The sequence below is a fragment of the Angustibacter luteus genome (assembly GCF_039541115.1).
GTDB lineage: Bacteria > Actinomycetota > Actinomycetes > Actinomycetales > Angustibacteraceae > Angustibacter > Angustibacter luteus.
Window position 1 is genome coordinate 449732 of the sequence record NZ_BAABFP010000004.1, and the last position, 56928, is coordinate 506659.

Consider the following 56928-nt stretch of genomic DNA (forward strand, 5'->3'; position numbering starts at 1 on the left):
TCGAGCACCTCCACCTGCGCGTCAGACAAGGCCGTGTGCAGCGGCGACGAGCTGATCAGCTGGAACCCAGAACCGATGAGGCTATCCAGCAGTCCTTCCTGGCCGGCGAGCCGGACGCGTCCTTGCGGGCTCAGTGCACCAGTCGGCCCGGCTGCGAGTTCATCGCCGGACTTGTGCAGGATTCCTTGCATGAGTCCCGGCACGGGCGGTTCAGGGCTTGGCGAGGACCGAAGGAAGGCGTCCCGCTCAGCCACCTTGACGGGATCGTTCTCAATTGCTCGCTCCCAGGCGATGACGGAGCCATGAATGAGTGGGAGGACGTGGGACAGTCTCTCCGGCTCATAGCTGTCAAGGAGAGCCTCGGTGGCCCGTCCGGTCAAAATGAGATCCAGCTTCCACGCGAGGTTGCTCGCATCGCGCATGGCCGAGCAGGAACCCTGACCGATCCCAGGCGTCATGGTGTGTGCGGCGTCACCGCCGATGAAGACCCTGCCCTTGCGGAACGTCTTGGCGTACTGAGAGCGGAACTTGTAGACGACGCGACGGGTGATGCTCACCTGCTCACGGTTGATGCCGAGCTTACGCTCGAGGAACTCGTAGGCCTTCTCATGCTCGAGCAAGTCGTCGTTCGTGGCTGTCGGGTCCATGACCCGCACGTCGGTCCGGCATCTGTTCGCACCATTGGGGCCCCAGAACCACGGACCGTTCGGGTCGAGATGCACGGTTGTCGTCGGCGGCTGCAACTCGGGGTCGACGATGTCGAAGTCGGTCAGAACCCACCGATCCTCGTGGTTCTGCACCACTTCGATGGGGATGCCGAGGGACTCGCGCACGAAGCTGGAGGCGCCGTCCATGCCGATGACATAGGTTGCCGAGATCGCGACAGCTGCTCCTTCGTTGGTGACGCCGGCCCGCTTCGAGGGAGCTGCCGTGATGCGAATCTCGTCCCCAGTGTCGTCGAGGCCGGTGACCTCGTAGCCCCAGTGAATGGTCACGGTGGGGCACTCGCGGATGCGAGCCTCCATCGCCTTCTCGATATTGGGCTGGTGAAGGCTCAGGCGGTACGGATGTCCGCATAGCTTGAAACCCCAGTCCGCCGTCGTTGCGATCTCGCCATTGGCGCCGTAGAAGATCGCACCTGGTTGGGGAATCGACCCCTCGAGCGCCTCGTCGGGATTTGCCGTGTGCTGCATGAGGCGGGCCGTTTCACCGTCCAGAGTGCTCATCCGCGGAAGGCCGTATGGAACAGCGGACTTTTCGAAGACGACAACCCTGTGCCCCGCCTGCCCGAGTAGTGAGGCGAGCGCCTCACCGCCGGGGCCGAAGCCCACGATTGCCACGTCAGCGTCGACGCTCATCTGTACTCCCACGATGTCGTTTTCGAGGTGAAGGGTGATGTCTCCGTGCAATCTTTTGACCGAGCTTGCGGTGGAGCATAGCCTCTAATTGGCCCGCAGAGTAGACCAATGGTCCGCATGATGGACCGGGCATCGTTGAGGGGGAGGATGAGGCGGTGGCGACGTCAACCGGGATCATCTGTACGTATCGCACCCCGGAATCGACGCCGCCAGAACCGCCTTCGGCTCCGGTTCGCCCGTCGCTACGGTGGTCGACGCGGCCCGGGGGTGCGGTGCGGGACTTGGCAGCGGTGGCCCGACCAGCCTGCTACCCCCGGGACCAGGCGTCGAGAGCTAGTGGCTCATCGACAGACCCAGTTGGGCCCGTCGGGCAGCTACAGGCCGACCCTCGGTAGCGAGGCTGCAATCGCGTCCGCCGTCGCCCTGACCTTCTCGCCGTAGGCCGTGCGCAACCGAGCGGGCATACGCGACGCCGGCGCGGAAATGGACAACGAGGCCGCCGGCCTTGGCCCTGGCGGGTGAATGGCTGCGGCCACGGACACCACGCCGTCCATGAGCTCTTCGTCGCTCACGGCGTACCCTCTCGCGCGCACTCGCTCGAGCTCCTTCCGGAGCGTGTCCGGCTTGGTAATGCTGCGCGAAGTCGTTGGACTCAGGCTGTGACTGAGGTACCGCTCGACATCCTCGGCCGGGAGGCTTGCTAGGAACGCCTTTCCGTTCGAGCTCGCGTGCAGGGGGGCCTGAGAACCGAGCGGGGAGAAGGCCCGGAGGGCGTGCCGACTGTCGATGCGCTCGATGAGCACCACCTGTTCGCCATCGAGCACCATCAGGTGAATGGTCTCGCCCACGTCAGCGGCGAGGGCGTTCATGTGTGGCAGGGCGGCCTGGCGCAGGCCGCCGCGTTCGCCGACTGTGCTGCCCACGATAAACGCGCGAGTGCCGACGACCCAGCGTCCGGCGCTGTCGCTCTCGATCCAACCCGCGTCGGCGAGGGTCGCCAGGGCTCGCTGGACGGTGCTTTTCGGAAGGCGTACCTGACGGGTCAGCTCGCTGAGACCGATCGGCTGCAACTGCGACAGCGCCTCCAGGACGTCGAGCGCGACCCGCACGCTTCGGTTGCCCCTGTTGTTGTCCTCGGTCATCGCCCCTCATTCTCCGTGCCTTCGGTGATCCAAGCACTCCATGGACTAGTCCACGGTTCAAACGCTCGCACAGCCGCACAAGTGGTCGGCCCTCCCGGGGCCGGAGTATGGCACCACCCGTACCGAGTCGCCGTGACTGGGCCGCTGGCGGAGCTGTGCCGAGCGCGGAGCGGGCTCTTCCTTAACATCCCCGCAACGAGTGAAGAAACCGTTGACATCCATGAAATCTGGGCCTACCTTTGCGCTGGTCCGCACAGTAGACCATTGGTCCGCTGGACGGACCAGGCGAAGGGAATTCAGCCGATGGGCGACTGCTTGCTGGACGGCTCGCGACCGCCACGTCACCGGCGCCCTGATGCCGCTGCGAAGGGCGGCGCGTGATGGCACTGCTCGAGGTTCAGGATCTTCGCGTGACCTACGGCGGAGTCGTAGCGGTCGACGGGGTGAGCTTCTCGGTCGAGCCAGGATCGATCGTTGGTCTCATTGGCCCCAACGGTGCGGGCAAGACATCCCTGATCGACGCCCTGACCGGCTACCACCGTCCGTCCGCGGGTCGCGTGGTCTTCGCTGGCGACGATGTCACAAGCGTGAAGGCGGACAGACGCTCCCGCCTCGGATTGGCCCGAACCTTCCAGTCCGTCGAACTGTTCGATGACCTCACCGTTGAGGAGAACCTGCTCGTGGCCGCGGAGCAGGTCGGTCTGCTTCAGCCGTTGAGGGACATGTTTCTGCCGCATCGGCCGCGAGGCGCCGAGGCCGTCGGTTGGGCGACGTCCCTGCTCAACCTCAATTCGCTGTCCGGGCGCATGCCGACCGATCTGTCCCACGGCCAGCGGAAGCTGGTCAGCGTTGGCCGGGCCCTCGCGCAGCGCCCGCGCTTGGTGCTTCTTGACGAGCCGGCAGCTGGACTCGATTCCCGCGAAAGCTTGGAGCTCGGCCAGGAGCTTCGGAACCTGCCAGACAACGACGTCAGTGTTCTCCTCGTCGACCACGACATGGGCCTGGTTCTCGGTGTCTGCGACCACGTCCTCGTCCTGGACTTCGGCCGAATCATCGCAGCCGGCAGCCCTGACGAGATCCGAGCGAACGCGACAGTGATCGAGGCCTACCTCGGCAGCGGCGGGTCGGAGGAATCCCATGGCTAGGTCAAGGGCCGTCGCCTCGGACGGACCTGAGGTGGCCAAGCAGCCGGTGCTCTCTCTGGCCGGGCTTTCTGCGGGCTACTTCGGTACGCCGGTGGTCCGGGACCTTGCGCTAACGGTCCAGCGCGGCGAGGTGATCGCGCTGTTGGGGGCCAACGGTGCCGGCAAGACCACCACCGTGAACACGATCGGAGGATTGCTGAAGCCGATCAGCGGCGAGGTCAGACTCAACGGAGCCAGCGTCGGCGGGACGCCGGCGCATCTCTTGGCACGCAAGGGCGTCGCACTCGTTCCGGAGAACCGCGCGTTGTTCCCCGGATTGACCACACGTGAACACCTGCGACTTGCCAAGTCCGCGGACGGCTTGTCGCAACAGGACCTGCTTGAACTGCTGCCCGAGCTTACGAAGTGCCTGGATCGGCGCGTCGGGCTCCTCTCAGGCGGCGAGCAACAAATGCTGGCTATGGGTCGCGCACTCATGGCTCGCCCAACACTCCTGATCATCGACGAAATGAGCATGGGGCTGGCTCCGGTCATCGTCGAACGACTACTTCCCGTGCTCAGGCGCGCAGCAGAGGACCTGGACACGGCTGTCCTTCTCGTCGAGCAGCACGTATCCCTGGCACTCCAGGTCGCCGATCGTGCATATGTGCTCAGTCACGGTCGACTTGTGTTGAGCGGCCATGCGGCCTCACTGCGCGAAGACCGAGAACTCCTTCGCAAGAGCTACATGGGCGAGCTCGACGCCAGCGATATCCCGCACTCCGAGCAGGTCAATGGACACCCACCTGACATCCCCACGGATCAGAACTGACGCCACGTCGAAAGACCTGGCGGCTTCAACCAGAGGTACACGTTCACGCACGTCAGTCGCACATCGCACCCCCGAAAGGAACAGCAATGAAGCGGAAGGTCCTCGTCACATACGGGGTGGCCGTGGCTGCCGTGGCGCTGCTCACGGCATGTAGCAACTCGAGCCCCTCGTCATCGTCATCGGCCACCCCGTCTGGATCCGCCGCTGCAGGCGCCGATCCCTTCGCCACGCCGAACAAGGCGACCAAGAGCCCGATCGTTGTCGGGTTGGTGAACCTAGAGGCCGGACCCATCACTGCTCCTGGGTACCGGACGGCGGCGGAGGCCGCGGCCTCCTACGTGAATGACTACCTGGGCGGCGTGGGTGGACACCCGATCAAGATCGAGTCCTGCGTCACCGACGGTCAGCCAGCCACTTCACAGCGCTGCGCCAATCAGCTCCTGGACAAGAAGCCCGTCTTCATTCTCGGTGGAGCTGACGTAGGAGGCGCCGGCGCGTACCCCGCGTGGACGCGAGCGAACCTGGCCGTCGTTGGAGCCGTCCCGCTCACACCTGTGGAGCAGACGTACAAGAACGGCGTGATCTTCTCCGCCATCTCGGGCCCAGACAACGCGGCGGCCGTGTCGTACGCGTCGCAGAAGGGCGGCAAGAGCGCCTCCGTGGTCTACACGTCTGACGCGGCCGGGACCCACAGCGGTGAGCTGTTCCAGCAGTTCTTCAAGAACACCGGCTACACGACGGTCAAGGCGGTGCCTGTGGCGCCGACCGCAGCAGACCTCAGTGCGCAGGCCGCGCAGGTGGTCACGGCCAAGTCGGACACGGTGGCAGTGAACACTCCCGTGGGCTGCGGCAGCATGTTGAAGACCCTTGATCAGCTTGGCTTCAAGGGCACGAAGGTTGTGATTGACCCCTGCGCCGATCCGAAGGTGATCGCTGCAGCGGGCGCAGGTGCTGAGGGGATGATCTGGGGCGGTCCCTTCGACCCGCCTGGGGCATCCGCTGACTCCACGCTGATGGCAGCGGTTATCAAGAAGTACCAGCCCGCCACGGCACCAATCACGGCGAGCTACATGGGCTTCCAGGCCGTCATGAACGCCCAGAAGTACTTGTCGCCGATCTCCGACAAGTTGACGACCGAGTCCATCGTCGGCGCCTTCCAGGCCGGCAGCAACAACGCCAACTTCGCAGCGCACCCGTTCACGTGCGACGGCAAGCAGATCCCCGGCGCACCGTCGATCTGCAACGGCTACCAGCACATCTTCCAGTACTCGAAGGGCGCCACCACAACGGTCGGTGACTGGGTGAACCCCGCACCTGCCATGGGTGGCTGACCGAGAACACAGGGTTCGCCCGCTCGGCGCTGCTGTCGAGCGGGCGAACCCGACCATCCATCCTTCTCGACGACACGAGGCGACATGACCGAAACCATGCTCTTCTTGGTACTCGGGTTCGGCGCGGGTGCGATCTACGGCATTCTTGCCCTGGGCCTCGTGCTGAAGTATCGGGCCGCGGGTGTCGTTGACTTTGCGCATGGCGCAGTCGCGATGATGTGCGCCTTCCAATTCGTGTCCCTGCGCGACGACGGCGACTTCACGTTTCCCTGGCCCGTGCTCCCGCACACACTGCACATCTCTGACACCGGGGTACCGCTCCCGACCAGCATCGCGTGGACGCTGATCTTCTCGGCTCTGCTCGGGGCCTTGCTCTACTACGTGGTCTACAGGCCATTGCAGCGGTCGACGCCGCTCACCAAGGTCTGCGCCTCGGTCGGCGTGATGCTGTACCTGCAGGCCACGGCCGTCCTCAACTACGGCACCTCCGGTCGATCCACGGCTCCCGTCCTGCCCAGCAGCACGATCACTATCGCTGGGGTGCCGATCCCGACCGACAGGTTGTGGCTCAGTGCCCTTGTCGTCCTACTCGCTCTCGTGCTCGCCTACGTGTACCGCCGAACGCTATTCGGGCTGCGCACCAGAGCTGGAGCCGAGAGCGATGTTGGCTCCGCGGTCATGGGCCTGTCGTCCACTCGCATCGCGATGCAGAACTGGATTCTCGCGACGGTCCTCGCTGGCGTCTCAGGCATTCTCCTGTCGCCCATCTCGAACCTGGACCCGACTTCGTACACGCTCTTCATCGTTCCCGCGCTGTGTGTCGCGCTCCTGGCAGGATTCCGCTCGTTCATCGGCACCGCACTTGCCGGACTAGCCCTCGGCATGGCCCAGTCCCAGATCGTGCACATTCTCTCGTCGCACCAGAACCTGCCCCAGCAAGGAATCTCAGAAGGTATCCCGTTCCTTGTCATCCTCGTCATCATGACCTGGCGCGGTCGAAGCCTCATCCCTCGTGGCGAGCTAGCCGACCCCGACTATCCGAAGGTTGGTCGGCCCAGCGCTCCCTTCAAGACCGCGCTGCTGACCCTGATTGCCGGCTCAGTCGTCCTGATGCTGCTGCACGGCTCACTCAAGGCCGCCTTCATGACCTCGATCATCTGGACCTGTCTGGCACTCTCGCTTGTAGTCCTGACTGGATTTGTCGGACAGGTTTCATTGGCGCAGTTGAGCTTCGCAGGATTCTCCGGCTTCATCGTGGCACGCGTCTCCGCAGACCTGGGCATCAACTTCCCCTTGTCGCTGCTTATCGCCTCGGTCGCCGCGGTACCGCTGGGTCTGCTCATCGGACTGCCGGCCCTGCGCGTCCGCGGCGTCAACTTGGCCATCGTGACGCTCGCCGCTGGATCCGCGCTCGACGTCCTCCTGTTCAACAACGCGAAGTTCAGCGGAGGGGACAGCGGTTTGACCGTCCCGACCCCGACGTTCATGGGCTTCAACTTGGGGATTGCCTCAGGACCTGACTACCCGCGAACCATCTTTGGTGTTCTCATCCTCGCGATCGTCATCGGCGTCGGCGTCGTGGTCGCGCGGCTGCGCAACTCATCCACTGGGCGCATGCTCTTGGCCGTACGTTCGAACGAGCGCGCAGCCGCGGCGTCGGGCATCAATGTTCCCCGAGCCAAGCTGTTGGCGTTCGGCATCTCGAGCTTCATCGCGGGCCTTGGTGGCGTGCTCCTGGCGTATCAGCAAGGCAGCGTGTCCGCGTCCTCGTTCGGGGTATTCCAGTCCCTTGGCCTGCTCGCCATCGCGTACGTCGCCGGCATAGGTCGAATTTCTGGCGCCGTCGTAGCGGGCCTGCTCCTGTCGGGTGCGGGACTCATGGTCAGCGCCTTCGACAAGTACCTCGGGCTCGGGATCTACCAGGCGGTCATCGCTGGCATCGCGCTCACGTTGACCGCTATCCAGAACCCGAACGGAATCGCAACGCCGATCCCGAGCGGGAAGAGCCCAGCGAACGCACTGGAGCGTTGGGGCCACTGGCTCGTCGGCCGTGGGGGTCACACGGCTGTGGCCGGAGAGAGTCAACCGGTGACCTCCCGTCAGGACGCAGCATGACGGTCGCAGGCCGGCCGCGCGTTTGTGGTCCGGTTGACGTCATTTGGCCCGCAGGGTCGTGTCTTGACCCGGTCGACCCCTGGACCTCCCGTGATCACAAGGGTCGCTGAGGGCGAGCTGCGGGTCGCCCGCGAACTGCACGATTTCGTGCGCCTGGAAGCGCTCCCCGGAACAGGGTTGGACGAGAGAGGCTTCTGGTCGGGCGCCGCCGAGATGGTCGGTGATCTCCGGCCAGGTTTGAACGCCCTCCTGCAAGAGCGCGTGGCGATACAAGCTGCCCTCGACGTGTACAACAGTGATCAGAATCTTCCAAAGCAAGGTGGGGGCTACGAGGCATTCCTTCGTTCGATCGAGTACGTCGTCCCCGAGCCAGAGGACTTCGAGATCACGACAACTCGCGTCGATCAGGAAATATCAAGTCAGCCGGGACCTCAGCTCGTGGTGCCGCTGCTCAATGCCAGGTTCGCAACGAACGCGGCGAACGCGCGGTGGGGCTCGCTTTACGACGCGCTCTATGGGACCGATGCGGTTCCCGAGTCTGGTCGGTTAGCGCGCAGCCGGGGGTACAACCCGGCACGCGGGGACGAGGTCATCGGCCGAGGCAGGCGCTTCTTGGACGAGATCTTCCCGCTGACCGTTGGCTCGCATCGAAGCGCAACGTCGTATGAGGTTGGTGCTGCCGGCCTGGTGGTCCACCAAGGTGAAGAAGTCACCGTCCTCCAACGCCCCGAAGCCTTCATCGGATACATCGGCCCTCGGGAAGGCCCCTCCAGTGTCGTGCTCGTGCATCACGGGCTACACGTCATCCTCGAGTTCGACCGCGGCCACCAGATCGGTGCGAGAGACGCAGCCGGCATCTGCGACATCGTCGTCGAAGCTGCCGTCACAGCGATCATGGATCTTGAGGACTCTGTGGCTGCCGTCGACGCATCGGACAAGGTCCGCGGGTACCGAAACTGGCTTGGACTGATGCAGGGGACACTGACGGCCGAGGTGGTCAAGAAGGATGCGTCCTTCACACGCCGGCTGCACGCGGATCGCGTGTTCAGGACGACCAGCGGCGGCGTAACCACCCTCAAGGGCACTGCGCTGCTGATGGTGCGGCACGTCGGGCATCACATGACGACCGACTCAATCCTGGACTCTCAGGGGAACGAAGTACCCGAAGGAATCGTGGATGCCCTCATCACCGCGGTCTGCGGTTTGCACGATCTCCGCGGTCCGCGGGCCGGTAGCAACTCACGGGTCGGCTCGATCTATGTGGTCAAGCCAAAGATGCACGGACCGAAGGAGGTTGCCTTCGCGTGTGAGCTCCTCCGTCGCACCGAGCAGCTCCTAGGTCTGGAGGCGTGCACGATCAAGATCGGCATCATGGACGAGGAGCGCCGCACCTCCGCCAACCTCAAGGCATGCATCCATGCCGCCAGCGATCGCGTGGCATTCATCAATACGGGTTTCCTCGACCGGACTGGCGACGAGATTCACTCCTCGTTGTTGGCCGGACCAATGGTTCGCAAGGCTGCCATGAAGCGTCAGCCATGGATGCGCGAGTACGAGACGCAGAACGTGTCGATCGGACTGTCCTGCGGATTCCGGGGACGCGCTCAGATCGGCAAGGGCATGTGGCCGGCGCCCGACAACATGGCCGAGATGCTTGAGCAGAAGGTCTCGCATCCCTTGTCGGGCGCCAGCTGCGCCTGGGTTCCCTCACCAACAGCTGCCACTCTGCATGCCCTCCACTACCACGCCGTGGATGTCCTGACGCATCAGGCGGAGCTCGCCCGGCCATCTCGCCATCGAAACCTGGCGCAACTGCTGACAGTCCCCCTGGGGAACCCAGACCAATGGACATCCGAGCAGCGAAGCGCGGAGATCGATAACAACATTCAGGGCATCCTTGGGTACGCAGTTCGGTGGGTCAACGACGGAGTGGGCTGCTCTAAAGTGCCCGACATCGATGGCACCCCCCTCATGGAGGACAGGGCGACCTGTCGGATCAGCTCGCAGATCGTCGCGAACTGGCTGCAGCACGGCGTTGTTGACACCGAGCAAGTTGAGGACTCGCTGCGTCGCATGGCTCTCGTCGTTGACGCCCAAAACGCAGACCAGCCTGCATATCAACCGATGGCCCCGTCATACGACGGAAGCGCTTTCCTCGCCGCCCGCGAACTTGTCATGTCGGCAGCAGAGCAGCCGTGTGGGTACACCGAACTGGTACTGCGCCGCTGGCGGCGCATTCAGAAGCGTGCCATCCCCGCGAAGCCACCCTGACCGCCAACGCCCCAGGACCGGAGCCACGTTTGCCTCGGCCCGAACTCGTTGACCTCAGTCCGAGGGCCCTAGGGAGGGTCCGAGGACAAGTCGGTTTCAGGAACAGTGGGAGACCGCCCCCGACGCATTTGCGTCGGCTCAGACCTGGCCCGCCATGCGGACCAGTGGACCGTATAGCGGTTCGCATGACATGCTGGTGCCTCCGCCAGTCATCGCGTGAGCCTTGACCCGTCTGGAGAATCGTGTCCGAACTACCACTGAGTGGAGTACGCGTCGTCGATCTGACACGTGCTCTGGCTGGCCCGTTCTGCACCTCACTGCTCGGCGACTTCGGTGCTGACGTCGTGAAGGTCGAGGGACTGCCGCTCGGCGACGCCACACGACACTGGCCGCCGTTCAATGGAGCGCGAAGCCTCTACTTCCTGAGCACGAACCGCAACAAGCGGTCGATTGCGCTCGACCTGCGCACGCCGGAAGCCAAGTCGATCTTGTCTGACCTTGTCGCCGACGCCGACGTCCTCGTGGAGAACTTTCGCCCCGGTGTGCTGACCAAGCTTGGCTTGGACCCAGCACGGCTGCGGCAAGAGCGACCGGACCTCGTGATCTCTAGCATCAGTGGATTCGGCGAGGTCGGCCCGATGAGTCAGGACGTCGGACTCGATCAGGTGGCCCAGGGCATGGCCGGGCTGATGTCGGTTACTGGTGCAGGAGACCAGACACCGATGAGAGTCGGCATTCCGGTGGTCGACCTCGCAGCCGGCATGCTCTCCGCCTTCGGGGTCGCCGCCAGCCTGGCTGGACGGGCGCACAATGGGCGCGCCAGCCGGGTGAACGCCTCGCTCCTTGAGAGCGCGATCTCGATGATGACGTTCCAAGCGCAGCGCTACCTCTCGCTTGGCGAAGTCCCCGATCCGCAGGGCAACGACCATCCATTGATCTCGCCGTACGGCACCTTCCAGGCATCCGACGGCAGCCTGAACGTCGCCGTTGGGTCCCAAGCCCAATGGGTGTCGCTCTGTGACGTGCTCGGGTCTCCGGAGCTCGCCTCGCGCCCCGAATACGCCGAGCCCGCGCAGCGCACACACAATCGCCGTGCGCTGTCAGATGAGCTCAACGCCCTCTTTATGACCCGGCCCGCCGATGACTGGATGGCGGCCCTGCGGCAAGTCGGGGTGCCATGCGGACCGGTGTACGCGATGGACGAGGTCTTCGCGGATGCCCAAGTGCAAGCCCTCGGGATGGTTCGAACCGTCGGAGAAGGCCCGGAAGCCGATGTGCTCCTTCGAGGTCCCCTCTGGGTCGATGAGCAGGCCAGTGGAATCACCCGACGACCACCACTATTGGGTGAGCACAGCCGCGAGGTCCTTCACGAGCTCGGCTACGTCGACGACCTGGTGGACAACCTCGTGCGCCGCGGTGTCGTTGGAACGGCCGACCGGGACATCGCCGCTGCGCAGTCCACTGCGGAGGCCAGATCGTGAGCGATGAGGCCGGTTCGCTGATCCTGTCCGAACCGGACCTACATTTCATGCTGTACGACTGGCTCGATGTCGAGAAGCTCACTGAGCATGAGCGATTTGCCGAACACTCGCGCGAGGTCTTCGATGCTGTGCTCGACCTGGCCGCCGATCTCGCGACGCTGAACTTCGCCCCGCACAATCGCCTCAGCGACCTAAATGAGCCGACCTTCGACGGTGCACACGTAGCCGTCATACCTGAGGTCGCGCAGGCGCTACAGGCCTACGGCAGGTCGGGTCTGCTCGGCAGCGCCATGGACGAAGCAGTCGGTGGCGGACAGCTGCCGCAAGTCGTCGGTCGTGCATGCTTCACGTGGCTGCAGGCGGCCAACTCGGCCACGGCTGCATATCCACTACTCACCATGGGCAACGCCAACCTCCTGGCCACCTTCGGCACGCCACAGCAGATCGAACAATTCGTTCGCCCGATGGTCGAGGGCCGGTTCTTCGGCACGATGTGCTTGTCGGAGTCGCAGGCAGGCTCATCGCTCGGCGACGTGACCACCCGCGCAGTGCCGCAGCCGGACGGCACTTTTCGACTCTTCGGCGACAAGATGTGGATCAGTGGCGGCGACCACGAGATGAGCGAGAACATCCTGCACCTCGTGCTGGCGCGGGTCGAAGGAGCGCCCGCCGGCGTTCGGGGACTGAGTCTGTTTCTGGTGCCGCGCATACTCCTGGGCGAGGACGGCAGCCCGGGGCAACGCAATGACGTGATCGCCACCGGGCTGAATCACAAGATGGGCTACCGAGGCACCGTCAACGCCGTGCTGGCCTTCGGCAGCGGAAGCCACCTCCCCGACGGTGAGCCCGGAGCGATCGGTCAGCTGGTCGGAGAGCTCGGACACGGCCTCGATCACATGTTCCACATGATGAACGAGGCCCGGGTTGCAGTGGGCGCCAGCGCCGTCGGACTGGGGTACACGAGCTACCTGCACGCCCTTGCCTACGCGCGGGCTCGTTCGCAGGGGAGACTTCCTGGTCACAAGGATCCACGAACGCCTCAGGTCGCCCTCATCGTCCACCCGGACGTTCGTCGGATGTTGCTCGCCAGCAAGTCGTACGTCGAGGGCGGACTCGCCCTGGTTCTGTACGCCGCCAAGCTTCTCGACCTGAAAGCAATCGCCGACGACGAAGAAGAGGCTGCGCGCCTCGACCTCCTGTTGGGTGTGCTCACCCCGATCGTTAAGGCCTGGCCCTCACAGTGGTGCCGCAAGGCCAATGATCTCTCCATCCAGATACATGGCGGCGCCGGCTACACGCGGGACTTCCCGGTCGAACAGTTCTATCGAGATGCTCGGTTGAACCCGATCCATGAAGGCACCGACGGCATACAGGCGCTGGACCTACTCGTGCGAAAGCTGGCGACGCCTACGCTGACTGAGCTCGAGGTGCTGCGAGCATCCTGTCAAGCAACGATAGATAAGACTCCCGAGGAGCTTTCCGCCTTCGCGGGGCAGCTAGGCGGAGCTGTCGACCTTCTCGTTGGAGTGACACAGCGGTTGCGCGACGCTGGCGACCCACTGTTGCTCGCTGCTCAGGCCACTGCGTTCGCCGATGCGGCCGGACACATTGTGGTTGCCTGGATGTGGCTCGAGCAGATGATCGCTGCCCAACGTGGTGCCAACCGAATCCATGAGGGCAAGCGGCTGGCCGGTCGGTACTTCTTCGCCTACGAGCTCCCCATGGCAGTTCGCACACTCGACCTCGTCGACGATCACGACCGCATCGTCGTGGATCTGGATGACAACTTCCTGTGAATGTCGGCCTCCCCGGACAATGGGTAGGTCATGAGGTCGAGTCGACCTCCAGATCCAGCTAGCAATACTCGCTCGCGTCCCAGACGCTGTCGGCGTAGTGCTCCATCGTGAACATCGCGGCACGAAGAAGCCGAACCTCAGAGCGGTCGAAGGTCAGGCTTCCGTCGTCGCTCCGTCGCATCGCTGGACCCTACGACTGTGATCGTCGAGAAGCAATCAGTTGCCGCTCATAGGCAAGACCGCGCACGGTCGGCGGCAGATCCGGGCGGCTTGGGAGCAGGTCCAAGGTCAGCAGACGAGTGGCGTTTTGCGCAGAACGACGGCGCTGCGTCACGGGCCCGGCTAGCGTCGCCGCATGCTCCTGCGCCGCCGCCCTGCCCTCCTGCTGTTCGTGTCGCTTGTGGTGCTGTTGTTCGGCGTGTGGCTACTGCTGGCTGAAAGCCCGCTTCTGAGGCCCTGGGAGCACCTGTCGGACGCGGATCTAGAGAGCTACCGCAAGGTCCTGCCCGAGACGTGTGGATTGGTCTGCACTCTTGACTCGACGGATAGGCAGACGTTGATGGGCGCTGCGCTCACGGCGCTTGGCGTTGTCGGGCTCGGCTTCTCTGGCTGGGCCGCAGTGTCGAAGCGGCGCCACATCACTACCCCAAAGGCGTCCTAGGAGCCGCCCTCACCGCGGCAGATGAGTGCGTTTCATGTGGCACGATTTCGCCGTGGACCGCGCCTGCTACGAGGAGATCGCCGGCATCCTGCACGGACTTCTGATCCGGCTGGATGACCGACTGCCTGGCAAGGACATCACGCTGATCGCGGAGTTCATCGACGCGAACGAACTGGGTTTGGCCTTGGAGCAGTTGGCCGACGTACTGAGCGAGGACGAGAAGCCGCTCTCGCCAGAGGAGCGGGCCAACATACTTGCTCTCGTCGATCGCATGCAGATGGATGATCGAGTCCCTCACGCCTTGACCTTCTGTCCGGCGAGGTAGCGCCCAAGGCGCGCCCGTGCACGCTCCGCGGCAGATCCGGGCGAGCGGTCGCCCTCACCGCGGCAGATCCGGGCGAGCGGTCGCCCTCACCGCGGCAGATCCGGGCGAGCGGTCGCCCTCACCGCGGCAGATCCGGGCGAGCGTAGGCGCCCTCAACGCGGCAGGAGCGGATGGCTACAGCCGCTGGTGCGGGGGGGGCGTCGGGTGACCCTCGCTCAGCGTTGCTTGCCCTCGCGGAACAGGCTCACGGCCTTCTGTATTCGCCGGGCACGGGTCTCCGGCGTCTTCGCGGAGTTGATGTTGTCTATGTGATAGCGCTGGATGCTGTTCGACAGTCCATCGAAGAACGTCTGCGCTTCCTGATCGGCGGCCAGGGCGGCGGCGAAATCCTCCGGCACAATCACTTCGCGAGGCGCCGTGGCCACGGCGAGCGTCACGGTGACGGGATGTCCTGGTTCGAGGCCCGTTGCCTGCCTGACCGACGCGTTCACGCCGATCAAGTACGTCCCGCCCATGACAGCCACTGTGCTGCGGTAGCCGAAGCCGTCAAGATCCACATGCACCGCAGGGCGGCGTCCCGCGCCGAGTCGCTGGATCACATCGTCGGGGACGACGATGCCGGCCTTGCCCCCAGAGCCGGCGATCGTGGTTCGGAATGCAACAGCTTCGGCGGCACCTTCAGTCATGTGTACTCCTTATGAACGGCCCGCCTCCGGGCTTCGAACAGTCGGTAGACCGCCGTCCACGCCCGCACTCATCGCTGTGCAGAGGAGGCTAACTCCCGATAGCCGCCACCGGCGGCCGCGAGCGATAAGCGCTCGTCGGCGTAGCCGCCCTCAACGCGGCATGTCGGGCGTCGAAATCGGCGGTCAGTGACCCAGTGAGGCGAGCAGGCTCATGGTGAGGTTGACCTGGTCTTCGAGCTCAAGACGACCCTGGGACCAGGATTCCCACGGCCCGTCTGCGCTGAGGAAGCGGTCGGAGTGACTGGCGCCGGTTCTGCGGTCGACGCTGACAAGGGCGGCCATTGCCCACCACTGGTCGTAGCGCGCCTCGACGTCAGGGAGCCAGCGATCCAAGTAGGCAGTGAGCTGCTCTGTGGCCAGGGTGGTTCCAATGCTCGCCAGTGCGATGCAGTAACCCTGGCCTGAGTACACAAGCTGGCTCTCGATCAGTAGCTCACCGACTAAGGGCACGAAGTGCTCGCGTCTGGAGGCGGCGACGAGGTACGCCGCCGTCAGCCGACTTCGCCATTCGGAGGAAAGCAGAACTCCGACCGCGTCGTCGTTGATCTCGCCCGCGTCATTAAGCAGCGCATACACGAACCGAAGGCGCTCCTGCTCGGGCTTCGCCAGGTAGTTTCCATGAAGCAGTTCCAGGTATCGCCGGTCGGGCATCACGAATCGCTCGAAGAGTCCCGTCAACTCGGGGTCGTCGTCGTAGGGCATGGGGATCTCGCGCTCGTCTGGCACTTCGTCAGCATGCCGGTCCAAGGTGGGTCACGCACTCATCTCGGCAGATCCGGTCGTGCCTTGGCGCATCCAACTTTGACGAAGAGTCCGCGGCGACTGTCTGGCGGTGGCACGCCTCGGCGCCGTCAGCCGGGCCAGGACGGTGGACGGGCCGGCGCAAGGAACTGCCTCACGCAGGGGTGAATTCGCGCGGCTGCGAAGTCGGGTGCCCTCCTACTGTGTGGACCTCGCCGAAGACGAGTTCAGCTCTCAGCGCCGGCCTACCGGTGCGGACTCGGAGAGCCTTGAGCTTGGGACCCATCCTGGTTGGTACGCCGAGGACGGGGACGCGCCGAGGTGAGCACGGAGTGCCGCAGTAGCCGCGCGGGCCGCATGCCCCTGAGCCGTCCGTCCCTGGGCGGCGCGCAGCCGTGCGACTGCGACGACCAGGTCCACCAGGCGCTCGAGCGAACGTGCCTCCGGCGGCATCCCGTGATTGTTCGCCCGGAGTGCCTTGGCCGCGGATCTGAGCAGTCTTTGATGGTCCATCAGTCCAGGGGGCCGATTGAAGGGTTCTCGACGTGCGCGCTCAAACGTCGCAGCCGCCTCGGTCAGCGGACCCCCTCGTCGTCCTTCCTGCCTGCGGGCCGCCAGTTGCAGTAGATCCGCTGTATCCGAAGCGAGGCTGGCGGGCTCAGCCGCCCAGACGCTGCTGAGCTTGGTCCAGGACAAGTCAGTGGCAAGCTTGCTGCCGCCGTACCAGACCGGATGGCCCGCGGCGGTGCGATGTCCGGGCAAGGCGACTGAGTACCCGGTGATTTGCCCCTGAGTGTTCTGACTGCGCCGCGGCCGGACGAGCAGCCCCGCCCCGCTGAGTCGCTGAAGAAAGTCCTCAGGGTCGGCCGCGGCCGCCGCGGCGACGCGGACCTCACGCAGGAGCTGCATGCGTGCTGGCACGGACTCGCCTTGGCGGGCGGTCTTCTCCGTCTCAGCCCGGGTGGGGCGCTTGTCGGCTGTGCGGTCCCGCGGCGGTGTGACGAGGAGGCCGTACTCGCGTTCAGCCCGTCGGCAGGCCTCACCGAGACGGTAATAGTCGTTGGACGTCGACACTCGGCGTCCGTCCTGCCTGGCCAGCGTGACGACGACATGGATGTGGTCGTCGGCGTGCCGCACGGCGACCCATCGGCAACCGGAGTCCTCCTCGTCGCGCCGGGCAAAACCCGTGCGATGTACGACGTCGCGCGCCACGGCGGCCCATTCGTCGTCGGTCAACCGACGGTCGGACGGCGCGGTGCGCAGTGAGCAGTGCCAGACGGGCTGCTCGGGTAGCCGTGACCCGGTGCGGAGAGGCTGCTCGAGTAGCCCGGTGAGGGGACCGAATTGGCCGTGGGGTTCGAGTCGCCTTGTCCGGCCGTCCCATGCGGCGACCAGGTGAGGGTCCGTGTGCTCGTTCGCCCGTCCCGGCCCGTAGAGGTAGCGCAGCAGTCCTCCCGCATGCGCTCCACGGACTACCTTGCCGATCATCTGGACATGGTGCCATCTACTTCAGCAGATGCGCGCCACGCGGCTGTCAGCTGAGCGTATTCAGTTGGGCCAAGTTCAGACTGGCTGGCAGAAGCGTTGTCTGCCACATGTGGCTATCGGGGCTAAGTGCTGGTCACCCTTGGTGCGGATGGTCAGGCAGGGCGGTTGATTCGACCGCGCCCGGTCGCCACTCTCAGCCTGCATCTGGGTACCAGATGCATATCTTGCTCCGCTCTAGTGGCCGGCTTACCATCCCAGGCAGTCGCCTTGTCACCGGTCGCCGAGGAGGTCCAGCGGAGGGACGTCGAGCTGCTCGGCGAGCGACTCGAGGGTCTGGAGGGTGAGGTTTCGTTCGCCCCGCTCGAGTCCACCCAGGTAGGTGCGGTGCACGCCCAGCTGATCTGCGAACGCCTCCTGGCTCAGTCCGGTGTCCTCCCGGATCTGGCGGAGGTTCCGTCCAACTAGCTTCTGAAGGTCGCCGCGCACGTCGTTGAGCCTGTGATGCTGCTACTTTTAAGTCTACAGACTGATAAGTAGCACCGATGGCCTTGGAGGTTCGCGGTGGAACGCTCGCCAAGTCCCAGTGGCCTTGCCCTCGTGGGCAGCTCTCTGGCCGCCGCAGGTCCGAGGATCTGTCTGGCCTCCATCGACGACTACCGGCAGGGGCGATTGACGGGGGAGTGGGTCAGTCTCCGGAGGGACGCTGCGCTGGTACGTGCGGTCGTCCGATCAGTACTCGACCGCACTGTCACATCGGTGAGCCTTGGGGTGGGCGTGTTCGACGTCGAGGGTGCGTCCTTGAACGACGCCGCGGTCCGCGAGCTGCTCAGTCCTGTTCTCGGTATCGAAGGTCGACGGCGGCTAAACGCCTGACCGCCGGTCCACCCACTCCGGCGGTCAGGCTGCGGCGTCCAGCGCCTGGGCTTTGATTCGCTGCGCGGTTCGTACTGAGACCTGATGACCGTGTTCGTTCAGCTGGGCGGCCAGTTCCGCTGCGGTCATGTCTGGCCAGGTCCGCAGAACTCGCTCGGCGACCTGCGCGCGGCCAGGGCGCTCGGCGGGCGGCTCGAGCCGACGAGCCCTGTCCGCTCGAGGTGTCTGCGCCGGTTGGCGGCGACTCGGCCTGGCGGGTGTCGTGGTCACCGACATGGGGGTCGCCTGGCCTTCGGCCAGGATGGCGGCGCGCCAGGTACGCCACGTCGCGCGGGGTGCGAGCAGCCAGACGATGGCGCGGCGTGGACGTCGTCGCTGTCCGGCCAGTGCCTGTCGGCGGGCGCTGGCGATGACGGACTCGAAGCAGATCACGAACATGGCCGGCGGGACGGCGTGCAGCAGCCGTCCAGGTGCACCGGCGCTGGCGGCCCCGTTCGCGGCCACGGACGCCACGGACAAGGCGATAACCAGCACTCGCAGGGTCAGCGCTGTCTTGCCAACCCTGGCCGCGCTGAGGACTTTGAGGCTGAGCACCACGATGCCCAGGTCGAAGGACAGGGGGACGGCGGGCGCCAGCCACGGCGCGAAGCCGCCGTCGGTGGCGGCCAGCAGACGCAGGGTGTCGTAGGAGGTGACGAACCCGATGGCCACGAGCACGGACACACCGACAGCGATGGCAGCGTCCATGACCGTGTCCAGGGTTGGCCGCCCGGTGTTGGCGGTGCCAGTGGCTGTCGCGGTCACGACGCCGCCTGTCCGGCTGGCTGTCCGGCTGGTTGTCCGGCGGTGGGGCCGTGTCTGGCTGTCCGTTGGCTGCGCCGGGTCTGGCGGGCGACGTCGGTAACCGCGGCCGCTGCCTGATCGAGCCGGTCGACGGTCCGGTCGGTCATGGCCAGTGCCCAGTCCAGCCAGTCGGGTGCCTCGCCGGTGGCGTTGATGGCCCGGGTGGCTTGGTTGATGTTCACCCCGACCCGGCGGACCTGGCCGCGGGCGTCCATCAGTTCCAGCAGGGCGACCCGCCACGGCGCGGTCGACGGCGTCTCAGTTCCGCGGGCCGCAGCGAGGGCGGCCTCGGCCGCGTACCCAGTCGGCGTCAGCCCCGCTTCGCGGGCAGCCTGGACGACGGCGGCGTACTCGTCGTCGCTGTAGCGGAGCTTGACCTGCCGCGGCCGGCCGGGCGTGAGGTGATCGCGGTCGCGACCGGGTGCTCGTCGACGTCCGGGCTGCGACTCGCTCACGGGTCCACCTGCTCGCTGTCTCGATCGAGGATCTGGACGGCGCGGCGAACGACGGTGGCGCGGGTGACTGGCATCTGCTCGGTCCCGAGCTCTGCTCGGGCCTGAGCCTGCAGGGCGACGCGTCGTCCGCCGATGTCGGCCAGCCTCGCCTCGGCGGCCGCCAGCGACTGGGCGTCGTCCGCACTGGCGACATCGCTAGGGACGGCGTCCCACCAGGGGCCGGCCTCCGCGACCCGGACGGGGGAGCGGCTCACCTTGTCGGCGGCCACGGCGAGCAGCGCGGCGACGACGTCGCAGGCTGGCCAGCCGCGGTTGACCACAGCCATCCGGATCGCCACGGCCAGGCACTGCGGCGCCCATCGCCCCCCGGGCTGTCCGAGGGCGCGCCGGGCCGCGATGCAGCGCTGGGACAGCTCGTCCAGGCCAGCCGACCCGTCGATCCCGCACTCTCGCAGCAAGTCATCGTTGGCCACCTCCACCGCCGTGCCCCGCCCCGCCCCGACGGGCGCGGGATCGCGAACTGGTGGCGGTGGTTCTTTGCTCTGGGTAGAGATCTCTCGGTCGGGCCGCACTTGTGCGGCCAGTCCCACCGCAGAAGTGCGGCCAGGGGTGGCCGCAGATTTGCGGCTACCCGAAATCACCGAACGACGTGCTGGCTGACCCGCCGGCGGAGTGGCCGCAGAACTGCGGCCACCCCCACCGGCCGGCATCGCCGGGACCGGAGGCGCCGAGGTGCGCACGTGGTAGCGGTTGGACAGGAACTGGCGACCCGCGCGGCGGTGCTCGACTCGCACCATGCCGGCCTCGACCAGGTGCCGCATCGCCCGATCCACGGCGTCGACGGACCGGCGCATTCGTCGGGCCAGCGTCGGCCTAGCCGGCATGCGGTGCCCGGACCCGTTGCCATAGCGCAGCAGCAGCGTGTAGAGCCGGAAGGCGCCGTCCGGGATGTCGGCGTCGATCACCCACTCCGGCACGATCGCGAACCGCTGTTCCTCGACCAGCAGCGACCCCTCGTCGCCGACATCGGAACCGGGCGGATCGTGATCCGAGGCGGTATCCAGCTGGTCAGGTGGGTCTGAGGGCATGACGAGATCTCCCATCGGCGCATGGGCTCTGAACGAGCTGGGAAAGGGGCTACGCGCTAACCGCGCGCTAGGAAATGCACGGGACGTGCACGCTCGAGACATCCCCGGCCGGACGAACCGACACCACCGCACGGGACGAAACCGCAGGTCAGCGACCTGTGGCGGCTTTCCCGGTTCCAGCCGGACAACCGCCAGGCCGACTACGGATCAGAAGGTTAGGGGTTCGAATCCCTTCGGGCGCGCACCGTCTTGAGACAGCGGTACTACTACGGATCAGGCCCCTGACCTGCGGAAACGCGGTTGGGGGCCTTGTTCGTGCCGCCTTTTGCGGGTCCGCTTGCCCCCGCAGCCCGGTCACCCGTCGGTTGTCTGGAGGAACGAGCCCGAGTTGACGGAGGGGCCTCCCTCGAGATCGGGCTGGGCTATCTGCCAGGGATCAGTGGTCCGGCGCGGCGGCCTGCTCGGGCATCGCCGACCGCGGTGATGGGCCGAGGACGAAGACAAGGGCGAGCAGCACCGTGAGCACAATGGTCAACCAGGACGCGACCAGAGCCAACGCGGTGGCCACCGCGTAGCCGATCAGTCCGGACAGGTATCTGATGTCGACGTCGCGGACGAACGCTGCCGACACGCCTGGGACCATCAAGCCACGCCGGCTCACCCGGCGCCAGATCAGGTTGAACGCCACGGCACTGAGCGTCAGCGTCGCGCCGTAGAGCAGCGAAGCGGTCTGGCCGTCGTCCCCGCTGGTGTGCTCGGCGATCAGGCCGGTCGGCAACGGCAGGAAGGCGACAGAAGCCAGCAGCAGCAGGTTGAGCAGCAGGAGCATCTGGTCGACGCGGGCGACCAGCCGGAACAGCGCGTGGTGGTTGGCCCAGATGATGCCGATCTGCAGGAAGGTGGCGGCGTAGGCGGCCATCTGCGGGAGCGCCTCGTGCAATGCGTGCGTCAGGGACTCACCATCGGTGGGGTCCACCCGGACGTCCAGAATGAGCAGCGTGATCGCGATGGCCAGGACGCCGTCGCTGAACGCCTCCAGTCGCCCAGCGTCACCGCGCAGCGCGTTGCCGCTCCACCAGCGACTCTGCAAGCTCATGCCCCGGTCAAGCGCGAGTAGGCGCCACCGATTCCCGCTGCCCGCCGCCGCGAGTTCCACGGTGCGAAGTCTCCGGGCGCTGATCGAGCGCGCTCTGGGACCGCCGAGCCCCAGAAACAGAAGTGGCTGGAGCCGCGCGGACTCGTCGAGGTCGGAGCGTGCCTCCGGTTGCCGTGTCGACGGGTTGGGTGGACGGTGGACGGCGTCGTCCCAGCGTGGAGGCAGTCGCATGCGTCGTTCGGTCGTCCCATCCCAGGGCTCACGTCGACCCGCCGTCGCGCTCGCCGCGGTCGCCGCCGCGGCCGTCACGCTCTCGACTCTGCTCGCGCCCGGTGCCAGCGGTGCAACGGGCGTGGCTGGCACGTCGGCCGACGGTGCGGCGCCGGGCGGCCCTGGTGTGCAGGAGGGTTTCCTGCCCGCGGACAAGAGTGGGTTCGGCACGTCGGCAACGCGAGCGAGCCGGGTCTGGTTCACCCAGCAGCGCTCCGGCGGGCTGGGCGAGATCTTCTACCCGGACCTGAGCACTCCCGCGGCCCGCAGCCTCGATCTGCTCGTGCAGGATCAGCCGGGTCACGTCGTCCGGGCCTCGGATGCGTCCACGGTGAGCACCAAGCGTGTGGCATCTGGTGGGCTGTCGTTCACCCAGACGTACGCCGCGCGCTCGGGGCGGTGGCAGCTGCGGACCACGACCGTGACCGACCCGTCGCGGGCGTCCGTCGTCCTCGAGGTCACCGTCAGCAGTGCCGACGGTGCTGCGCACCCGGTTTGGGCCGTGTACGACCCGGCACTCTCCAACAGCAGGAACGACGACGCGGGCAGTACCCGTGGCAGGACGCTGGTCGCGAGCGACGCGACCGCGGCCAGCGCGCTAGCCGCCGCGCCGGCCATGACAGCGACGTCCAACGGGTACCGCGGCACCAGCGACGGCGAGTCCGACCTGTTGGCCGACGGCCGGCTGGACGGCCGGTACGCGACGGCCGCGCCTGGCAACCTCGTGCAGACGGGACAGCTCGCGGTCGACGGCCGCAGTCACCGCTCCGCCACGCTGGCGATCTCGTTCGCCCCCACCGAGGACGGCGCGGTCGCGGGCGCGCAGGCCACCCTGCGCAAGGGCTTCAGCCAGGTGTCGGCGTCCTACGCGCGCGGATGGCGCAGCTACCAGGACGGCCTGCGTCGAGCGCCGTCCGCGCTGACGGCGTCCGAGCGCCGGCTCTACCAGACGTCCGTCCTGGTCCTGGCGGCCAGTGAGGACAAGACCTACCGCGGTGCCTACGTGGCGTCGCCGTCGGCACCGTGGGCCTTCGGAGCGGACGAGCCGAGCGGTCCCTACCACCTGGTGTGGTCCCGCGACCTCTACCAGATCGCCACCGCGCTGATCGCTGCCGGCGATCGGGCCGGCGCCGGCCGTGCCCTGACGTACCTGTTCGACCGTCAGCAGAAGCCGGACGGGTCGTTCCCGCAGAACTCGACCGTGGCCGGTGTCCCGTTCTGGGGCGGGCTGCAGCTGGATGAGGTGGCGCTCCCGGTCGTGCTGGCCGACCAGCTGGGACGGCGCGACGCCGCCACCTGGACCCATGTGCGGTCTGCCATGGAGTTCCTGCTCTCGTTCTCTGCTGACGGGTACGCGGCGCCGTACACGCCGGCCGAGCGGTGGGAGAACCAGTCAGGCTTCTCGCCGAACACCATCGCGGCTGAGATCGCCGGCCTGGTCTGCGCGGCACGGATCGCGCGGGCGAACGGTGCCACCACGGACGCCCGTCGCTACCTCGCGACCGCCGACGACTGGCAGCGCCGCCTCAAGGCCTGGACGCTCACCACCAACGGTCCCTACTCCGACAAGCCATACTTCCTGCGCCTGACCAAGGACGGACACCCGGACCTGGGCACGACGTACACGATCGGTGACAGTGGCCCCGCCGACGTCGACCAGCGGCGGGTCGTCGACCCGAGCTTCCTGGACCTGGTGCGCCTCGGGGTCCTGCCGGCGCAGGACCGCGACGTACGCAACACGCTGCGGGTGGTGGACGAGCAGCTCGGCGTCCGCACGGCTCGCGGGCTGTACTGGCACCGCGCCTCCTTCGACGGCTATGGCGAGCAGGCTGACGGGAGCCCGTGGGAGATCGGCCTGCCGGACGGCTCGCTTCTCAACCACGGACGGGCCTGGCCGCTGCTGAACGGCGAACGGGGCGAGTACCTCATCGCTGGTGGGCACGACTCCGCCGCTCGCGAGCAGCTGGCAGCGATGGCGCGAACCGCCGGGTCGGCGCAGATGCTCCCCGAGCAGGTCTGGGATGACTACCCGCCGTCCGGTCAGCCCGGCTTCACCCCCGGCACCGCGACGACGTCCGCCACCCCGCTCGCCTGGACGCACGCCCAGTTCGTACGGCTGGCACAGAACCTCGCGGCCAGCCGGGTCGTCGAGCAGCCATCCGCGGTGAGACACCGATACGGCGGCACTGCCGGCTGAACCCGCTCGCGTAACGAGCAGGTCGAGTCCGCGGCGAAGGCGCACGGCTCGAGCCTGCTGGCGCACGGCCTCCGCGCAATCGCTGCGTAGCTGGCTGGACTAGCCGCAGGTCAACTCCTGCCGAGAGAGGCCATACCCCGGCACTGCCAGGGTGCCTGCCGCTGCCGATGTGAGCGCGGCGCCGAGAGTGATGTCCGCAATGAACTCAACCGGCGTCGTCCCGGCCGCGCGATCATTGACGGCGGTCAGCCTCAGTCGTGTGACATGAGCTGGAACCTGTGGCCTTGTCCCGGTACATGGCGGCGTCCGCCAGGCGCCATGCGTCGTCCAACGAACCGTCGGCAGGGCGCGTGGCGACCCCGATGGCGGCTGGGATGCCTGCGGCAGCGAGGGCCTCGCGCAGGTGGGCAGCAGTCTTGCGCCCGCCGGCGCCGTCTGTCTCCACGGTCAGGACGGCGAACTCGTCCCCACCGAGCCTCGCCACCAGGTCAGCGTCCCGGGTGGTCCTGCTCAGGACCTGCGCGCACGTGCGGAGCAGTTCGTCACCGGCGGCGTGACCGCGGTCGTCGTTGACCGCCTTGAGCCCGTTGATGTCCAGGACGAGAACGCAGGCTGGGTGGCCGTATCGCAGACAGCGGGCCTCCTCGGCAGCCACTACCTGGTTCCAACCACGCCGGTTCGCCAGGCCGGTGAGTTCGTCACGGGTGGCGTCGAGCTCAGCCCGTTCGGCTCGACGGGTCAGCTGCTCGCGACCCAGCTCAAGGTCGAGCACGGTGGCCAGCAGCCGGCCCGCCAGCTGGATCGCGGGCTTGGCTGCCAGCAGGGCGTCGGACTGGGGCTCGGGGTCGAACCCGCACAGGCTCCCGAACACTGTCCCGTCGCCAAGGCGCAGTGGCACCCCGGCGTAGGCCTCGATATCCATGGACTGCCGGTTGGCGGCTCGGGCGTACGCACGGACGTCGGCTACCCGAGGGGCGACAGTGGGACCCTCTCCGGCCACCATCTGGGTGCACAACGATCCCGACCAGCTGAGCACCGTTCCTTCGGTGACGGTTGAGCCCGCCGGCGCCTCCGCCTGCAGCACGATCTGGTCCTCCCCGGCGGCTCGGGTGACCAGCCAAAGCCGCAGGCCGACCTGGCTGCGAAGACCGTCGAGGACGGCTCGGGCGGCCTCAGCGAAGCCATCGAACGGCCCCCCACCGTCGTCCGGTTCTGGTTCGCGGAACGCCATCTAAGCCCCCTGGCAGCCAGCGCATCACCGCGCACAGCCCACGGTACGGACCAACCCGCTGAGGCGACGGGCGGATCGCAGAAATGCAGCGCAACCCCCACCAGACCTGACGAGTGCAGCCGCCAGGAAGGGGACTAGCGGCGCCCTCCTAGGAACGTGTCAATCACGGTGGACTGCGCACTGATGATGGAGGCGATCTCTTCGTGGATGGCCGTGACCTGCTCGACCGCGGTGTTGATGGTGCCGATCGCGTCTACGGCGCTTTTCGTGCCCGATTGGACCTCGGCGAGGCGCTCGGCGACCTCCTCGGCCGAGCGGGCGCTGGCCTGGGCGAGCTGCTTGACCTCGGTCGCCACGACCGCGAAGCCCTTACCGGCGTCGCCGGCCCGGGAGGCGACGGTGCGGTCCGTCGGGCCATCGCCTGGCTGCGCGCCGGTTACCCCGAAGGCGTTCCCCAGCAGGACTACGTCGCCGTCCTCGGCGTCCTGCGACGCACCCTGACCGACACCGAGCTCGAGCAGGTCGTGCAGGACCTCGTCGACGACGCTGCCAACGGGCAGGCCCTGGTCAACCGGGCCGTCATCGAGGCCCGCATCGCCGACGTCCTGAAGGGACCGATCCTGGACGGCGACGTGCTCCGTGTCTCGGCGCGCCTCGCGGCTGCCGGCTGGCCGCTCGCGGCACTTCACGGCCCAGGGCCGCAGGAGCACGAGCCGACCACCCGGACCACCCTGGTCACGCGCGTGGTCGACTGGCTGCGCACCGGGTACCCCAAGGGCCTGCCGGAGCGGGACTACATCGCACTGCTGGCCCTGCTGCGACGCCGGCTCACCGACGGGGAGGTCATCCACGTCGGCCAGCAGCTGATCCGTGACGGGGTGCTGCCCCCCGACCGGGCGGACATCGGCACCGCGATCGTGGGGATCACGGCCGAGCTGCCGGCCGACGAGGACGTGGAACGCGTCCGGCAGTACCTGACCGGCCACGGATGGCCGACTGACCTCAGCCTCTGAACCCCCATCGGCTGCGGGCCGCCGCGTCGGCACCCAAGCCCGTCAGTGCCGGTCAGGTGCACTCCGTCGGCGTCAGCGGTCCAGAGCGGCTGGGGCGACGCTGCCCCGACCTAGACTGACGAGGTGGACTGGGCCTTGGGGAACTTCGAGAAGTCGGCGGGTGAGATCAGGCCGGCGTCCGAGCAGGTCGTCGACGCGCTCGCGCCCGCGCGGGGGGACGTCGTCCTCGACCTGGGCTGCGGCACCGGCAACGCGGCGCTGATCGCGGCGGCGCGGGGCGCGGTGGTGACCGGGGTCGACCCGGCCGAACGCCTGCTGGACATCGCCCGGGCGGACGCCGCAGCCGCCGGACTCGACATCACCTTCGCTGCTGGCGACGCCGCCACGATCCCGCTGCCGGACGACTCGGTCGACGCCGTCATCTCCGTGTTCGCAGTGATCTTCGCGCCGGACGCCGCCGCGGCCGCCGCCGAGATGGCGCGCGTGCTGCGGCCCGGCGGCACGCTCGTGCTGTCCGCCTGGCGACGCGAGGGGGCGCTCGCCGCTCAGGCCGACCTCCGCCTCGGGCTCCTCGATCGCGCCGGCGGCCCAGCCCCCGCCGGTCCGCTCTTCGCCTGGCACGACGAGCACGCGCTGACCGAGCTGTTGTCGCCGTACGGGTTCGCGGTCACGACCACTGAGCACACGCTCGCCTTCACGGCGGCGTCGCCGGCCGCGTTCGCCGACCACGAGCTCGTCGACCACCCGATGTGGGTCGAGTCGCGCGAGCTGCTGGAGCGGGCGGGCCTGTGGGAGCAGGCTCGGCGCGACCTCACCCGAGCGTTCGACGAGCTCAACGAGGACCCGGCGGCCTTCCGCATCACTGGGCGCTACGTGGTGGCGACGGCAGCCCGACGCGGCTGAGCGGCGCTCAGCGCGGCTTGCGGACGCCGCGGAGCGGCCAGTCGCCACCCTGGGCCGTCGACAGCACCTCCTCGGACTCCGTGGGTTGCGCACCGACGTCGTCCCGGATGGGTACCGGACCCGAGACGATGTGGTTCGTGAGCTTGCCGAGCCCCTCCACCTCGACCTCGACCACATCACCGGGGTAGACCGTGCGCGAGTTCGCGGGCGTCCCGGACAGGAGCACGTCACCGGGGTTCAGGGTGATGGTGCGGGCGATGTCGGCGACGAGGTAGTGCATGTCCCACTCCATCTCGTCCGTGGACGCCTGCTGCTTCACCTCACCGTTGACGGTCAGCCGGATGGTCTTGCCCCGGAAGTCCCAGTCGTCGACCAGCCCAGGACCCAACGGGCACAACGTGTCCGAGCCCTTGACCCGGAGCATCGAGCCGGCGTCGGTGTCCCGGAAGTCGTGCAGCCCGTAGTCGTTCGCGATGGTGTAGCCGGCGATGTAGTCACCGGCCGCGTCGGGGCTGATGTTCCGGCACGTCCGGCCGATGACGATGGCGATCTCCCCCTCGTAATTGAGCCAGTTGCAGCGCTCGGGTCGCACCACCGCCCCTCGGTGGGCGTTCAGGGCCGACGTCGGCTTCTGGAAGAAGGTCGGACTGGCCGGCAGGGCGGTGCCGAACTCCTCCACCCGGCTGGTGTAGTTCAGGTGCACGGCAATGATCTTGGAGGGCACGACGGGTGGCAGGTGCACGGCCGTCTCCACGTCGACGGTCCGGCCGTCGCCGGCGACGAGCAACTCACCGTCACGGACGACGTCCACGACCGCGCCGTCCAGCAGGATCCTGCGGTACTCGGTCATGAGCCGGCCACCCCCGCGTCGTGCATCGAGGGTTGCTCGGCGGTCAGCGGCTCGAGGTGCGTGCGTCGCGGCCGCGGGAAGCCATCGGCCGGCCGGTCGAACCACAGGTGCGCCTGACCGGTTCCGACTGAGTTCTCGTACTCGCCGTACTGGCGCCCGGTCGCGGTGCAGTCTCCCTCCCCGAGCGCGCCGATCATCATGAGGTAGTGCCCGAACCGGGCCTCCGGCCGGAACCGGTAGAACTGGGCCATCGTCTCCAGCACCCTCGCGTGGTCGCCGTTCTTGAACCAGTCGATCCGCTCGGCGTCCGCGGCCGCCGCCTCCGGGGTGAAGATGTGCTCGATCCCTGCGGCCTCGTGCTGACGCAGCTGGCGCAGCGGCCAGAACGTGTGGCTCAACGCGCCGGAGGCGATCAGCAGCACCTTGCGGTCGCTCTCGGCGATCGCGTCGCCGAGCGCCCGCCCGAGGCGCAGGTTGTCCTCGCCCTCGGCCGTCTGGCAGACGCCGATGGAGATCCACTTCTTGTCCGGCAGCCCGTCGCCCAGGAACTCCCAGACGTTCGTGGTGGCGTAGAAGATCGGCAGGTGGTCGTCCTCGATGGCCGTGATCCAGGTGCCGTGCCGGTCCGCCTTGCTGGCGATCAGGTGCGCGAGCTCGGGGTCGCCCTGGAAGTCGTAGGGTCGCTGGGACATCCCGCGCGGCAGCTCCTCCGAGGTGAACAGCCCGTGCCGCCGGGACTGCGCCGTGACCACGAACTCCACCGTCGTGGCCCAGTGCGAGTCCAGGACGACGACGGTGTCGTAGTCGAGGGTGTCGAAGACCTCGCGGCGCAGCTGGTGCAGGCCGGACACCAAGGTGCTGTCCTGCCCGTGGTTCAGCTCTCGCCGTACCTCCTCGGGCAGCACGATCGTCGGGACGTGCGCGATCAGTCCGGCCCCCACTACCTCGCCCATCAGCGAGCTCCCTTCCCTGCGTTCCAGCCGTGCGGCGCGAAGACCGTGTTCTTCACGTCCGTGTAGAAGTCGAACGACCAGGTGCCGCCCTCTCGGCCGATCCCTGACTTCCCGTTCCCGCCGAAGGGTGCGCCGAGGTCCCGGACGAAGAAGCAGTTCACCCAGACCGTGCCGGCGTTGAGCCTGCTGCTCACCCGCTCGGCCCGCTCGGGGTCACCCGTCACGAGGGTCGCGGCCAGGCCGAAGCGCGTCGAGTTGGCCATCTCGACGGCCTGGTCCTCCGTGGTGAAGGACTGGACGGTCAGCACCGGCCCGAAGACCTCCTCCGTGAGGATCTCGCTGCCGGGCTCGGCATCGACCAGGATCGTCGGGCGGTAGTACAGGTGCCCGAGGTCGTCGTTGGGCCCGCCACCGAGCACGGCCTTGGCGCCGGCGCCCTTGGCGCGCTGGACGAATCCGTCCACCCGCTCCAGGTGCGCCCGGCTGATCAGGCAGGACATGTCGGTGTCCTCGTGACGTGGGTCGCCCTGCACGATGGCTCGGGCCCGCTCGACCACGGCGTCGAGGAAGGTGTCCCGGATCGAGTCCTCGACCAGGATCCGGAACGCGCCGAGGCAGACCTGCCCGGAGTTGTCGAACTGCTCGACGGCCAGGCTCACTGCCAGGTCGAAGTCGCTGTCCGCGAACACCACCAGCGGCGACTTCCCGCCCAGCTCGAACGACAGCGGCACGATGTTCGGCGCCGCGGCGGTCGCGATCGTCCCGGCGGTCGGTACGGACCCGGTGAACGAGAGCCGGTTGATGCCTGGGTGGGCGGTCAGCGGAGCGCCGGCCTCGGCACCCGTGCCCTGGACGACGTTGAACACCCCCGCCGGCAGGCCGGCCTCCGCGGTGATGTCCGCGAGCAGGGACGCGGTGAGCGGGGCCCACTCCGGCGGCTTGGCGACGACCGTGTTGCCGGCGGCCAGGGCCGGCCCGATGCGCCACGTGGCCAGCATCAGCGGGGCGTTCCACGGTGTGATGATCGCGGCGACTCCGGCCGGGTCGTAGCTGACCCGCTCGCGGTGCCCGCGGATCTCGCCGTCCGGGTGGTCCAGGTTCTCCACCCAGTCGGCGAAGAACCGGAAGTTCATCCCGACCCGGGGCATGACGCCCCGGCGGTGCGAGCGCAACAGCGAACCGTTGTCGCGGGTCTCGACCCGGGCGAGCTCCTCGGCCCGGGCGTCGATCCCGTCGGCGACCCGGCGCAGGATCGTGGCGCGCTCGGCCGCCGGCAGCGCGGCCCAGCTGGGGAAGGCCGCCCGGGCGGCAGCAACAGCGGCGTCCACCTCCGCGGCCCCGCCGGCCGAGATCTCGGCGATCGGCTGCTCGTCGATCGGCGAGACGTCCGTGAAGGTCGTCGCGGAGGCGACCCGCTCGCCGTTGATCCAGTGCCGGGTGTCGACGTCGACTCCCTCGACCGTCGCGAGCGACGGGGTCGTCGAGGCGCTCACCGGTCGACCCCGTCGGTCAACGTGGCGAGGCTGCGGCCGCCGTTCCAGACGACGCCGACCTGGCGGTAGTAGCCGCCGATGATCTCCTCCACCGGCAGCCGGTCGAGTTCCTCGGTCGGTGAGTCGAACAGTCGCAGCTCGGCGTCACCGCTCCAGGCCTGACCGCCCTCGAAGTCGCTGGCGCCCGACTCGATGAGCTCGGCGAACGCGTCCGGGGCGCCGGCGGCGATGCCCGGGTACACCCGGTGATGCGCCATGGGGTGGCCGTTGACGAAGCCCGCGGTCGGGCTCTCCTCGCGCAGGGTGAGCACGGCCTCGGCCAGGCGCCGGTCGCCGGCCGCCAGCGTGGCGCCGAAGACCCCGCCGGGCGCGATCTGCGGGGCGGCGTGCCCGAACACGTGGGGCCGGGTCTGCCAGATCGAGCCGAGCTTCTTCGGGTAGCCCTGGTGCAAGCCTCGACCGATCGCGAAGTCCTTGTCCACCCAGATGTAGACGCAGCGGGAGTAGGTCTGCCCGCGGAACGTGCAGCGCACGACGACGAAGGCTTCCTTGTACTGCGAGCGCACCGGGTCGAGCAGCTCCTCGCGCGAGCTGGAGCAGGACTGCCAGTCCGCCCAGATGATGGCGACCGCACCCGGATCGTCCTCGGCGAGGGTGAGCGGCGCGGGCAGCAGCTCGGCGACCCGGGCCGGGTCGGTCCGGTACTCGACGGTCAGCAGGTCGCCGGAGTAGGACCACGGCGGGGCCGGGATGAGCGACGACCTCCCGGTCGCGCTGCGGGGGTAGAAGAACCCCTGGACGTCGTTCATCGGTGCTCGCTCCCGTCGTTCGTTTGGATCCGTACGATACAGCGGATGGGTCGGCCTGACAACGCGCTCGGACGTGGCCGTCGGAGCCTTGCCAACCGCCGACTCCTCGACTACCGTTCGGACCCAAATGATCTGGGAGGTACCTGGTGGGGCACTTCGACACGTCCGGTCTGGAAGAGGCCGCTGCGGGGCTGGTCCAGGACGGCATCGACGTCGTCCGGGTGGCCTACTCGGACCTGATGGGCACCGACCGCGGCCGGGACATCCTGACCAACCGGTTCGCCCGCACGACGCACGACGGGGTCGCCTTCTGCCGGTCGATCTACGGCACGTCCCCGATGGGCGACGTGATCGACATCGAGGGCGGCCTGGCCGCTGGGCTGCCGGACGTGGTGGCCTTCCCGGACGTGTCGACCCTGCAGAAGGTGCCCTGGGAACCCGGTGTCGCGCACTGCATCGCCGACGTGTTCAATCCCGACGGGACGCCCGCGGAGGAGGACCCGCGGACCGTGCTGAAGCGGGTCATCCGCCAGTTCGCCGAGCTCGGCATGGTTCCCACGGTCGGGCCGGAGCTCGAGTTCTACCTGCTGGAGAAGGACGACACCGTGCCCAGTGGCTGGCGTCGCTACGGCGAGGCGACCGGCAACGTGTACGTCGCCGGCCTGCGGGGGGATCCCGAGAACACGTTGCTGCGCAGCCTGCGCCACCTGTCGGCGTACGGGCTCGAGGTGGTGGCGGCGAACCACGAGTTCTCCAGCGGCCAGTTCGAGATCAACCTCTGGCACTCCGAGGCGCTGGACGCCGCCGACCGCGCCTTCCGGTTCAAGGCCGCGGTCAAGGAGCTCGCCCGCCGCGAGGACAAGCTCGCGACCTTCATGGCCAAGCCGTTCAACGACGAGGGTGGTTCCGGCTTCCACCTGCACTTCTCCACCTGGTCCGACGACGGCCAGCCGCTGTTCCACGACCCCGACGCGCCGGACGGGCTGTCCCAGGTGGCCCGCGGCGCCATCGCCGGCGTGATCAAGCACGCCCCGGCACTTGCCGCGCTGGCCAACCCGACCATCAACTCCTACAAGCGGTTCGGGCCGGACACCCTCGCCCCGTGGTTGATCGACTGGGGCCTGGACAACCGCAGCGCGATGGTGCGGATCCCACCCGAGCGCGGTGGTGCGACCCGGCTCGAGCTGCGCCTGGGCGACGCCAGCGCCAACCCCTACCTGGCCGTCGCGGGACTGCTCGCGGCCGCCTACCTCGGGATCAAGGAGGGCCTGGAGCCGCCGGCCGCCCTGGAGGGCTACGGCTACGACCCGGCGAAGGCGGACCTGCTGCCCGGCGACCTCGGCACCGCGCTCGACGCGCTGGAGGCGGACACCGAGCTCGTCGAGGCGCTCGGTGGCCAGTTCGTGCGCACCTTCGCGGCGTACAAGCGCAACGAGCTGGAGCGCTTCTCCCGCTGGGTCACCGACTGGGAGTTCCGCGAGTACGCCTACCACCTGTGAACCGTTGACCGCACCACCTCTCGAGATGAGGAGCACGACCGTGACCGAGCCAACGCCCGTCCCGCTCGAGGACGTCGACCTGGCGGACCTGGACCGGTTCGCCCGCAACGAGGGCTGGGGACAGTTCGACACCCTGCGGCGCGAGGCCCCGGTGTTCTGGAACGCCGAGGCGGCCCCGAGCTCCGGGTTCTGGGCGGTGACGCGGCACGAGGACATCTGCGCCGTCGACCGCGACCCGGAGACCTTCACGTCGACGAAGTTCACGAACCTCGAAGAGGTGGACGACGACCTGCAGGACCTGCGGCGCTCGATCCTGGAGACCGACGGCCTGCGGCACCGAGCGTTGCGGAAGCTGATCCAGCGCGAGTTCAGCCAGGGCAACCTGCTGCGCAACTACGAGGAGTTCCTGCGCGGGCTCACCAAGGCCACCGTCGACGCGGCGCTGCCCAAGGGGGAGTTCGACTTCGTCAAGGAGATCAGCGCCGACTTCCCGATCCAGGTCCTGGTGCGGTTGCTCGACGTCCCGGTGGCGGACACCGGCAAGCTGATCGACTGGGGCAACCAGATGATCGGCAACACCGACCCGGACTACGCCGAGCACCTGCTCGCCGACCCGGAGAGCGAGCAGTACAAGCACCTGCCGTTCCGGTCGCCGGCGGCGCTCGAGGTGTTCGAGTACGGGCGCGCACTGGCCCGCGAGCGCAAGGGCGGTGACGGCACCGACCTGATCAGCATGCTCGTGAACCGGGTGCCGGAGGACGGCGAGCCGTTGTCCGCCACCGACTTCGACAACTACTTCCTGCTCCTGGTCGTGGCCGGCAACGAGACGACCCGGCACACGATCAGCCAGGCCATGCTGGCGCTCATCGAGCACCCGGACCAGCTCGCCCTGCTCCAGGAGCGACCCGAGCTGATCCCCGGCGCGGTCGAGGAGTTCCTGCGCTGGGCCTCGCCGGTCTACCACTTCCGGCGTACGGCGACCCGCGACGTGGAGCTCGGTGGCGCGCAGATCAAGGAGGGCGACAAGGTCGTCATGTGGTTCGCCTCCGGCAACCGCGACGAGAGCGTCTTCGACGAGCCGTACCGGTTCGACGTGACCCGTCAGGACATCGACCACGTCACGTTCGGCAAGGGCAGCCCGCACGTCTGCCTCGGGAACAGCCTGGCGCGCATGGAGATCCGGCTCATGTTCACCGAGCTGATCCCGCGGCTCGCGAGCATCGAGCTCACCGGCGACGTCCGCCGGGTGCGCAGCAACTTCGTCAACGGGATCAAGACCCTTCCGGTCCGCGTCACCACCCGCCAACCTCCCCCGTGATCATGCACGTTCGCCCCACCCCCCGCGGTGATCATGCACGTTCGCCCCGCCACCCTGGCGGTGATCATGCACGTTCGCCCCACCACCCCGCCGTGATCATGCACGTTCGCCCGCGCTCACCAGCGCCGACGTCCGATCTGCGGCTCGAGGCCCAGCAACTGGCCCACGGCGTGCTCCAGCGCGAGCGACGGACCCCACACGTGGCCCCGGTGGAAGCCGACGACCTCCCAGCCGAACCCGGCCCGCAGGTGGTCGCGGCGGCGAGCGTCGGCCAGCTGCTCTGCCGGTGACCCGTGGTGCTCGTCCCCGTCGTACTCGACGCCCCGCCTGGCGTCCTCGAAGCCGAGGTCCAAGCGATAGAGCACGTGGTTCCGGGCGTTCCGGATGGGGATCTGCGCCGTCGGTCGCGGGAAGCCGGCGTCGTGCAGTCGCAGTCGCAGCCACGACTCCCCGAAGGACTCCGTGAGCGGTTCGACCAGGCCGAGCAGCTCACGACCCTGGGCGACGCCGCGGTGGCCGGCGAACCGTTCGATCTCGCTCAGCGCTCGTGGCGCGTCGACGAGCCCGCGGCTCGCCAGTCCGTCGAGAGCCGCCAGCGCCATGGGCCGCGGGAGCAGCCGGGCCAGGTCCAGGGTGGTTCGCAAGGTCGACGTCCGAAGTAGTCCGTGCGACTCGACGACGTCGCCAGAACCCATCGGAGCGGTGTAGCACCGGATGCCCGGCCGCCGGACCGGCGTGCGCCCGGCCGGCAGGACGCACTCGATGGTCGGCAGGCTGCGTTCTGAGCCGGGAAGGCGCAGGTCGCCGATGCCGCCGAGCCAGGCGACGGTGCCGCGGCAGAGCACAGCGTCGGCGGGCAGGAGGAGCGCGGCCGCCTGGGCTCGCAGCGCCAGGGTGTCGGCGGCAGCGACGTCGACGTAGACCCCCCGAAGCATCTCGCGGGCGCGACCGGCCGCGACCAGTCGGTACGCCCGCCGTCCGGTGAGGTCCCGGGCAGCGCGTGCGGTGAAGGGTCGGCCGTCATTGAGCATCCGGACAGGATGGGACGTCGGAGCGTCCAGGCGCTGTGGTCATCCACAGGCGGGGCGAACGTGCATGATCACGGCGGGGGGGGCGGGGCGAACGTGCATGATCACGGCGGGGGGGGGGTGGGGCGAACGTGCATGATCACCGGGGGGTTTCGTCGGCGACCATCTGGCGCACGATCTTGCGCACCTGCAGCGCGGCAGCGTCGGCGCTGACGCTCACCGTGGGTCGCGGTCCGTCCCTGTCGAGCACGGCCTGCATGGTCTCCAGGATCGCCTGCACGCGCCGGTAGTACTGCTCGAACATCGGCCGCAGGGTCTGCTCCGCGTCCGGTTGGAGCGCGAAGTCCCGGCTGACCCGCCACAGGTGGCGCGTGTGGGTGGCGTCGATCGGCGTGAGGGCGTGGGTGAACCGGAAGGTGCAGGCGGGACCACCGCCGTCCTCGCCGGCCTCCCACCCGTCCACCCAGAGACCCGGAGTGACGAACTGCCCGAGCTCCCGCTGCCGGAACAGCGTGCCCGCCGGACGTCCCACCAGCTCGCTGTGCCAGGCGGTGAGCTCGGCCGGCGGGTAGTCGCGGGAGAACGACACACTCGTCTCGCTGACCTCGACGTCGAGCCGGGGCGGCGCTGAACGCAGGACCGGCGGGGCGAAGTCGGGGTCGACCACCGTGATGTGGCTGATGTCGGCGAAGTTCTCCTGCAGCAGGTCGATGGCCGCGTGGGTCTCCCACTGCGAGCCGAAGCTCGCCCAGGCCGGGTCGGCAAGCCACGGCACGGACGGCGCGGTGCGCAGTGAGGCTCGCGCCGGGTCGCCGAGCCACGCCCAGACGAAGGTGCCGTCGTCGTGCACCGGGAACGCCCGTACCCGCGCGCCGACCGGGATGCGGTCCTGGGTGGGCACTCGCACGCACGCCCCGGACGCGTCGTACGCGAAGCCCGTGTAGCCGGACACGATGGTGTCGCCGTCGACCCGGCCCAGGCTCAGCGGGTAGGGCCGGTGCGCGCAGCGGTCCTCCAGGGCGACGGCGCGCCCGTCGGAGACCCGGAAGAGGACGACGGCCTGGTCGACCGCGCGCCGACCGAGCGGAGTGCCGGTGACCTCGTCGGACGTCGCCGCGACGTACCAGCAGTTGCGGGGGTAGCTGCGGGACATGGCGCTCCTGGGTCAGCGGACGGCAGATCAGAGGTCGAGGGTCAGTCGGGCGGAATGGCACCGCGAGACACAGATCATCATGAACTCGTTCGAGGCCTTCTCGTCGTCGTTGAGCACCGAGTCGCGGTGGTCGACGTCGCCGTCCACGACCTCGGTCTCGCAGGTGCCGCAGACGCCCTCCAGGCACGACCCGAGCACGTTGGCGCCGGCCTCCTTGGCGACCTGGAAGACCGACTTGTCCGGCGGCACCTGCAGGGTCAGCCCGGACCGCTGGAGAACCAGCTCGAACGAGGAGTCCTCACCGGTCGCGCCTGGGTCGGATGCCTTGGGCGAGAAGCGTTCCAGGTGCAGGGAGCCCGGCGGCCACACCGTGCACCGCTCCTCGACGGCGGCCAGCAGTCCCTCCGGCCCGCAGCAGTAGACGACGGTGTCCGGGCGCGGCGTACCCAGCCACTCGTCCAGGTCGAGGAAGCCGGTCTCGTCCTGCGGGGCCAGGGTGACGTGGTCGCCGTACGCCTCCAGCTCGCTCAGGAACGCCATCGACGCGCGCTCGCGACCGCCGTACAGCAGGGACCACTGGGCACCGGCGGCGTGCACCTCGGCGATCATCGGCAACAGCGGCGTGATGCCGATCCCGCCGGCCACGAACAGGTACGCCGGGGAGGCCACCAGCGGGAAGTGGTTGCGCGGCCCGCGCACCCGGACCGTCCGTCCGGGCGCCAGCTGCTCGTGCACGTACGTCGACCCGCCGCGGCTGGCCGGTGCCCGCAGGACGCCGACCCGCCAGCTCGCTGCGTCGATCGGGTTGCCGCACAAGGAGTACTGCCGGGTGAGGTCGTCGTCGAGCAGCAGGTCGATGTGCGCCCCCGGCGTCCAGGCTGGCAGCGCCTCGCCACGCGTCGCCGTCAGCGTCAGCGACACCACGTCGGCGGCCACCACCTCGGCATCGCGCACGATCAGGTCGGCCTCGAACTCCTTGAGGGTCGTCCTGGTCTCGGTCATCGAGGCACTCCGTCCGGCCAGCCAATTCTCGTTCGGATCCGAACGATATCGAGCAGACGGCCTGCACGCAAGGCCCGGCAGGCGGTTCCGGCGGGGTCAGCCGGCGTCGGCGCTGCCGCCGACGGAGGTCGCGGCGACCGGCACGGGCGGAGCACCGGCCGGGTCGATCTCCTCCAGCCGCAGCACGACCTTGCGCAACGCGCGGGCCATGACCTTGAGCTCGTTGGCGGACAGGCCCGACGTCACGAACGCCTCCTGCTCGTTGAAGGCGGGGAACAGCTCCTCCATCAGCCGCCGCCCCCGCGGGGTCAGCGAGAGCAGGACCCGCCGGGCGTCGTCCGGGTGCACCCGGCGCTTGAGCAGCCCGCGCTTCTCGAGCGTGGTCGAGACGCCGGTCAGGGTGCCCTTGGAGATGCCGGCCTCGGCGGCCACGTGCCGGGTCTCGACGTCCTTCCAGACCCACACGACCCACAGCACGACCCAGCCCGTCCAGGTCAGGTCGTGCGGGGCCAGGACCGTGCGCTCCAGGTGGTTGCGCACGGCCCCGGCCGCTCGGTAGATGTTCCCGACCCCGGCCATCGCGGCCATGTCGATCGGCAGACTTCCCAGCTGCTCCTCGATCGCGCGCTCGGTCTCATGGAGGGTGTGCTGTCCGGCCATGGCCACATCCTCCCCGAACCGCGGGTCCGGCGCTGGGGCGGGCATCCCCGCTACAGCCGGACCGGGCCCTGCTCGGACTCGGTCAGCTCCCCGAACTGGGTGCTGGCCGGGGCTCGTCCGGGCATCACCCACGTCAGCGCGAGGCCGACGACGAACACGCCGAGTGCGGCATAGGGCGCGTAGATCGTCGGTGCCGTGACCTTGTAGACCGAGCCGAACATCGCGGCCAGGGTGATCACGATGCCCACGACCGCCGCGAGGTACAGCAGCGCCCGCTTGGGCGTGTCGGACAGGCCGCGCAGGGCGCCGATCGACATCAGGAAGTAGATCGTGGCCAGCGCGAACCCACCGAAGGTGGAGGCCCAGTAGAAGATCGACGCGTAGTGCGGGGTCTCGGGGAGGGCGAACAGGGCGGTCCAGAACTTCGTCACCAGGATGACCAGCAGGCCGAAGGCCAGGACGAAGGTGCTGGCCACCAACGGCGTGCCGCGGCCAGACACCTTGCCCAGCACGCTCGGCAGCCGGCGGTCGCGACCCATGGCGAAGAAGCCGCGCGAGGCGGCGACGGCCGTCCCGATGAGCACGGCGAGCATGTCGAGGACGACGACGAGCTCCATCAGGCGGCGCAGGGCCACCGAGCCGTAGCCGCCCTCCGCGGCCGGGCCGGCGAGCCCGAACAGCGGCGCGCCCGCGTTCTTGCCCAGTGCCTCGAGGTCGAAGTGGTAGCCGGCCACCGTGGCGTACGAGCCGATCACGTAGAACCCGGCGACCGCCATCACGGAGAACAGCACGGCCCGCGGGATGTCGCGCTTCGGGTGCTCGGTCTCCTCGGCGAGGTTCGCGGACGTCTCGAACCCGGTGAACAGCAGCACGCCGTAGAGCACGCCGAACAGGATGCCGTTCCAGCCCTGCGGGGACGAGCTGGGCTTGAAGGCGGTGGCCACGCTGTTGTCGCTACCGACCTTGATGATCACGTAGATGAAGAAGATCAGGACGACGGTGATCGACACCAGCGCCAGGGTGAGCTGGGCGCGGGTCGACAGGGCCACGCCGAGGTAGAGCACCCCGGCCAGGATGGCGAGCAGCAGCAGGTCCCAGACCGTCTCCGGCAGGTAGGAGTGCCCGAACTCGGCGAGCAGCGTGTCGTGGATCGTGCCGCCGATGAGCACCAGGAGGCCGGTGCTCAGCACGAGGATGCCGCAGTAGTAGAGCAGTCCGGACGCGACGCCGAGGCGTCCCCCGAGACCGTCGGTCACGTAGTCGTAGAGCGATCCGGCCGCCTGGATCTTGCGGGTGTACTGCGCCACGATCCAGCCGAGCGCGAGCACGCCCACGGCGGCGATCAGCACGGAGAGCGGGGCGGCGTTGCCGCCGCCCTTGCCGGTCGCCGAGATGATGCCCACCAACAGGGGCACCAGGAACGCGATCGAGAAGACCGGTCCCATGAACCCGATCGACTGGGCGACCGCGTCGATGATGGTCAGCTTGCGGCCGCTGCCCCCCAACCGCTGGTAGTCGCCGTGATCCTCTTGCGCCATCGTCTGCTCCTCGCAGGTCGTGAGGTCGTGACCGAGCTGTCCGTTCGGTCGCGTTCGCGCACGTTCGGGTCTAAACGTTTGAGGCCGAACGACATGCAGGCTAGCGGCCGGGCGGCCGTTCGTCACGGGGTTGACGGAGGATTTCTCAGCCGTCGCGAGCGGACAGCCGGAAGTCGAAGGCCACCGTGCCGGCGTCCACCAGCGTGGTGCCGCCGTCCACGGTGAGCACCGCGCCGTTCACGTAGGACGCCTGCGGGCCCAGCAGCCACAGCACGGCCGCGGCCACCTCCGCGGGGAGGGCCGGACGTCGTTGCGGCACGAGCGTCGTCACCTGCTCGTACGCCGCCGCCCGATCCAGGCCGGCGCCCTCGCCGAACTCCCGCATCTCCTCGTCCGCCATCTCGGTGCGCACCCAGCCGGGGCAGACCACGTTGGCCCGCACGCCCACCGGCCCGAAGTCGACGGCGATGCTCTGCACCAGCATGGTGAGGGCGGCCTTCGAGGTGGCATAGGCCGCGGCGCCGGCGGAGGCCCGTAGCGCCGCGATCGACGAGACGCCGACCAGTGAACCGCCGACGTCCCGCAGGTGCGGCAGGGCGGCCCGTGCGAGCAGGTACGCCGAGGTGAGGTTGCCGCGGATCACCTCGTCCCACTCGGCCGGCCCGGTGTCCAGGATCGTGCCGGACCGCATGACGCCGGCGTTCAGCACCACGTGGTCGAGCCGGCCGTACCGGACGACGACGTCCGCGACCAGCCGCTCGACGTCCCCGGGAACGCTCACGTCCGCCACGACGGGGACCACCTCGCCGGGCAGACCCGCCGTCCGTGCCTGGGCCGCAACGACGTCCAGCGGCTGGGCGCGACGTCCGCAGACGACCACCCGGTGCCCGAGCGCAGCGGCGGCGGTGGCGACGGCGGCGCCGATCCCCGTCCCGGCACCGCTGACGAGCGTCACGGGAGCTGCCGTGCCACCGTTCCCGCTGGGCGCGCTCACGACGAGATCACCTCCACCTTGCGGACGAGCTCACGGCAGAACGGACCCAGCTCGTCAGGGTCGTCGATGAACATCGACGGCTTGAAGCAGATGGTCGTGTAGCCCTGGGCCAGCTGGGCCGGCAGCGACTCGAGCGCCTGGTCGAGGTCGGCCGTGCCGTCGGGGGAGTCGAACCGGCCACGGATGCCGCCGACGAGCTCCAGCTCGCCCGGGTCACGCCCGGCCGCCGTCATGGCGAGCCCGACCTTCTCGAGGTCGTCCTGCGTCAGCGGACCGAACGGGTTCACCCCGTGGCCGTACCGCACGATCCGGCGCAGCAGCGCCGGGTGCATGCCCTGGCCTCCGAACCACATCGTCGGGCCCTGTGGCCGCCACGGCCGCGGCTCGAGCCACACGTCGTCGAAGTCGAAGTACTCGCCGTGGTGGGTGGCCGGCCCTGGCGACCACGCGGCCCGCAGGGCTGCGAGCTGCTCGTCCAGGATCCGGCCCCGCTGGTCGAACGGGACGCCGAGAGCGGCGTACTCGTCCCGGTGCCAGCTGACGGTCGGCAGGACGACGAGCCGACCCTCGGACAGCACGTCGAGCGTCGCCAGCTCGTTGGCCAGCAGCAGCGGGTGGCGCAGCGGAGCGATGACGGCACCGGCGACCAACCGCAGTGCGGTCGTCGCCTGGGCGATGGCGCCGAGCAGCACCAGCGAGCTCGGCCAGGGGGTCGCCGGGTCCTGGTTGCCGGGCGCGGCGTACTCGCGGGGGTTGCCCATCACGCCGTTCTCGCCGGCCGAGCGGCCGAGCACGACGTGCTCGCTGAGCATGACGCCGTCGATCCCGGCCTGCTCGGCGTCAGCCGCCATCTGCACGAGTCGCCGCAGGTCGCGTGGGCCGACCATCGTCCAGTTCTCGGACAGGACGAGCAACAGCCTGGGGGTCGGCACCGGCGCACCTCACTTCGTTCGGGAGCGAACGATAGTGTGGCACGAAGACCGGCTCGGGGGGAGGGGGCGACGCGAGGTCGCTAGGCGGTCGGTGCCACGGCCTGGACCTCCAGCTCGATGGTCACCTTGTCGCTGACCAGCACGCCACCGGTCTCGATCGCCTCGTTCCAGGTCAGACCCCACTGCTTGCGGCTGATCTGGGCCTTGGCGCTGAAGCCCGCGCGGACGCCGTCCCACAGGTCCGGCCCCGCACCGTTGAACTCCAGCACGAACGTCACCGGGCGGGTCACGCCGACCAGGGCCAGCTCGCCGTCCAGCAGGAAGTCGCCGTCGTCCTCGCGCACGCCGGTCGACCGGAAGGTCATCTCCGGGTGCCGCTCGACATCGAAGAAGTCGGGCGAGCGCAGGTGCTCGTCGCGGGCCGGGTCCCGGGTCTCGACGCTCGCCGTCCGGACGCTGGCCTCGACCGAGCACTCGGCCAGCGTCGCGCCGATCGTGATCTGGCCGGTGAAGTCCGAGAACCGCCCGCGGACCTTGCTCACCATGAGGTGGCGAGCGACGAACTCCACCTCGGAGTGCACCGGGTCGACGGTCCACACGCCGGGGAAGAGGCCGTCGATCGTGCGTCCGGACGCGGTGGTGACGTGGTCGGTGGAAGGCATCTCAGCAGCTCGTCTCAAGGTCGGGGTCAGGGTGACGGAGGTGTGGTCCCAGGCGGTTGTTCACAGGTCCAGGACGAGTGGTTCCGACGACGCCGCGCGCGAGACGCAGATCATCATCCGCTCGTTGGCACGTCGTTGACGGGGGGTCAGGAGGACGTCGCGGTGGTCCACGGCGCCGCCCAGCACGCGGGTCTCGCAGGTGCCGCAGTTGCCCTCGCGGCACACGTTGGGGATCGGCAGCCCCTTCTCCTCCAGGACGTCGAGGATGGTCCGGTCGGCGGGCACGTCCAGGGTCAGGCCCGTGCGCGACAGGGTGACCTGGAACGGCCCGTCGTCCTCACGGTGCGCCTCGCCCGCCGCGAACCGCTCGACCACCAGGGGGAGCCCGGTGCTCTCGGCGTGCTGCTCGAGGGCGCTCACCATGCGTTCCGGGCCGCAGGCGTGCATGGTGGCGCCGGCCCCCAGGGCCTGCGTGGCGAGCTGCTCCAGGTCGGCTCGCGACCCCTCGTCACCCACGTGCACGTGCACCCGGTCGCCGTACGTCGCGAGCTCCTCGAGGAACGCCATCCCGGTTCGGCGACGGCCGCAGTAGTCCAGCCGGAACGGCGTTCCCTGCCGGTGCAGCTGACGCATCATCGGCAGCAGCGGAGTGATGCCGATCCCGCCGGCCACGAACCGGTGCTCGGCGGCTGCCGCGAGGGGGAAGGTGTTGCGCGGGCCACCCACCTGGACGTGCATGCCCGGGCGCAGCTGCTCGTGGACGAACGTCGAGACGCCGCGGCTGTCCGGCTCGCGCAGGACGGCGATCCGCCAGCTGGTGCGGTCCGCGGGGTCGGAGCACAGCGAGTAGTGGCCGGCGTGGTCGGCGACCACCCACAGGTCGAGGTGGGCGCCCGGCTCCCACGGCGGCAGCTCCGCTCCGTCCGGGTCGACGAGCTCCACCGAGACCACGTCCTCGGCCTCGAGGCGCAGGGCCCGGACCTGCATCAGCCGGGTGTCGGAGTGGCCGGCCTCGACCACCGGCGTGCGCAGGGACACGACGGGCCGCTCGCCCGGCGGATCCCACTGCACGGGAAGGGACTTGGGGGCTCGGAAGACCCAACCGGTGACCCGTTCCGGCTGCCGGGGGTCGGCCCGCAGCCCCGGCAGGGCCGCCAGCAGCTCCTCGAACATGATGCGCTGCACCTGCCGGGCGAAGAAGTGGCCGGCGCAGAAGTGCTCGCCGTTCCCGAAGGCCTGGTGGGTGCGGCTGCTGCGGTCCAGGTCGAAGACGTCGGGGTCGTCGAAGCGGGTCTCGTCCCGGTTCGCCGAGCCCAGGATGGTCATCACGATGTCGCCCGCGGGGATCTGGACCCCGGCGATCGTGACGTCGGCGCTCGCCTGCCGCTCGACCGCCCCGATCGGGGCGATCCAGCGCAGGCCCTCGTGCACCGCCAACGGGATGTAGGCCTCGGGGTCCGCGTAGGTGAGGGCGAGCTGGTCCGGCCGGGAGAACAGGCCGTGCAGGGTGCTGCCCGCAGCGTGGCCGGGCTCCTGCATCCCGCCGAGCAGGATCACCTTGAGCGAGGGCAGGATCAGCTCGAGGGAGCGCGGCTCACCGTCCTCGCGCCCGGTCCAGATCATGTGCGAGAGCATCGAGTGGTCGGGGTGCCGGCGCAGGTGCTCCAGGTGCGGTCGGACGACGGACTCGATCTCGGCGCTGGCCCGGTCGGCGACGGCGAAGCTCTCGGGGTCCAGGCCGAAGTTGGAGACCCCGAGGTTGAGGTCGGCGAACCAGCGGCGGAGCGTCGCGGCGTCCACCAGCCCCTCCAGGCCCATCACCTGCCGCAGCGCCTCGACGCTGACCGGCTCGAAGTACGCGGACATCAGCTCCGCCTCGGTGCGGCCGGCCAGCTCGGCCAGGTAGTGCTTGGCGACGGGTCGCACCAGGGCGTCGATCATCTGGTGCACGGGCCCGGGCTGCAGGGGCGGGTCGACGCCGCGGCGCAGGTCCGCGTGCTCCTCGCCGCCCGAGGTGAGGACGTTGGGGGCGCCGAACACCCGCTGCAGGGTGGGGTGGCTGGTGGCCCCGGCGAAGCCGTGCTTTCCGGTGCCGATCTCGGCGCACTCCTCGAACCGGGTGGCGAACCAGACGCCGGCGGCCGGGATCCACGCGACGGGCGCCTCCCGGCGCAGCCGGGCGTACGTCGGATAGGGGTCGTCCTCGAGCTGCTCGAGGGTGATCTCCGTCAGGAAAGCCGTGTCCGCCATCGTTGGTCCCTTCGCCGACGGCCACTATAACAGGGCGGTCGTTCGATTTATCGGAACACTCGACGGCGACCTCAGGCGTCCCGGTCGGGGTAGAGGGCGACGACCCAGACGGCGGCCGGCTTGCCCTTGACCGCCTGCCAGACATGCGGTCCGTCGGCGGGGTAGGTGGCGTAGTCGCCGGCCGAGACCACGGCGCTGGACTCCTCCGGCCCGAGCCGGGCGCTGCCGCTCACCACCAGGACGTGCTCGCGGGCCCCCGGTCCGTGGCCGGCCGACACCTCCGAGTGCCCGCGCTTCAAGGTCAGCGAGTGGAACTCCAGGAGCGAGGCCTGGACGGTCGTCGACTGCACCAGGAACCCGGCGATCGCGTCGTCGGAGATGTCGGTGCCGGAACCGCGTGGCACGACGAGCACTTCCCGGCTGGCTGCCGCGGCGGTGATCAGCTCCGGCACGGACGACGACAGCGCCCCGCCCAGTGCGGTCAACGTCCCCAGCGTCGGGTTGGCCGAGCCGGCCTCGATCTGCGACAGCGTCGACTTGGCGACCCCGGAGCGGGCGGACAGCTGCGCCAGGCTCAGACCTCGAGCCTGGCGCAGCCGCTTGATGTTGTCGGCGACGTTCGCCGTCAAGTCGTCCATGGGCCGTGAGTATGGCCCAGGTGGGGGCGAGTCCCTAGCCCACGGCCTCCGTCGGGCGCTCGCCGACGGCCGTGCCGTCGTCCGAGCGGTTGCGGCCCATCTGGGCGTACATCTGCGGCGCGACGGACTTCAACCGCAGGGCGGCGCCGAGCCCGACGACCGCCGCGACGACGATCAGGGCGGGCAGGATCCACCGCAGGGAGCTCTCCGGGTTGCCGAGCAGCAGGCCGAACTTGGCCGCCGCGTAGACCGCGACCAGCCCCATGCCGATCCCGCCGATCGCCGGTGCGATCACGGTGCGCCACAGGTTCGAGTCGAGGCCACGGTTGGCCGCGAAGAAGGCGATCACCGCGAAGGACGACAGCGACATCAGCACGAGGATGGCCAGCGTGCCGAGGTTCGTCAGCCAGGTGAACAGCTCCAGCACCGGGTCCTTGTCGGCCAGGACGAACACCAGCACCACGACGAACGCCAGCGTGGTCTGCGCCAGGGACCCCACGTGCGGGCTCTGGTGCTTGGGGTGGGTGCGGCCCAGCACGCTGGGGACCAGGCCCTCGCGCCCCAGGGCGAACAGGTAGCGGGCCACGGCGTTGTGGAACGCGAGCAGCGCGGCGAACACGCTGGAGACGAAGAGCAGGGACATGAGGGTGGTCAGGCTCGAGCCCATGTAGGTGTCGCCGAGGACGAACAGGAACGCGGTGGGGTCGGGCTTGAGCCCGCCCAGGAAGTCCTGCAGCCCCACGGCACCCTGGCCGTTGACCATCAGCCACGTGGTCACGGTGTAGAAGAGGCCGATCGTCAGCACGGCGACGTACGTGGCGCGCGGCACCGTGCGCTTGGGGTCCTTGGCCTCCTCGCTGTACAGCGTGGTGGCCTCGAACCCGATGAAGGCGGCGAAGTTGAACAGCAGCGCGATGGTGATCGAGCCGGAGGTGAAGCTGTCCCAGCTGAAGGGGCTCAACGAGATGCCGGACTTGCCGCCTTCGCCACCCTTGACCAGGATCATCAGGTCGAGGATCAGCACGATCAGGAACTCGAGCGTCACCAGGACGACGAGCACCTTGACCGACAGGTCGACCTGCCGGTAGCCGCAGAGCCCGACGATCGCCATGGCGATGAAGACGTAGACGTACCAGGCCATGTCGATGCCGAGGTGGTCGCTGGCGAAGCCCGCTGCCGCGGCGCCGAACAGGCCGTAGAGACCGATCGACATGCAGTTGTAGCCGAGCACCGCGATGATCGCGGACGCGCCGCCCGTCGGCTGCTTGAGGCCGCGGGTGATGTAGCTGTAGAACGCGCCGGTGCTGGTGTGGTGACGAGCCATCGTGGTGTAGCCGACGGAGAAGATCAGGAGCAGGACGCTGACCACGACGTAGGCCGCGGGGATGCCGGCGCCGTTGCCGTAGAGCATCGCGACGGGCGCCCCGCCGGCCATGGCGGTGAGCGGGGCGGCGGCGGAGACGACGAAGAACGCGATGCCCAGGACGCCGAGCGTCCCTCGTCGCAGCTTCTGCGAGTCCCTCTTCTCGATCTCACCCTGGGCCGAACTGGACTGGTGACTCATGTGGGCTCCTTGGAGGCTCCGCCAGAGGGTCCGGCGGCCGACACTGCTGGATCTTTCACGACGACGACTGTATATTTCGCGAAACGCAGCGATCGGTCAAGAGGTTCGGCCCAAGTGGTTCTTGCGGCGGCCCCGATCGACCACAGACGAGGAGCGGGCATGATCGACGAGGACGTCCTGCCGGGCAGGAAGCTTGCAGTGAGCCACTTCGGGCTGAGTTGTCTGGACTTCCCCCTGATGCTCGACTTCTACACCCGGGTGCTCGGACTGACCCAGAGCGACGGTGGCGAGATCGAGTCCGGCGGGGGCACCGACCTGGCGTTCCTCACGACGGACCCGCGCGAGCACCACCAGCTCGTGCTGGCGTCCGGCCGCCGCGACCAGGTGGTCGAGACCAGCTCGGTGGTCGGCGGCAGCATCGGGTCGAACGTCTTCCAGGTGTCGTTCCGGGTCCGCGACCTCGACACGCTGCGCGGCATCACCCGCCGCCTCGCCGAGGCGGGTCGTACCGACCAGAACGCGATCAGCCACGGCAACGCGTGGTCGCTGTACGTGCGTGACCCCGAGGGCAACGCGCTCGAGTTCTTCGTCGACGCGCCGTGGTACGTCGCCCAGCCCTGCGCTGAGCCGCTGGACCTGTCCAAGTCGGACGAGGACATCCTCGCCGAGACCTCCGCCTACTGCCTGGCCCAGCCCGAGGTGCTGCCCTACGAGGAGTGGGTGCGCCAGACCGGCGAGAAGATCGTCGCCGACCAGGCGAAGCTGTAACCGGGTGTCAGCGCAGGCGCGAGACGTCCGACCGGGTGCCCTGGCGCGCCGGCTCGGTGAGGAGCCGCCGCTCATCGGGACGTTCTCCATCCTGGACGACTCGGTCGCGGCGCAGTCGTTGGCCCGCAGCGGTTTCGACTTCGTGCTCGTCGACCTCCAGCACGGCCTGTCCGACCTGAGCCGGATGGTCCCGCTGCTGCAGGGCATCGAGGCTGGCGGAGCGATCCCGCTGGTGCGCGTGCCGTCGCTGTCGCCGACCGAGATCGGCACGGCGCTGGATCGCGGCGCGCACGGGGTCGTCGTCCCCATGATCGAGTCGTCGGCCCAGGCGGCGGCCAGTGTCGCCGCGTGCCGGTACCCACCCGCGGGCGAGCGCAGCTACGGCCCGTACCTGGTGCGCACCGACGGCTTCTCGGACGCCGCCCCGCCGCCGTGCTTCGTGATGGTCGAGTCGGCCGCGGCGCTGGCCGCGATCGACGAGATCGTCGCGGTGCCAGGGCTGTTCGGCGTCTACGTGGGCCCCTCCGACCTGGCGATCAGCCTCGGTCTGGGCGCCGACTACGACGTCGCCGATCCTCGGCACGACGACGCGGTCGCCGCGATCGGGACGGCGTGCCGGAGCGCCGGGGTGGTCAGTGCCATCCACACGTCGAGCGCGGCGGAGGCGCAGCACCGGATCGCGCAGGGGTTCACGATGGTCAGCGTTCGCAGCGACCTGGCCCTGCTCGGTTCCGCGGGCACGGTCCTCCTCGCCAGCACTACGCTGCATCCGTGACGGACCTCGGGGCGACGCTGGCGGCGAACGTGCGAGCGCTGCGGGAGTCCGCAGGCATCTCGCTGAGCCAGCTCGCCGAGCGCTCGGGGGTCGCCAAGGCGACGTTGTTCAAGGTCGAGCGCCAGCACACCAACCCGACCCTGGACACGATGGTCGCGATCGCGGACGCCCTGGGGGTCACCACGACCGCCCTGCTCGAGCAGCCGGCGGACAACGAGCTCGAGATCGTCCGGGCCGGTGAGGGCGTCGACATCTCCGACTTCGCGTCGAAGGGCCAGATCCTGAAGTCGATGGTCGTCGGCTCGGTGCTCGTGGAGATCCATCACCAGGTGTTCAGCCCGGGCATGGCCGAGACGTCCGCCTCGCACGGACCGCTGGCCCGCGAGCACGTCTTCGTCCGGTCGGGCTCCATCGAGGTCGGCCCCATCGGCTCGGCCGGGGTGCTGAAGCCGGGCGACTACGCGACCTATCCGGCCGACCGCACCCACCGGTGGACCGTCGTGGGGCAGCGCAAGGCGGAGGTCTGGATCGTGCACACGTTCGCCCGGGGGCAGCGCGACGTCCCGCAGTGACCTCCCGAGGGCATTGCGCTACCATCCAAAATCATTCGGGACCGAATGGATTTGTCGCGTCCCCCAGCGTGAGGAGCAGGACATGCCTGGCGTCCAGACCGACGTGGTCGCGACCACCGACTGGCCCGAGCGCGCGGCGTCCCTCGAGTTTCCCGCCGGCCTCTTCGTGGGCGGCGAGGTGCGGACCGCGGTGGACGGCCGGGTTCGCACGATCACGTCGGCCCGCGACGGCCGACCGCTCGGCGACCTCGCCTGGGCGGCCGCGGCGGACGCCGACGCGGCGGTCGCGGCCGCTCGCGCCGCGTTCGACCACGGACCGTGGCCGCGGATGCACCCCCGCGACCGCGGGCTGGTCCTGAACCGCTGGGCGGACCTGGTGGAGGAGCACCGCGCAGACATCGCCCTGCTGGTCACGCTCGAGATGGGCAAGCCGATCCGGCACTCGCACGACATCGAGCTGCGGGCGCTCATCTCCTGCCTGCGCTACTACGGCGGCCTGGCGGACAAGGGCTCCGGCGAGGTCACCCCCACCACCGCGGGCGAGCTGGCGCTGGTCACCCGCGAGCCGGCCGGCGTGGTCGCCGCGGTCGTCCCGTGGAACTTCCCGCTGACCCTCGGCGGCTGGAAGCTCGCGCCGGCCCTGGCCGCCGGCTGCACCGTGGTGCTCAAGACGGCCGAGCAGTCGCCGCTGTCGATGCAGCGCGTCGCCGAGCTCGGGGCGCAGGCCGGACTCCCCGCCGGCGCGTTCAACGTGGTCAGTGGCGACGGTGCGGTCGTCGGACGGCGCCTGGGCGAGCACCCGGACGTCGACGTGCTGACCTTCACCGGCTCGACCGCCGTCGGCCGGCACTTCCTGCGCTACGCGGCGGACAGCAACCTCAAGCGCGTGCACCTCGAGCTGGGCGGCAAGTCACCCAACATCATCCTGCCGGACGCGCCCGACCTGGACGCGGCGGCCGACACCGCCGCCTGGGCGATCTTCTTCAACAGCGGCGAGATGTGCACGGCCGGCTCGCGCCTCGTCGTGCACGCCGACGTCGCCGACCAGGTCGTCGAGCGCATCGTGCAGACGGCGAAGGGCTGGTCCCCGGCGGACCCGCTGCTGGCCGACACCCGGATGGGACCGCTGGTCGACCACCCCAGCCTCGAACGGGTGCTGGGCCACCTCGAACGAGGGGTGGCGCAGGGCGCGCAGGTCCGCTCCGGCGGCCGGCAGGCGCTCGCGGACTCCGGCGGCGCCTACCTGGAGCCGACCGTCGTCACCGGTGCCGGGCCGGAGAACACCCTGGTCCGGGACGAGGTCTTCGGCCCCGTGCTCGCCGTGCAGGTCGTGCGGGACGAGGCCGAGGCCGTGCAGGTGGCGGGCGACACCGCCTACGGGCTGGCGGCGGCCGTCTGGACGGCGGATCTCGGTGCGGCGCACCGGATCTCGCGCGCCCTGCGGGCCGGCACGGTCTGGGTGAACTGCTACGAGGAGGGGGACATGTCCGTCCCCTTCGGCGGCGTCAAGCTGTCCGGCTCCGGCCGGGACAAGTCCCGCCACGCGATGGACGAGTACACCGACCTGAAGACGACGTGGATCCGCTATGACTGAGCGGACCGGCGGCCGGCCCCTGGTCGTCATCCCGGCCCGCTACTCCCAGAGCGCCTCTGCGCTGCGCTACCGGGCGGAGGTGGTCGCCCGGACGTTGGCCGAGGCCGTGTTCGAGGCCGGCGGCGAGCCGTTGGTCACCCACCCGCACGCCCCCGGTGCCACGGTCGACGTGGACGCGGCCCGCGAGCGGCTGCGCTTCGCCGACGCGCTGCTGCTCCCCGGTGGCGGCGACGTCTCGGCGCGCTGGACCGCCACCGACGATCACCCGAGCCTGTACGACGTCGACGAGGGGCAGGACGCCTGGGACATCGCCCTGGCCCAGGCCGCCATGGCCGATGGGCTGCCGCTGCTGTCGATCTGCCGCGGGACGCAGATCGTCAACGTGGCCCTCGGGGGGACGCTCGTCGCCGACATGGCCGAGACCGTCGGCGACCACCGGCACCGCACCCACCAGATCAAGGTCGCGGTGGACTCGCCGCTGGCCGCCGTCGTCGGCGAGCAGCCGACGATCTCGTGCTACCACCACCAGTGCCTGGACCAGCTGGCACCGGGGCTGCGCGCCGTGGCCTGGGCCGGCGACGGGGTCATCGAGGCGGTCGCGTCCGACGTCCTGACCGGCTGGTACGTCGGGGTGCAGTGGCATCCGGAGGACTCTGCCGCAACGGATCCGGCCCAGGCGGCGATCTTCGCCGGACTCGTCCGCGCCGCGGCCGGCCGGCGGGACGCCGCGCCCCACGGCAGGGGTGAGCGATGAAGGTCCTGTTCATCAAGCACGACCACCTCTCACCCGAGGGTGAGGTCGGCGCCCGGTTCGCCGAGCGCGGGTACACCGTGGTGGACCACCTCGTGGTCCCGCCCGAGCACTTCGACACCCCGGACGTCGAGCCGCACTTCCCGGACCCGGCGGACTTCGACGTGATCGTGCCGCTCGGCGCCCCCTGGGCCGCGTACGACGACGCGCTCGTCGGCCGCTGGGTGCAGCCCGAGCTCGAGCTGCTCCGCTCGGCCCACGAGATCGGCGTCCCGGTCCTCGGAATCTGCTTCGGCGGGCAGCTGCTGGCGCTCGCCCACGGGGGAACCGTGGCCCGTGCGCCCGGGCCCGAGATCGGCTGGCACGACGTGCAGTCGGACGACGAGCAGGTCGTGCCGTCGGGGCCGTGGTTCCAGTGGCACTTCGACCGCTGGCGGCTCCCGGCGCAGGCGACGGAGGTCGCCCGCAACCCGGCGGCGTCCCAGGCCTTCGTGCTCGGCCGCAACCTCGCCGTGCAGTTCCACCCCGAGCTCGACTCCCGCACGCTCGGTGGCTGGCTGGGAAACGGCGGCGAGCGCCAGCTCGTCGAGCACGGGATCGACGCGGAAGCGTTGCTGCACACCACGCGTGGCCACGACGAGCGCAGCCGGCGCCGCGCGCACCAGGTCGTGGACGGCTTCCTGGACCAGGTGGCCACCCGCTGACGGCCGGGCGCCGTTGACCGTCCCGCTCGGGCTATGTACTCTTAGATGAACCGCTCGGTGTCGTAAAGTGACCCGAGCGTCAGTCGACGAGATGCGTCGCGCGCGTTCCGGCCCGGGGTGATGGATGAAGGACGACGACGGCGCGAAGGCGAGCGTGCGCCTGCTCTTCTCCGACCTGCTCGGGCTGGCCCACGGCCGGCTGCTCCCGCTCGACAAGGCCCAGGACGCGGTGCACCTGTGCATGACCTTGATGGCGCAGGCCTTCGACGGGCGCGACGACCTCGTGCCCGGCTACGGACTCGAGGTGGGTAGTCCGGATATGGAGGCGCGGCTCGACCAGAGCAGTGCCCTCGCCGGCTGGGACCCCACCTCGAGCGTCGCGATGGCCTCCCTCTGGCGGATGGACGGCGACAGGGACGCCTTCGAGCTGGATCCGCGCGGCGCGGCCCAACGGGCCGTCGCCGGCTGGCAGCAGCTGGGCTACGCGCCGGTGACCGGCTTCGAGATGGAGTTCTACCTGCTGCGGTCCCGCCCCAAGCGGCGGGTCAAGGCGGTCGACGTCCCCGCGCACCGTCCCTACGGGACCGGCCTCGGCGGCGACCCGACCGGCCTGGCCGAGCGGATCTTCGACCGGGCCCGGGCGGCCGGCCTGGACGTCGCCCACCTCAGCACGGAGTTCCACCCGGGCCAGGTCGAGGTGGTGCTGCAGCACACCGAGGCGATCCGGTCCGCCGACTCGGCGTTCCTGTTCCGCGAGCTCGCCCGCGAGGTCGCCTCCGCCGAGGGTGCCTGGTGCACGTTCCTGGGCAAGCCGATGACGCAGCGGGCGGGCAGCGGTCAGCACCTGAACCTCAGCGCCCTGGACGCGAACGGTCGCAACGCCTTTGCCGACCCGGACGGCCTGCACGGACTGTCGGACGTCGCCCGGCACGCCATCGCCGGCGTCATCGCGCACTACCCGGCCCTGTGCGCCATCGCGGCGCCCACGGTCAACGCGTACAAGCGGCTGCGCCCCGAGGCGATCGGCTACGTGGCCGACTGGGGGCTGGACAACCGTGCCGCGGCGGTGCGGGTCCCGGCCGAGCGCGGCCCGGCGACCCGCCTGGAGTACCGGGTCGCGGACGGCGCGGCCAGCCCGCACCTGATGACCGCGGCCCTCCTGTTCGCCGCCCTGCTCGGTGTGCAGCACGAGCTGGAGCTGCCGCCGGCCCGCCTGGGGCTGGCCCCCGGATCCGCCATCACCGCCCCGCAGAACCTCGACGAGGCGCTGGACGAGCTGGAGAAGGACGACGAGCTGACCGCCCTGCTCGGACCCGACCTGGTGCGGACCTTCGTCGGCCTCAAGCGCTGGGAGTGGACCCGCTGGTCCGAGGCGGTCACCGACTGGGAGATCCAGGCCTACGGCCGCCACTTCTGACCTCGCGCTCCTGCTGGCCTGAGCTCCGCACCACCACCCCGATCGACACCAAGGAGAGACACCCCATGCGACTCGCGAACGTTTCCGGCCGGGCGGCCGTTCTGGTGGGGGACAAGGTCCTCGACATCGAGACGGCCTCCGCCGGTGCGCTGTCGAGCGACCTCGTGGTGCTGTGCGACCTGGCCGTGCGCCCCGAGCTGCAGGCCCTGGTCGACGCCGCTGACCCCTCGGCCCTGCCGACGCTCGACCCGGCCACCCTCGGCGCACCCGTGACCCGGCCGTCGAAGGTCGTCGCGTTGGCGATCAACTACGCCAAGCACGCCCAGGAGTCGAACCGCGACCTGCCGTCCGAGCCGCACGTGATGGTGAAGTTCCCCAGCTCGATCGTCGGACCGTACGACGAGATCGTGGTGCCGGCGGGTCGCGACCAGGTCGACTACGAGACGGAGATCGTGATCGCGATCGGTCGCCGGTTCACCGCGATCAGCGAGGAAGACGCCTGGGACGTCGTGGCCGGGGTCACCGGCGGGCAGGACGTCTCCGACCGCGGTGAGCAGTTCCGGCCGCCGGTCAAGCAGTTCTCGATGGCCAAGTCCTACGACACCTTCTCGCCGATCGGTCCGGTCCTGGTCACCACCGACGAGCTCACCGACCGCGACGACCTCGAGCTGACGGGGTGGTTGAACGGGGAGCAGATGCAGTCCGCGCGCACCAGCGACTTCATCTTCTCCATCCCCCGCATGCTGGCCTGGCTCTCGCGGTTCGTGACGTTCGAGGTCGGTGACCTGATCTACACGGGCACCCCTGGCGGCGTCGGCGAGGCCCAGCAGCCTCCGCGCTACCTACGGGCCGGGGACGTGGTGGAGACCGAGATCAGCCAGGTCGGCCGGATGCGCAACCCGGTCGTCGAGCGCTGAGCGCGGTCAGGGAGAGGAGACCCCATGCGCATCGTGACCTCGGTCCAGCCGACCAGCGTCTACGGCGGGAACTTCACCGGCGACGTCCGGCTCAGCATGCTCAGTGCGGCCGCGGAGGCGGACCGGCCCGACGTCGCCATGGTCAGCTTCGACCAGGGCGCCGTGACCTGCTGGCACGAGCACCCGGGCGGACAGCTGATCTGGGTCGTCAGCGGGCTCGCCGTCGTCGGCACCGATGAGCACAGCGAGGTCCTGCAGCCGGGCAGCCTCGTCGAGGCGCCGGCGGGCGAGCGGCACTGGCACGGTGCGGCAGCCGGCGAGGACGCCGTCCTCCTGTGCTTCACCTGGGGCACGACCTCCTGGACCGACGCCGTGCCCGAGCGCTCGATCTAGCCGCAGCCCGGCCGCTCAGCCAGCTGCGGAGCGCACGGGCTGCGTCACGACGATGATGGGGCGATGAACGAATCGACCAGTGCAGCACTGCGGACCGCGCTCGCGTACTACGAGGCCTGGACCGGCCACGACTTCGACCGGGCCATGACCTTCATCGCCGACGACATCGTCTGCGACGCGCCAGCCGGTCAGATCGTTGGCGCAGAGGCGTTCCGGGCCTTCATGGGCCCGTTCTCGCAGCTGGTGACGGCGTCCTCGATCATCGCGGCGCTCGGGGACGACGAGACTGCCCTGCTCATGTACGACACCGCCACGAGACCGGTGCCGAACGCCCCCGGCGCCGAGCACCTCACGGTGGTGGACGGCGCGATCACGCACATCACCATCATCTTTGACCGGCAGCCGTTCACCGAGGCGCGGCAGCGCGCAGGGTCCTGAGGATCTCGTCCCAGCGCGTGACCAGCGTGGCCAGGTGCGTCGTCCGCGCGTGGACGACGAGCGTCGATCCCGCGATGTGCTCGGCCAGCCAACGGCCGTTGCGCGGCGGCGCATTGTCGTCGAGGTCGCCGTACCAGAGCCACGTCGGGCACTGCACCAGCTCGGGCCGGAGCTCCCACGCGCGGAACGCGATCGCGCCGTCGTGCAGGTAGCCCGCGGTCTGGGCCAGCGCCTCGCGGGCCGACGCGGCGACCTCCGCGGCCGGGCGGGCGGCGACCAGGACGGCGTCCGCCGGTGGCAGGGGTGCCGTCCACCTGGCGGCCAGCGCAGCATCGTCCGGGTCGCGCGGGTCGACCGTCGCGACGTACGCCTCGAACTCCGGGCGCATCAGCTCGATCGCGTCGTCCACCGGCACCTGCGCCAGCCGGCGGACGAACGCCTGCTGCTCCGGCGCCAGGTCGTCCCGGTGCCAGGGCGGATCGAGCTCCGGGACGACGGCTGGCGTGGCGATCGCGCCGGCCGCGAGCACCCGCTCGGGATGGCGAGCCGCGCACGCCAACGCGTACTGTCCGCCGATCGACATGCCCAGGACGGCGAAGCCTGCGATCCCGAGCAGGTCGGCCACGGCGACCGTGTCGTCTGCGACCGACGCGTGCCCGGACGGGTGGCCGGGCGCGGTCGCCGTCGAGAGCCCGTAGCCGGGACGGTTCACGGCGACGAGCCGGACGCCGGCCCGTTGCGCCGCTTCGGCGCCGGACCAGGCCGCGCGACGGGTGTCCGGGCAGCCGTGGAAGAACAGCACCGGCAGGCCGTCCGGGTCGCCGCCCTGCCAGAGCTGCGCCGTCCGGCCGTCGGGGAGCAGCACCGTCTCGCCGTCCGGTGCACTGGCCACCTGACCGTCCACCTGACTGTCCACCGCGGCATCCTCCTACGCGGGAGCGTCCGGGTCGCGGGCGAGGTGATCGAGCAGGACGCGCACGGGCGGCCACTGCTCGCGCCCGCGCCGGGTCACCGCGTACACGCGCATCGTCACGGCCGGGTCGGTCAGCGGGAGGACGCGTACGCCGCGGCGGGTGGCGCGCCCGCGGGGCAGCAACCCGATGCCGTGGCCCGCCACGATGAGGTCCTCGACCATCTCCAGGCTGTCGATGCGGTGCGCGACCCGGGGGGTGAAGCCGGCCATCGACGCCAGGGTGCGGAGCACCTCCTCGTCCGCGGTGTTGCGGGAGTTCACGATCCAGTCGTGGTCGGCGTAGGTCGAGAACGGTTGCCGCCGGGCGGGCGACGGCACGGCCAGGCCCCACTGGAGGGTCCACAGCGGGCGAGCGGTCAGGTCGTTCCGTAGCGCCACCGGTGCGAGGTTGTAGTCGTAGACGAGCGCGACGTCGACGTCGTCGCGGCCCAGCAGCTCGAGCGCCTCCAGCGGCTCGTACTCGCTCATCCGGACGTCGACCCCGGGGTGGGTCGTGGCCAGCTCGACGATCGCCGGCAGCAGGGACCGCCTGATCGCGGTCGCGAAGCCGGCGACCCGGACGGCGCCCTCGGGCTCACTGGCCGGGTCGAGGTCGCGGCGCGCCGCCTCGACGGCCGCGAGGATCGTCACCGCGTGGTCGGCGAGCCGCCGCCCGGCCGGTGTGAGGCGCACGCGCCGGCCGTCCGGCTCGACCAGCGCCGTGCCGACCTCCGTCGCCAGTGCCGCGATCTGCTGGGAGACGCTGGACGTGGTCAGGTCGAGCTCGTCCGCGACCTCGCGCATCGAGTCCAGCCGCGAGAGCTCGAGCAGCACCCGCAGGCGCCGGAGGTTCAGGTCGAGAACGTTCATGATTCGTGAACGGTACATCCAGGAAACTCGCGTGGACGTGAACGGTGGCGTCGC

The 56928-nt window shown here is 69.4% G+C and carries 53 protein-coding genes and 2 pseudogenes (1 of these 55 running past the window's edge); 26 read left to right on the forward strand and 29 right to left on the reverse strand.

The window, feature by feature from the left end; all coding sequences use genetic code 11:
* A protein-coding gene (locus ABEB17_RS08530; protein ID WP_345716255.1) for an FAD-dependent monooxygenase crosses the window boundary here: on the reverse strand, window positions 1-1358 show its 5' portion. It extends 208 nt beyond the left edge of the window; 1358 of the gene's 1566 nt are visible here — the first part of the coding sequence; its start codon is at window positions 1356-1358; its stop codon lies off the left edge, out of view.
* Between the two features lie 374 nt (window positions 1359-1732).
* Window positions 1733-2500 (reverse strand): IclR family transcriptional regulator, encoded by a 768-nt coding sequence (locus ABEB17_RS08535; RefSeq protein WP_345716256.1) that lies wholly within the window; start codon window positions 2498-2500, stop codon window positions 1733-1735.
* A 380-nt stretch (window positions 2501-2880) separates the two neighbouring features.
* Here ABEB17_RS08535 and ABEB17_RS08540 point away from each other — a divergent pair, with 380 nt between their 5' ends.
* The 9 genes from ABEB17_RS08540 to ABEB17_RS08580 all read left to right on the forward strand — a co-directional run bounded on the left by ABEB17_RS08540 (window position 2881) and on the right by ABEB17_RS08580 (window position 14436).
* Entirely contained in the window at window positions 2881-3645 is a 765-nt protein-coding gene (locus ABEB17_RS08540; protein ID WP_345716385.1) for an ABC transporter ATP-binding protein, read from the forward strand.
* A 31-nt stretch (window positions 3646-3676) separates the two neighbouring features.
* The gene (locus tag ABEB17_RS08545) at window positions 3677-4456 is read left to right on the forward strand and encodes an ABC transporter ATP-binding protein (protein WP_345716257.1); all 780 of its coding nucleotides are present in this window, start codon (window positions 3677-3679) and stop codon (window positions 4454-4456) included.
* An 86-nt stretch (window positions 4457-4542) separates the two neighbouring features.
* The gene (locus tag ABEB17_RS08550) at window positions 4543-5787 is read left to right on the forward strand and encodes an ABC transporter substrate-binding protein (protein ID WP_345716258.1); all 1245 of its coding nucleotides are present in this window, start codon (window positions 4543-4545) and stop codon (window positions 5785-5787) included.
* Between the two features lie 84 nt (window positions 5788-5871).
* Entirely contained in the window at window positions 5872-7902 is a 2031-nt protein-coding gene (locus ABEB17_RS08555) for an ABC transporter permease (RefSeq protein WP_345716259.1), read from the forward strand.
* A 90-nt stretch (window positions 7903-7992) separates the two neighbouring features.
* Window positions 7993-10173, forward strand: coding sequence for a malate synthase G (locus ABEB17_RS08560; RefSeq protein WP_345716260.1), 2181 nt, complete (start codon window positions 7993-7995; stop codon window positions 10171-10173).
* Window positions 10174-10415: 242 nt separating this feature from the next.
* Window positions 10416-11654 (forward strand): CaiB/BaiF CoA transferase family protein, encoded by a 1239-nt coding sequence (locus ABEB17_RS08565; protein ID WP_345716261.1) that lies wholly within the window; start codon window positions 10416-10418, stop codon window positions 11652-11654.
* A 47-nt stretch (window positions 11655-11701) separates the two neighbouring features.
* A complete protein-coding gene (locus tag ABEB17_RS08570; protein ID WP_452039201.1) occupies window positions 11702-13450 on the forward strand; it encodes an acyl-CoA dehydrogenase family protein in 1749 nt (582 codons plus the stop codon).
* A gap of 355 nt (window positions 13451-13805) precedes the next feature.
* Window positions 13806-14111 (forward strand): hypothetical protein, encoded by a 306-nt coding sequence (locus ABEB17_RS08575; protein ID WP_345716263.1) that lies wholly within the window; start codon window positions 13806-13808, stop codon window positions 14109-14111.
* 52 nt (window positions 14112-14163) lie between these two features.
* Window positions 14164-14436, forward strand: a complete 273-nt coding sequence (locus tag ABEB17_RS08580) for a MafI family immunity protein (RefSeq protein WP_345716264.1) — start codon at window positions 14164-14166, stop codon at window positions 14434-14436.
* 215 nt (window positions 14437-14651) lie between these two features.
* On the opposite strand, the gene ABEB17_RS08585 is transcribed toward ABEB17_RS08580, so the two are convergent.
* The 7 genes from ABEB17_RS08585 to ABEB17_RS08615 all read right to left on the reverse strand — a co-directional run bounded on the left by ABEB17_RS08585 (window position 14652) and on the right by ABEB17_RS08615 (window position 20055).
* Window positions 14652-15122 carry a YdeI/OmpD-associated family protein gene (locus ABEB17_RS08585; protein ID WP_345716265.1) on the reverse strand — a complete coding sequence of 157 codons (471 nt, stop codon included), beginning with the start codon at window positions 15120-15122 and terminating at the stop codon, window positions 14652-14654.
* Between the two features lie 183 nt (window positions 15123-15305).
* The gene (locus ABEB17_RS08590) at window positions 15306-15908 is read right to left on the reverse strand and encodes a DUF6000 family protein (protein WP_345716266.1); all 603 of its coding nucleotides are present in this window, start codon (window positions 15906-15908) and stop codon (window positions 15306-15308) included.
* Window positions 15909-16157: 249 nt separating this feature from the next.
* Window positions 16158-17411, reverse strand: a complete 1254-nt coding sequence (locus ABEB17_RS20015; protein WP_378227021.1) for a relaxase/mobilization nuclease domain-containing protein — start codon at window positions 17409-17411, stop codon at window positions 16158-16160.
* Between the two features lie 270 nt (window positions 17412-17681).
* Window positions 17682-17897, reverse strand: coding sequence for a helix-turn-helix domain-containing protein (locus tag ABEB17_RS08600; protein WP_345716268.1), 216 nt, complete (start codon window positions 17895-17897; stop codon window positions 17682-17684).
* A 411-nt stretch (window positions 17898-18308) separates the two neighbouring features.
* Window positions 18309-19088, reverse strand: a complete 780-nt coding sequence (locus ABEB17_RS08605; RefSeq protein ID WP_345716269.1) for a DUF2637 domain-containing protein — start codon at window positions 19086-19088, stop codon at window positions 18309-18311.
* Window positions 19085-19582 carry a plasmid mobilization protein gene (locus ABEB17_RS08610; RefSeq protein WP_345716270.1) on the reverse strand — a complete coding sequence of 166 codons (498 nt, stop codon included), beginning with the start codon at window positions 19580-19582 and terminating at the stop codon, window positions 19085-19087. The genes ABEB17_RS08605 and ABEB17_RS08610 overlap by 4 nt, the downstream gene beginning before the upstream one ends.
* Complete coding sequence (locus ABEB17_RS08615; protein WP_345716271.1) at window positions 19579-20055, reverse strand: hypothetical protein; 477 nt, start codon at window positions 20053-20055, stop codon at window positions 19579-19581. Before ABEB17_RS08615 ends, ABEB17_RS08610 begins: the two co-directional genes overlap by 4 nt.
* Window positions 20056-20322: 267 nt before the next feature.
* Between ABEB17_RS08615 and ABEB17_RS08620 the strand changes: the two genes are divergently transcribed.
* On the forward strand, window positions 20323-20664 hold the full coding sequence (locus tag ABEB17_RS08620) for a hypothetical protein (protein ID WP_345716272.1): 342 nt from the start codon (window positions 20323-20325) through the stop codon (window positions 20662-20664).
* Between the two features lie 442 nt (window positions 20665-21106).
* On the opposite strand, the gene ABEB17_RS08625 is transcribed toward ABEB17_RS08620, so the two are convergent.
* Window positions 21107-22075 carry a TMEM175 family protein gene (locus ABEB17_RS08625; RefSeq protein ID WP_345716273.1) on the reverse strand — a complete coding sequence of 323 codons (969 nt, stop codon included), beginning with the start codon at window positions 22073-22075 and terminating at the stop codon, window positions 21107-21109.
* On the opposite strand from ABEB17_RS08625, the gene ABEB17_RS08630 reads away from it, so the two are divergent.
* Window positions 21996-24233, forward strand: a complete 2238-nt coding sequence (locus ABEB17_RS08630; RefSeq protein ID WP_378227022.1) for a glycoside hydrolase family 15 protein — start codon at window positions 21996-21998, stop codon at window positions 24231-24233. The genes ABEB17_RS08625 and ABEB17_RS08630 overlap by 80 nt on opposite strands.
* 232 nt (window positions 24234-24465) lie before the next feature.
* Here the strand turns inward: ABEB17_RS08630 and ABEB17_RS08635 are convergent, their stop codons facing one another.
* Together ABEB17_RS08635 and ABEB17_RS20020 are read right to left on the reverse strand one after the other, a co-directional pair.
* Window positions 24466-25317, reverse strand: a complete 852-nt coding sequence (locus ABEB17_RS08635; RefSeq protein ID WP_345716275.1) for a GGDEF domain-containing protein — start codon at window positions 25315-25317, stop codon at window positions 24466-24468.
* A gap of 281 nt (window positions 25318-25598) precedes the next feature.
* Window positions 25599-25820, reverse strand: coding sequence for a hypothetical protein (locus tag ABEB17_RS20020; RefSeq protein WP_378227023.1), 222 nt, complete (start codon window positions 25818-25820; stop codon window positions 25599-25601).
* On the opposite strand from ABEB17_RS20020, the pseudogene ABEB17_RS20025 reads away from it, so the two are divergent.
* From ABEB17_RS20025 to ABEB17_RS08655, 3 genes and pseudogenes are all read left to right on the forward strand, one after another.
* Window positions 25740-26084 (forward strand): annotated as a pseudogene (locus ABEB17_RS20025) (DUF3349 domain-containing protein); the annotation flags it as partial. The gene ABEB17_RS20020 and the pseudogene ABEB17_RS20025 sit on opposite strands and share 81 nt — an antisense overlap.
* 123 nt (window positions 26085-26207) lie before the next feature.
* On the forward strand, window positions 26208-26477 hold the full coding sequence (locus ABEB17_RS08650; protein WP_345716387.1) for a DUF3349 domain-containing protein: 270 nt from the start codon (window positions 26208-26210) through the stop codon (window positions 26475-26477).
* A gap of 123 nt (window positions 26478-26600) precedes the next feature.
* On the forward strand, window positions 26601-27380 hold the full coding sequence (locus tag ABEB17_RS08655) for a class I SAM-dependent methyltransferase (RefSeq protein ID WP_345716276.1): 780 nt from the start codon (window positions 26601-26603) through the stop codon (window positions 27378-27380).
* Between the two features lie 7 nt (window positions 27381-27387).
* Here the strand turns inward: ABEB17_RS08655 and ABEB17_RS08660 are convergent, their stop codons facing one another.
* From ABEB17_RS08660 to ABEB17_RS08675, 4 genes are read right to left on the reverse strand one after another with little or no spacing between them, the layout of a single operon-like run.
* Window positions 27388-28230 (reverse strand): fumarylacetoacetate hydrolase family protein, encoded by an 843-nt coding sequence (locus ABEB17_RS08660; RefSeq protein ID WP_345716277.1) that lies wholly within the window; start codon window positions 28228-28230, stop codon window positions 27388-27390.
* Window positions 28227-29183, reverse strand: coding sequence for a DODA-type extradiol aromatic ring-opening family dioxygenase (locus tag ABEB17_RS08665; RefSeq protein WP_345716278.1), 957 nt, complete (start codon window positions 29181-29183; stop codon window positions 28227-28229). The genes ABEB17_RS08660 and ABEB17_RS08665 overlap by 4 nt, the downstream gene beginning before the upstream one ends.
* Window positions 29183-30676: an aldehyde dehydrogenase gene (locus ABEB17_RS08670; RefSeq protein ID WP_345716279.1), complete on the reverse strand. Its 1494-nt coding sequence runs from the start codon at window positions 30674-30676 to the stop codon at window positions 29183-29185. Before ABEB17_RS08670 ends, ABEB17_RS08665 begins: the two co-directional genes overlap by 1 nt.
* Window positions 30673-31485, reverse strand: coding sequence for an acetoacetate decarboxylase family protein (locus tag ABEB17_RS08675; RefSeq protein WP_345716280.1), 813 nt, complete (start codon window positions 31483-31485; stop codon window positions 30673-30675). The genes ABEB17_RS08670 and ABEB17_RS08675 overlap by 4 nt, the downstream gene beginning before the upstream one ends.
* Window positions 31486-31631: 146 nt before the next feature.
* Here ABEB17_RS08675 and ABEB17_RS08680 point away from each other — a divergent pair, with 146 nt between their 5' ends.
* Both ABEB17_RS08680 and ABEB17_RS08685 read left to right on the forward strand, forming a co-directional pair.
* Window positions 31632-32984: a glutamine synthetase family protein gene (locus ABEB17_RS08680; RefSeq protein WP_345716281.1), complete on the forward strand. Its 1353-nt coding sequence runs from the start codon at window positions 31632-31634 to the stop codon at window positions 32982-32984.
* Between the two features lie 25 nt (window positions 32985-33009).
* Complete coding sequence (locus ABEB17_RS08685) at window positions 33010-34302, forward strand: cytochrome P450 (RefSeq protein WP_345716282.1); 1293 nt, start codon at window positions 33010-33012, stop codon at window positions 34300-34302.
* Between the two features lie 116 nt (window positions 34303-34418).
* Here ABEB17_RS08685 and ABEB17_RS08690 read toward each other — a convergent pair whose 3' ends face one another.
* The 11 genes and pseudogenes from ABEB17_RS08690 to ABEB17_RS08740 all read right to left on the reverse strand — a co-directional run bounded on the left by ABEB17_RS08690 (window position 34419) and on the right by ABEB17_RS08740 (window position 46723).
* Window positions 34419-35333, reverse strand: coding sequence for a hypothetical protein (locus ABEB17_RS08690; protein WP_345716283.1), 915 nt, complete (start codon window positions 35331-35333; stop codon window positions 34419-34421).
* A 136-nt stretch (window positions 35334-35469) separates the two neighbouring features.
* On the reverse strand, window positions 35470-36483 hold the full coding sequence (locus ABEB17_RS08695; protein ID WP_345716284.1) for an aromatic ring-hydroxylating dioxygenase subunit alpha: 1014 nt from the start codon (window positions 36481-36483) through the stop codon (window positions 35470-35472).
* 27 nt (window positions 36484-36510) lie between these two features.
* Window positions 36511-37482 (reverse strand): annotated as a pseudogene (locus ABEB17_RS08700) (PDR/VanB family oxidoreductase); the annotation flags it as partial.
* Window positions 37483-37581: 99 nt separating this feature from the next.
* On the reverse strand, window positions 37582-38145 hold the full coding sequence (locus tag ABEB17_RS08705) for a MarR family winged helix-turn-helix transcriptional regulator (RefSeq protein ID WP_345716286.1): 564 nt from the start codon (window positions 38143-38145) through the stop codon (window positions 37582-37584).
* A gap of 50 nt (window positions 38146-38195) precedes the next feature.
* On the reverse strand, window positions 38196-39683 hold the full coding sequence (locus ABEB17_RS08710) for an APC family permease (RefSeq protein WP_345716287.1): 1488 nt from the start codon (window positions 39681-39683) through the stop codon (window positions 38196-38198).
* Window positions 39684-39828: 145 nt separating this feature from the next.
* Window positions 39829-40677: an SDR family NAD(P)-dependent oxidoreductase gene (locus ABEB17_RS08715; RefSeq protein ID WP_345716288.1), complete on the reverse strand. Its 849-nt coding sequence runs from the start codon at window positions 40675-40677 to the stop codon at window positions 39829-39831.
* Complete coding sequence (locus ABEB17_RS08720; RefSeq protein ID WP_345716289.1) at window positions 40674-41609, reverse strand: TIGR03619 family F420-dependent LLM class oxidoreductase; 936 nt, start codon at window positions 41607-41609, stop codon at window positions 40674-40676. Before ABEB17_RS08720 ends, ABEB17_RS08715 begins: the two co-directional genes overlap by 4 nt.
* A gap of 80 nt (window positions 41610-41689) precedes the next feature.
* A complete protein-coding gene (locus ABEB17_RS08725) occupies window positions 41690-42271 on the reverse strand; it encodes a YceI family protein (RefSeq protein WP_345716290.1) in 582 nt (193 codons plus the stop codon).
* A gap of 60 nt (window positions 42272-42331) precedes the next feature.
* Complete coding sequence (locus ABEB17_RS08730; RefSeq protein WP_345716291.1) at window positions 42332-44521, reverse strand: cytochrome P450/oxidoreductase; 2190 nt, start codon at window positions 44519-44521, stop codon at window positions 42332-42334.
* A 71-nt stretch (window positions 44522-44592) separates the two neighbouring features.
* Window positions 44593-45159: a helix-turn-helix domain-containing protein gene (locus ABEB17_RS08735; RefSeq protein ID WP_345716292.1), complete on the reverse strand. Its 567-nt coding sequence runs from the start codon at window positions 45157-45159 to the stop codon at window positions 44593-44595.
* Between the two features lie 34 nt (window positions 45160-45193).
* Window positions 45194-46723 (reverse strand): APC family permease, encoded by a 1530-nt coding sequence (locus ABEB17_RS08740; protein WP_345716293.1) that lies wholly within the window; start codon window positions 46721-46723, stop codon window positions 45194-45196.
* Between the two features lie 159 nt (window positions 46724-46882).
* Between ABEB17_RS08740 and ABEB17_RS08745 the strand changes: the two genes are divergently transcribed.
* From ABEB17_RS08745 to ABEB17_RS08790, 10 genes are all read left to right on the forward strand, one after another.
* Window positions 46883-47491, forward strand: a complete 609-nt coding sequence (locus tag ABEB17_RS08745) for a VOC family protein (RefSeq protein ID WP_345716294.1) — start codon at window positions 46883-46885, stop codon at window positions 47489-47491.
* A 4-nt stretch (window positions 47492-47495) separates the two neighbouring features.
* A complete protein-coding gene (locus ABEB17_RS08750; RefSeq protein ID WP_345716295.1) occupies window positions 47496-48266 on the forward strand; it encodes an HpcH/HpaI aldolase family protein in 771 nt (256 codons plus the stop codon).
* Window positions 48263-48838 (forward strand): helix-turn-helix domain-containing protein, encoded by a 576-nt coding sequence (locus ABEB17_RS08755; protein ID WP_345716296.1) that lies wholly within the window; start codon window positions 48263-48265, stop codon window positions 48836-48838. Before ABEB17_RS08750 ends, ABEB17_RS08755 begins: the two co-directional genes overlap by 4 nt.
* 82 nt (window positions 48839-48920) lie before the next feature.
* Window positions 48921-50432, forward strand: a complete 1512-nt coding sequence (locus ABEB17_RS08760) for an aldehyde dehydrogenase family protein (RefSeq protein WP_345716297.1) — start codon at window positions 48921-48923, stop codon at window positions 50430-50432.
* Window positions 50425-51186 (forward strand): gamma-glutamyl-gamma-aminobutyrate hydrolase family protein, encoded by a 762-nt coding sequence (locus tag ABEB17_RS08765; protein ID WP_345716298.1) that lies wholly within the window; start codon window positions 50425-50427, stop codon window positions 51184-51186. Before ABEB17_RS08760 ends, ABEB17_RS08765 begins: the two co-directional genes overlap by 8 nt.
* Window positions 51183-51887 (forward strand): type 1 glutamine amidotransferase, encoded by a 705-nt coding sequence (locus ABEB17_RS08770; RefSeq protein ID WP_345716299.1) that lies wholly within the window; start codon window positions 51183-51185, stop codon window positions 51885-51887. The genes ABEB17_RS08765 and ABEB17_RS08770 overlap by 4 nt, the downstream gene beginning before the upstream one ends.
* A 124-nt stretch (window positions 51888-52011) precedes the next feature.
* On the forward strand, window positions 52012-53304 hold the full coding sequence (locus ABEB17_RS08775; RefSeq protein ID WP_345716300.1) for a glutamine synthetase family protein: 1293 nt from the start codon (window positions 52012-52014) through the stop codon (window positions 53302-53304).
* A gap of 65 nt (window positions 53305-53369) precedes the next feature.
* Window positions 53370-54221 (forward strand): fumarylacetoacetate hydrolase family protein, encoded by an 852-nt coding sequence (locus tag ABEB17_RS08780; RefSeq protein ID WP_345716301.1) that lies wholly within the window; start codon window positions 53370-53372, stop codon window positions 54219-54221.
* Between the two features lie 24 nt (window positions 54222-54245).
* Window positions 54246-54614, forward strand: coding sequence for a cupin domain-containing protein (locus ABEB17_RS08785; RefSeq protein WP_345716302.1), 369 nt, complete (start codon window positions 54246-54248; stop codon window positions 54612-54614).
* A 63-nt stretch (window positions 54615-54677) separates the two neighbouring features.
* The gene (locus ABEB17_RS08790; RefSeq protein WP_345716303.1) at window positions 54678-55052 is read left to right on the forward strand and encodes a nuclear transport factor 2 family protein; all 375 of its coding nucleotides are present in this window, start codon (window positions 54678-54680) and stop codon (window positions 55050-55052) included.
* On the opposite strand, the gene ABEB17_RS08795 is transcribed toward ABEB17_RS08790, so the two are convergent.
* Both ABEB17_RS08795 and ABEB17_RS08800 read right to left on the reverse strand, forming a co-directional pair.
* Window positions 55021-55968 (reverse strand): alpha/beta fold hydrolase, encoded by a 948-nt coding sequence (locus ABEB17_RS08795; protein WP_345716304.1) that lies wholly within the window; start codon window positions 55966-55968, stop codon window positions 55021-55023. The two genes, ABEB17_RS08790 and ABEB17_RS08795, sit on opposite strands and share 32 nt — an antisense overlap.
* A 12-nt stretch (window positions 55969-55980) precedes the next feature.
* A complete protein-coding gene (locus tag ABEB17_RS08800) occupies window positions 55981-56859 on the reverse strand; it encodes a LysR family transcriptional regulator (RefSeq protein WP_345716388.1) in 879 nt (292 codons plus the stop codon).
* Window positions 56860-56928: the final 69 nt, after the last annotated feature.

What these genes read in the sequence shown, in the direction of transcription:
- ABEB17_RS08690 (WP_345716283.1), bottom strand. Translation starts at nt 35,333, where the DNA reads ATGCTCAATGACGGCCGACCCTTCACCGCACGCGCTGCCCGGGACCTC.
- ABEB17_RS08790 (WP_345716303.1), top strand. Translation starts at nt 54,678, where the DNA reads ATGAACGAATCGACCAGTGCAGCACTGCGGACCGCGCTCGCGTACTAC.
- ABEB17_RS08660 (WP_345716277.1), bottom strand. Translation starts at nt 28,230, where the DNA reads ATGACCGAGTACCGCAGGATCCTGCTGGACGGCGCGGTCGTGGACGTC.
- ABEB17_RS08735 (WP_345716292.1), bottom strand. Translation starts at nt 45,159, where the DNA reads ATGGACGACTTGACGGCGAACGTCGCCGACAACATCAAGCGGCTGCGC.
- ABEB17_RS08570 (WP_452039201.1), top strand. Translation starts at nt 11,702, where the DNA reads ATGCTGTACGACTGGCTCGATGTCGAGAAGCTCACTGAGCATGAGCGA.
- ABEB17_RS08765 (WP_345716298.1), top strand. Translation starts at nt 50,425, where the DNA reads ATGACTGAGCGGACCGGCGGCCGGCCCCTGGTCGTCATCCCGGCCCGC.
- ABEB17_RS08685 (WP_345716282.1), top strand. Translation starts at nt 33,010, where the DNA reads ATGAGGAGCACGACCGTGACCGAGCCAACGCCCGTCCCGCTCGAGGAC.
- ABEB17_RS08730 (WP_345716291.1), bottom strand. Translation starts at nt 44,521, where the DNA reads ATGGCGGACACGGCTTTCCTGACGGAGATCACCCTCGAGCAGCTCGAG.
- ABEB17_RS08675 (WP_345716280.1), bottom strand. Translation starts at nt 31,485, where the DNA reads ATGAACGACGTCCAGGGGTTCTTCTACCCCCGCAGCGCGACCGGGAGG.
- ABEB17_RS08740 (WP_345716293.1), bottom strand. Translation starts at nt 46,723, where the DNA reads ATGAGTCACCAGTCCAGTTCGGCCCAGGGTGAGATCGAGAAGAGGGAC.
- ABEB17_RS20015 (WP_378227021.1), bottom strand. Translation starts at nt 17,411, where the DNA reads ATGATCGGCAAGGTAGTCCGTGGAGCGCATGCGGGAGGACTGCTGCGC.
- ABEB17_RS08785 (WP_345716302.1), top strand. Translation starts at nt 54,246, where the DNA reads ATGCGCATCGTGACCTCGGTCCAGCCGACCAGCGTCTACGGCGGGAAC.
- ABEB17_RS08630 (WP_378227022.1), top strand. Translation starts at nt 21,996, where the DNA reads ATGCGTCGTTCGGTCGTCCCATCCCAGGGCTCACGTCGACCCGCCGTC.
- ABEB17_RS08555 (WP_345716259.1), top strand. Translation starts at nt 5,872, where the DNA reads ATGACCGAAACCATGCTCTTCTTGGTACTCGGGTTCGGCGCGGGTGCG.
- ABEB17_RS08775 (WP_345716300.1), top strand. Translation starts at nt 52,012, where the DNA reads ATGAAGGACGACGACGGCGCGAAGGCGAGCGTGCGCCTGCTCTTCTCC.
- ABEB17_RS08760 (WP_345716297.1), top strand. Translation starts at nt 48,921, where the DNA reads ATGCCTGGCGTCCAGACCGACGTGGTCGCGACCACCGACTGGCCCGAG.
- ABEB17_RS08745 (WP_345716294.1), top strand. Translation starts at nt 46,883, where the DNA reads ATGATCGACGAGGACGTCCTGCCGGGCAGGAAGCTTGCAGTGAGCCAC.
- ABEB17_RS08780 (WP_345716301.1), top strand. Translation starts at nt 53,370, where the DNA reads ATGCGACTCGCGAACGTTTCCGGCCGGGCGGCCGTTCTGGTGGGGGAC.
- ABEB17_RS08725 (WP_345716290.1), bottom strand. Translation starts at nt 42,271, where the DNA reads ATGCCTTCCACCGACCACGTCACCACCGCGTCCGGACGCACGATCGAC.
- ABEB17_RS08705 (WP_345716286.1), bottom strand. Translation starts at nt 38,145, where the DNA reads ATGGCCGGACAGCACACCCTCCATGAGACCGAGCGCGCGATCGAGGAG.
- ABEB17_RS08585 (WP_345716265.1), bottom strand. Translation starts at nt 15,122, where the DNA reads ATGACTGAAGGTGCCGCCGAAGCTGTTGCATTCCGAACCACGATCGCC.
- ABEB17_RS08710 (WP_345716287.1), bottom strand. Translation starts at nt 39,683, where the DNA reads ATGGCGCAAGAGGATCACGGCGACTACCAGCGGTTGGGGGGCAGCGGC.
- ABEB17_RS08695 (WP_345716284.1), bottom strand. Translation starts at nt 36,483, where the DNA reads ATGTCCCGCAGCTACCCCCGCAACTGCTGGTACGTCGCGGCGACGTCC.
- ABEB17_RS08770 (WP_345716299.1), top strand. Translation starts at nt 51,183, where the DNA reads ATGAAGGTCCTGTTCATCAAGCACGACCACCTCTCACCCGAGGGTGAG.
- ABEB17_RS08540 (WP_345716385.1), top strand. Translation starts at nt 2,881, where the DNA reads ATGGCACTGCTCGAGGTTCAGGATCTTCGCGTGACCTACGGCGGAGTC.
- ABEB17_RS08575 (WP_345716263.1), top strand. Translation starts at nt 13,806, where the DNA reads ATGCTCCTGCGCCGCCGCCCTGCCCTCCTGCTGTTCGTGTCGCTTGTG.
- ABEB17_RS08550 (WP_345716258.1), top strand. Translation starts at nt 4,543, where the DNA reads ATGAAGCGGAAGGTCCTCGTCACATACGGGGTGGCCGTGGCTGCCGTG.
- ABEB17_RS08535 (WP_345716256.1), bottom strand. Translation starts at nt 2,500, where the DNA reads ATGACCGAGGACAACAACAGGGGCAACCGAAGCGTGCGGGTCGCGCTC.
- ABEB17_RS08665 (WP_345716278.1), bottom strand. Translation starts at nt 29,183, where the DNA reads ATGGGCGAGGTAGTGGGGGCCGGACTGATCGCGCACGTCCCGACGATC.